Source organism: Streptomyces sp. LUP47B, assembly GCF_001746295.1.
Classification (GTDB): Bacteria; Actinomycetota; Actinomycetes; order Streptomycetales; family Streptomycetaceae; genus Streptomyces.
In genome coordinates, this window is sequence record NZ_MJAH01000016.1 from 112589 (window position 1) to 168192 (window position 55604).

At 67.9% G+C, this 55604-nt stretch carries 51 protein-coding genes and 8 pseudogenes (2 of these 59 running past the window's edge); 30 read left to right on the forward strand and 29 right to left on the reverse strand.

Going from position 1 to position 55604, the window contains the following annotated elements; genetic code table 11:
• From BFN33_RS38315 to BFN33_RS38325, 3 genes are all read left to right on the forward strand, one after another.
• Positions 1 to 131: the end of a substrate-binding domain-containing protein gene (locus tag BFN33_RS38315; protein WP_079141233.1), read on the forward strand. Its footprint begins 1087 nt before the window's first position; 131 of the gene's 1218 nt are visible here — the last part of the coding sequence; its start codon lies off the left edge, out of view; it ends in the stop codon at positions 129 to 131.
• A gap of 94 nt (positions 132 to 225) precedes the next feature.
• Positions 226 to 1806, forward strand: a complete 1581-nt coding sequence (locus tag BFN33_RS38320; RefSeq protein WP_176742561.1) for a sugar ABC transporter ATP-binding protein — start codon at positions 226 to 228, stop codon at positions 1804 to 1806.
• A gap of 4 nt (positions 1807 to 1810) precedes the next feature.
• Positions 1811 to 2848, forward strand: a complete 1038-nt coding sequence (locus BFN33_RS38325) for an ABC transporter permease (RefSeq protein WP_069764817.1) — start codon at positions 1811 to 1813, stop codon at positions 2846 to 2848.
• A gap of 160 nt (positions 2849 to 3008) precedes the next feature.
• On the opposite strand, the pseudogene BFN33_RS38330 reads toward BFN33_RS38325, so the two are convergent.
• Positions 3009 to 3877 (reverse strand): annotated as a pseudogene (locus BFN33_RS38330) (transposase); the annotation flags it as partial.
• Positions 3878 to 3982: 105 nt separating this feature from the next.
• Positions 3983 to 4195: a hypothetical protein gene (locus tag BFN33_RS55655; protein ID WP_079141235.1), complete on the reverse strand. Its 213-nt coding sequence runs from the start codon at positions 4193 to 4195 to the stop codon at positions 3983 to 3985.
• A 204-nt stretch (positions 4196 to 4399) separates the two neighbouring features.
• Between BFN33_RS55655 and BFN33_RS50600 the strand changes: the two are divergent.
• A pseudogene (locus BFN33_RS50600) lies at positions 4400 to 4676 on the forward strand (winged helix-turn-helix domain-containing protein); the annotation flags it as partial.
• On the forward strand, positions 4673 to 5197 hold the full coding sequence (locus tag BFN33_RS38335; RefSeq protein ID WP_069764891.1) for a transposase: 525 nt from the start codon (positions 4673 to 4675) through the stop codon (positions 5195 to 5197). The pseudogene BFN33_RS50600 and the gene BFN33_RS38335, both read left to right, overlap by 4 nt.
• A 19-nt stretch (positions 5198 to 5216) precedes the next feature.
• On the opposite strand, the gene BFN33_RS38340 is transcribed toward BFN33_RS38335, so the two are convergent.
• The 3 genes from BFN33_RS38340 to BFN33_RS38350 form a co-directional block, all read right to left on the reverse strand.
• Positions 5217 to 5441 carry an SDR family NAD(P)-dependent oxidoreductase gene (locus tag BFN33_RS38340; protein WP_069764818.1) on the reverse strand — a complete coding sequence of 75 codons (225 nt, stop codon included), beginning with the start codon at positions 5439 to 5441 and terminating at the stop codon, positions 5217 to 5219.
• Between the two features lie 116 nt (positions 5442 to 5557).
• On the reverse strand, positions 5558 to 6487 hold the full coding sequence (locus BFN33_RS38345; RefSeq protein ID WP_069764819.1) for an NmrA family NAD(P)-binding protein: 930 nt from the start codon (positions 6485 to 6487) through the stop codon (positions 5558 to 5560).
• A gap of 146 nt (positions 6488 to 6633) precedes the next feature.
• Complete coding sequence (locus BFN33_RS38350) at positions 6634 to 7893, reverse strand: FAD-binding oxidoreductase (RefSeq protein WP_069764820.1); 1260 nt, start codon at positions 7891 to 7893, stop codon at positions 6634 to 6636.
• A gap of 68 nt (positions 7894 to 7961) precedes the next feature.
• Between BFN33_RS38350 and BFN33_RS38355 the strand changes: the two are divergent.
• Positions 7962 to 9046: pseudogene (locus BFN33_RS38355) on the forward strand (IS630 family transposase).
• On the opposite strand, the gene BFN33_RS38360 reads toward BFN33_RS38355, so the two are convergent.
• Entirely contained in the window at positions 9043 to 9813 is a 771-nt protein-coding gene (locus tag BFN33_RS38360; RefSeq protein ID WP_069764821.1) for an SDR family oxidoreductase, read from the reverse strand. The pseudogene BFN33_RS38355 and the gene BFN33_RS38360 sit on opposite strands and share 4 nt — an antisense overlap.
• Positions 9810 to 10292, reverse strand: coding sequence for a MarR family winged helix-turn-helix transcriptional regulator (locus tag BFN33_RS38365; protein ID WP_069764822.1), 483 nt, complete (start codon positions 10290 to 10292; stop codon positions 9810 to 9812). Before BFN33_RS38365 ends, BFN33_RS38360 begins: the two co-directional genes overlap by 4 nt.
• A gap of 349 nt (positions 10293 to 10641) precedes the next feature.
• Between BFN33_RS38365 and BFN33_RS38370 the strand changes: the two genes are divergently transcribed.
• Positions 10642 to 11421, forward strand: coding sequence for an IS5 family transposase (locus BFN33_RS38370; protein ID WP_069764823.1), 780 nt, complete (start codon positions 10642 to 10644; stop codon positions 11419 to 11421).
• 129 nt (positions 11422 to 11550) lie between these two features.
• On the opposite strand, the gene BFN33_RS38375 is transcribed toward BFN33_RS38370, so the two are convergent.
• Positions 11551 to 12267 carry an SDR family oxidoreductase gene (locus BFN33_RS38375; protein WP_069764824.1) on the reverse strand — a complete coding sequence of 239 codons (717 nt, stop codon included), beginning with the start codon at positions 12265 to 12267 and terminating at the stop codon, positions 11551 to 11553.
• A gap of 71 nt (positions 12268 to 12338) precedes the next feature.
• Between BFN33_RS38375 and BFN33_RS38380 the strand changes: the two genes are divergently transcribed.
• The gene (locus BFN33_RS38380; RefSeq protein WP_069764825.1) at positions 12339 to 13154 is read left to right on the forward strand and encodes a helix-turn-helix transcriptional regulator; all 816 of its coding nucleotides are present in this window, start codon (positions 12339 to 12341) and stop codon (positions 13152 to 13154) included.
• Between the two features lie 1068 nt (positions 13155 to 14222).
• Here BFN33_RS38380 and BFN33_RS38390 read toward each other — a convergent pair.
• From BFN33_RS38390 to BFN33_RS38420, 7 genes and pseudogenes are all read right to left on the reverse strand, one after another.
• On the reverse strand, positions 14223 to 14903 hold the full coding sequence (locus BFN33_RS38390) for a CoA transferase subunit B (RefSeq protein WP_069764827.1): 681 nt from the start codon (positions 14901 to 14903) through the stop codon (positions 14223 to 14225).
• Complete coding sequence (locus BFN33_RS38395) at positions 14900 to 15655, reverse strand: CoA transferase subunit A (protein WP_069764828.1); 756 nt, start codon at positions 15653 to 15655, stop codon at positions 14900 to 14902. The genes BFN33_RS38390 and BFN33_RS38395 overlap by 4 nt, the downstream gene beginning before the upstream one ends.
• Before the next feature lie 146 nt (positions 15656 to 15801).
• Entirely contained in the window at positions 15802 to 16833 is a 1032-nt protein-coding gene (locus BFN33_RS38400; protein WP_069764829.1) for an NADPH:quinone reductase, read from the reverse strand.
• Positions 16834 to 16866: 33 nt separating this feature from the next.
• Entirely contained in the window at positions 16867 to 17835 is a 969-nt protein-coding gene (locus tag BFN33_RS38405; protein WP_069764830.1) for a quinone oxidoreductase, read from the reverse strand.
• An 11-nt stretch (positions 17836 to 17846) separates the two neighbouring features.
• Positions 17847 to 18740 (reverse strand): fumarylacetoacetate hydrolase family protein, encoded by an 894-nt coding sequence (locus tag BFN33_RS38410; RefSeq protein ID WP_256122980.1) that lies wholly within the window; start codon positions 18738 to 18740, stop codon positions 17847 to 17849.
• Positions 18741 to 18958: 218 nt separating this feature from the next.
• Positions 18959 to 19809 (reverse strand): annotated as a pseudogene (locus BFN33_RS55660) (LLM class flavin-dependent oxidoreductase).
• Between the two features lie 174 nt (positions 19810 to 19983).
• A complete protein-coding gene (locus BFN33_RS38420) occupies positions 19984 to 20679 on the reverse strand; it encodes a VOC family protein (protein WP_069764833.1) in 696 nt (231 codons plus the stop codon).
• A 377-nt stretch (positions 20680 to 21056) separates the two neighbouring features.
• On the opposite strand from BFN33_RS38420, the gene BFN33_RS38425 reads away from it, so the two are divergent.
• The 4 genes from BFN33_RS38425 (at position 21057) to eno (BFN33_RS38440) (ending at position 25255) form a co-directional block, all read left to right on the forward strand.
• Entirely contained in the window at positions 21057 to 21824 is a 768-nt protein-coding gene (locus BFN33_RS38425; RefSeq protein WP_176742563.1) for a polysaccharide deacetylase family protein, read from the forward strand.
• A gap of 69 nt (positions 21825 to 21893) precedes the next feature.
• Positions 21894 to 22913, forward strand: a complete 1020-nt coding sequence (locus tag BFN33_RS38430) for a LacI family DNA-binding transcriptional regulator (RefSeq protein ID WP_069764835.1) — start codon at positions 21894 to 21896, stop codon at positions 22911 to 22913.
• A 39-nt stretch (positions 22914 to 22952) separates the two neighbouring features.
• Positions 22953 to 23945 (forward strand): C-terminal binding protein, encoded by a 993-nt coding sequence (locus BFN33_RS38435; protein WP_069764836.1) that lies wholly within the window; start codon positions 22953 to 22955, stop codon positions 23943 to 23945.
• Positions 23942 to 25255: a phosphopyruvate hydratase gene (gene eno / locus BFN33_RS38440; RefSeq protein WP_069764837.1), complete on the forward strand. Its 1314-nt coding sequence runs from the start codon at positions 23942 to 23944 to the stop codon at positions 25253 to 25255. Before BFN33_RS38435 ends, eno (BFN33_RS38440) begins: the two co-directional genes overlap by 4 nt.
• 200 nt (positions 25256 to 25455) lie before the next feature.
• On the opposite strand, the gene BFN33_RS38445 is transcribed toward eno (BFN33_RS38440), so the two are convergent.
• Complete coding sequence (locus BFN33_RS38445) at positions 25456 to 26304, reverse strand: fumarylacetoacetate hydrolase family protein (RefSeq protein ID WP_069764838.1); 849 nt, start codon at positions 26302 to 26304, stop codon at positions 25456 to 25458.
• 393 nt (positions 26305 to 26697) lie between these two features.
• A pseudogene (locus BFN33_RS50615) lies at positions 26698 to 26849 on the reverse strand (recombinase family protein); the annotation flags it as partial.
• Between the two features lie 42 nt (positions 26850 to 26891).
• Between BFN33_RS50615 and BFN33_RS38455 the strand changes: the two are divergent.
• Positions 26892 to 27367, forward strand: a pseudogene (locus BFN33_RS38455) (transposase); the annotation flags it as partial.
• Between the two features lie 46 nt (positions 27368 to 27413).
• Here BFN33_RS38455 and eno (BFN33_RS38460) read toward each other — a convergent pair.
• Entirely contained in the window at positions 27414 to 28700 is a 1287-nt protein-coding gene (gene eno, locus BFN33_RS38460) for a phosphopyruvate hydratase (RefSeq protein WP_069764840.1), read from the reverse strand.
• A 920-nt stretch (positions 28701 to 29620) separates the two neighbouring features.
• On the opposite strand from eno (BFN33_RS38460), the gene BFN33_RS38470 reads away from it, so the two are divergent.
• The 3 genes from BFN33_RS38470 (at position 29621) to BFN33_RS52290 (ending at position 31777) form a co-directional block, all read left to right on the forward strand.
• A complete protein-coding gene (locus BFN33_RS38470) occupies positions 29621 to 30658 on the forward strand; it encodes a phosphotransferase family protein (RefSeq protein ID WP_069764842.1) in 1038 nt (345 codons plus the stop codon).
• A gap of 259 nt (positions 30659 to 30917) precedes the next feature.
• Positions 30918 to 31220, forward strand: coding sequence for a transposase (locus BFN33_RS52285; protein ID WP_069764843.1), 303 nt, complete (start codon positions 30918 to 30920; stop codon positions 31218 to 31220).
• Positions 31217 to 31777: an IS3 family transposase gene (locus tag BFN33_RS52290; RefSeq protein ID WP_107488015.1), complete on the forward strand. Its 561-nt coding sequence runs from the start codon at positions 31217 to 31219 to the stop codon at positions 31775 to 31777. The genes BFN33_RS52285 and BFN33_RS52290 overlap by 4 nt, the downstream gene beginning before the upstream one ends.
• A 92-nt stretch (positions 31778 to 31869) precedes the next feature.
• On the opposite strand, the gene BFN33_RS38485 is transcribed toward BFN33_RS52290, so the two are convergent.
• From BFN33_RS38485 to BFN33_RS38510, 6 genes are all read right to left on the reverse strand, one after another.
• Entirely contained in the window at positions 31870 to 32595 is a 726-nt protein-coding gene (locus BFN33_RS38485) for an IS3 family transposase (protein ID WP_079141239.1), read from the reverse strand.
• A complete protein-coding gene (locus BFN33_RS38490; protein ID WP_079141251.1) occupies positions 32592 to 32897 on the reverse strand; it encodes a transposase in 306 nt (101 codons plus the stop codon). Before BFN33_RS38490 ends, BFN33_RS38485 begins: the two co-directional genes overlap by 4 nt.
• Positions 32898 to 33508: 611 nt before the next feature.
• The gene (locus BFN33_RS38495) at positions 33509 to 34468 is read right to left on the reverse strand and encodes a PDR/VanB family oxidoreductase (protein ID WP_069764844.1); all 960 of its coding nucleotides are present in this window, start codon (positions 34466 to 34468) and stop codon (positions 33509 to 33511) included.
• Positions 34465 to 35556, reverse strand: coding sequence for an aromatic ring-hydroxylating dioxygenase subunit alpha (locus BFN33_RS38500; RefSeq protein WP_069764845.1), 1092 nt, complete (start codon positions 35554 to 35556; stop codon positions 34465 to 34467). The genes BFN33_RS38495 and BFN33_RS38500 overlap by 4 nt, the downstream gene beginning before the upstream one ends.
• A gap of 38 nt (positions 35557 to 35594) precedes the next feature.
• Entirely contained in the window at positions 35595 to 36206 is a 612-nt protein-coding gene (locus tag BFN33_RS38505; protein WP_069764846.1) for a nuclear transport factor 2 family protein, read from the reverse strand.
• A gap of 71 nt (positions 36207 to 36277) precedes the next feature.
• A complete protein-coding gene (locus tag BFN33_RS38510; protein WP_069764847.1) occupies positions 36278 to 36886 on the reverse strand; it encodes a PadR family transcriptional regulator in 609 nt (202 codons plus the stop codon).
• Positions 36887 to 37594: 708 nt separating this feature from the next.
• On the opposite strand from BFN33_RS38510, the gene BFN33_RS53420 reads away from it, so the two are divergent.
• Positions 37595 to 37747 carry an RNA-binding domain-containing protein gene (locus BFN33_RS53420; protein WP_176742564.1) on the forward strand — a complete coding sequence of 51 codons (153 nt, stop codon included), beginning with the start codon at positions 37595 to 37597 and terminating at the stop codon, positions 37745 to 37747.
• On the opposite strand, the gene BFN33_RS38520 is transcribed toward BFN33_RS53420, so the two are convergent.
• Entirely contained in the window at positions 37729 to 38217 is a 489-nt protein-coding gene (locus BFN33_RS38520; RefSeq protein ID WP_256122981.1) for an IPT/TIG domain-containing protein, read from the reverse strand. The genes BFN33_RS53420 and BFN33_RS38520 overlap by 19 nt on opposite strands.
• A 99-nt stretch (positions 38218 to 38316) precedes the next feature.
• Here BFN33_RS38520 and BFN33_RS38525 point away from each other — a divergent pair, with 99 nt between their 5' ends.
• The 6 genes and pseudogenes from BFN33_RS38525 to BFN33_RS38550 form a co-directional block, all read left to right on the forward strand.
• A complete protein-coding gene (locus BFN33_RS38525; RefSeq protein WP_176742565.1) occupies positions 38317 to 38766 on the forward strand; it encodes a helix-turn-helix transcriptional regulator in 450 nt (149 codons plus the stop codon).
• 151 nt (positions 38767 to 38917) lie between these two features.
• The gene (locus tag BFN33_RS38530) at positions 38918 to 39697 is read left to right on the forward strand and encodes a transcriptional regulator (RefSeq protein ID WP_079141242.1); all 780 of its coding nucleotides are present in this window, start codon (positions 38918 to 38920) and stop codon (positions 39695 to 39697) included.
• Positions 39698 to 39811: 114 nt separating this feature from the next.
• Entirely contained in the window at positions 39812 to 40912 is a 1101-nt protein-coding gene (locus tag BFN33_RS38535) for an aminotransferase class V-fold PLP-dependent enzyme (protein ID WP_069764850.1), read from the forward strand.
• A 57-nt stretch (positions 40913 to 40969) separates the two neighbouring features.
• Positions 40970 to 41377, forward strand: coding sequence for a RidA family protein (locus BFN33_RS38540; protein ID WP_069764851.1), 408 nt, complete (start codon positions 40970 to 40972; stop codon positions 41375 to 41377).
• A gap of 992 nt (positions 41378 to 42369) precedes the next feature.
• Positions 42370 to 43869 (forward strand): amino acid permease, encoded by a 1500-nt coding sequence (locus tag BFN33_RS38545; protein ID WP_256122982.1) that lies wholly within the window; start codon positions 42370 to 42372, stop codon positions 43867 to 43869.
• 232 nt (positions 43870 to 44101) lie between these two features.
• A pseudogene (locus BFN33_RS38550) lies at positions 44102 to 44824 on the forward strand (transposase); the annotation flags it as partial.
• Here the strand turns inward: BFN33_RS38550 and BFN33_RS54795 are convergent.
• The 4 genes and pseudogenes from BFN33_RS54795 to BFN33_RS38565 form a co-directional block, all read right to left on the reverse strand.
• Positions 44807 to 45112 (reverse strand): hypothetical protein, encoded by a 306-nt coding sequence (locus BFN33_RS54795; protein ID WP_069764853.1) that lies wholly within the window; start codon positions 45110 to 45112, stop codon positions 44807 to 44809. The pseudogene BFN33_RS38550 and the gene BFN33_RS54795 sit on opposite strands and share 18 nt — an antisense overlap.
• Before the next feature lie 302 nt (positions 45113 to 45414).
• A pseudogene (locus BFN33_RS55665) lies at positions 45415 to 45780 on the reverse strand (cyclohexanone monooxygenase); the annotation flags it as partial.
• Between the two features lie 24 nt (positions 45781 to 45804).
• On the reverse strand, positions 45805 to 46074 hold the full coding sequence (locus tag BFN33_RS53720; RefSeq protein ID WP_218109060.1) for an NAD(P)-binding protein: 270 nt from the start codon (positions 46072 to 46074) through the stop codon (positions 45805 to 45807).
• A gap of 737 nt (positions 46075 to 46811) precedes the next feature.
• Entirely contained in the window at positions 46812 to 47837 is a 1026-nt protein-coding gene (locus tag BFN33_RS38565) for a LacI family DNA-binding transcriptional regulator (RefSeq protein WP_069764855.1), read from the reverse strand.
• Between the two features lie 116 nt (positions 47838 to 47953).
• On the opposite strand from BFN33_RS38565, the gene BFN33_RS38570 reads away from it, so the two are divergent.
• The 7 genes in view from BFN33_RS38570 to BFN33_RS38600 are tightly spaced (at most 34 nt apart) and all read left to right on the forward strand, a layout consistent with a single transcriptional unit that may run on beyond the window.
• On the forward strand, positions 47954 to 48985 hold the full coding sequence (locus BFN33_RS38570; protein WP_069764856.1) for a substrate-binding domain-containing protein: 1032 nt from the start codon (positions 47954 to 47956) through the stop codon (positions 48983 to 48985).
• Positions 48982 to 50001, forward strand: coding sequence for an ABC transporter permease (locus tag BFN33_RS38575; protein WP_088245473.1), 1020 nt, complete (start codon positions 48982 to 48984; stop codon positions 49999 to 50001). Before BFN33_RS38570 ends, BFN33_RS38575 begins: the two co-directional genes overlap by 4 nt.
• Positions 49998 to 50777 (forward strand): ATP-binding cassette domain-containing protein, encoded by a 780-nt coding sequence (locus BFN33_RS38580; protein WP_069764857.1) that lies wholly within the window; start codon positions 49998 to 50000, stop codon positions 50775 to 50777. Before BFN33_RS38575 ends, BFN33_RS38580 begins: the two co-directional genes overlap by 4 nt.
• Positions 50774 to 51226: a VOC family protein gene (locus BFN33_RS38585; RefSeq protein WP_069764858.1), complete on the forward strand. Its 453-nt coding sequence runs from the start codon at positions 50774 to 50776 to the stop codon at positions 51224 to 51226. Before BFN33_RS38580 ends, BFN33_RS38585 begins: the two co-directional genes overlap by 4 nt.
• A 25-nt stretch (positions 51227 to 51251) precedes the next feature.
• Positions 51252 to 52184: a carbohydrate kinase gene (locus BFN33_RS38590; RefSeq protein WP_069764859.1), complete on the forward strand. Its 933-nt coding sequence runs from the start codon at positions 51252 to 51254 to the stop codon at positions 52182 to 52184.
• Positions 52169 to 53371 (forward strand): dihydrolipoamide acetyltransferase family protein, encoded by a 1203-nt coding sequence (locus tag BFN33_RS38595; RefSeq protein ID WP_069764860.1) that lies wholly within the window; start codon positions 52169 to 52171, stop codon positions 53369 to 53371. The genes BFN33_RS38590 and BFN33_RS38595 overlap by 16 nt, the downstream gene beginning before the upstream one ends.
• 34 nt (positions 53372 to 53405) lie before the next feature.
• Positions 53406 to 55604 carry the 5' portion of a thiamine pyrophosphate-dependent enzyme gene (locus BFN33_RS38600; protein WP_069764861.1) on the forward strand. Its footprint extends 270 nt past the window's final position, so 2199 of the gene's 2469 nt are visible here — the first part of the coding sequence; it begins with the start codon at positions 53406 to 53408; its stop codon lies beyond the right edge, outside the window.

Consider the following 55604-nt stretch of genomic DNA (forward strand, 5'->3'; position numbering starts at 1 on the left):
CCGCTCCGGCGGGCTGGACGCAGATCTTCACGAAGGACAACGCTCCGGCCGACGACGAACTGTCGCCGCACGGGACTCCGAGGGTCCCCGGCGATCCGGATGCCTTCCTCAAGGCCTGGCTCGTGCAGTGAGCCGGGACGGCCGTCACCCCTGCGCTCGCCGACCCGCCGACCCCGGCCGACCTCAGTGAGGAGTCCAGTGATGCTGGAAAAAGGAGGAGCGGACGTGGAGTCCCTACCCAAGACGGAGTCGTCGGGAGCACCCCCTGCGACCGATGGCGTATCCGGTGCCGGTTCGTCCGCCGTGCTCGTGGTGCACAACCTCTCCAAGGCCTTCAACGAGAGGCCCGCGCTCTCCTCGGCCAGTCTCGAAGTCCGGGCGGGTGAAGTGCACGGTCTGCTCGGGCAGAACGGCTGCGGAAAATCGACGCTGATCAAGATCCTGGCCGGCTACCACGCGCCCGACCCCGGTGCCGAGGCCACTGTCCGTGGGGATCCGCTGAGCCTGGGGGACGCGGGCGCCGCGCACGCGGCCGGACTGCGCTTCATCCATCAGGATCTCGGGCTGGTCGGCGAACTGAGCGCGGTCGACAATCTCGCGCTCGGCGAGTCCTACACGACGCACTGGTGGCTGTCGGACCGCCGCGAACGCCGGGCAGCCCACGCCCTGCTGGCCGAGTACGCGGTGGACATGGACGTCGACGCGCCCGTTCGGAGCCTGAGTCCCACGCATCAGACGTTCGTCGCGATCGTGCGCGCCCTGCGCGGCGGACTCAGCCGCGGCAACGTACTCGTCCTGGACGAGCCGACCGCCGCACTTCCGGACTCCGAGGTACGGCACCTGTTCGGGCTGCTACGCGGGCTGCGGGCCCGTGGAGTGGCCATCGTGCTGGTCACCCACCGCCTCTCGGAGATCCTCGACCTCGCCGACCGGGTGACCGTGCTGCGGGACGGACACACGGTCACCACCCGCGAGGTGGACGGGCTCACTCACGACGCGCTCGCGGAACTGATCATCGGCCGCAGTGTCGAGGCGTTCTATCCGTCGGCGGGCGCACGCCGGACCGAACCGGTGCTGCGGGTCGAACGCGTATGCGGCGCGGGCGTGACCGAGGCGTCCCTGACGTTGCACCGGGGAGAACTGGTCGGAATCGCCGGTGTGGTCGGCTCCGGCTACGAGGACCTTCTGGGTCTCATCTTCGGTGCTCGCCGACGTCACGCCGGCGCCGTTCGCCTCGGTGACCTTACGGTCGGCGCGAACCCGACCGCATCGGTACGGGCCGGGATCGCCTACGCGCCCGCCGACCGCAAACGGCTCGGCGCCCTGACGAGCTGGACCCTGCGCGAGAACATCACCCTGCCGTCACTGCGGACCCGGTTCGCCGGCTGGCTCAGCGCACGGGCCGAACGGGCCGAGACCGCCACGTGGCTGAACCGCGTCCAGGTGAACGCCGAGCCCGAGAGAGAGTTCTGGACCCTCAGCGGTGGAAACCAGCAGCGGGTCGTGCTGGCCCGCTGGCTGCGCCACGACGCGCAGGTGATGCTGCTCGACGAGCCCACCAACGGCGTCGACATCGGTGCCCGCCACACGATCTACGAATCCCTCGCGGCGGCCACGAAGAACGGCACGGCGATTCTCGCCGCGTCCTCGGACGCCGAGGAACTCGCGGCGATCTGCGACCGCGTTCTGGTCATGCGCGACGGCGAAGTCGCCGCGGAACTCGACGGCGACCGGCTGACCGTCGACGCCATCCTCGCTGAGAGCCTCAGGTCCGGCGGGACCGACAACGACGAGTGGGGGAACTGACGACATGAGCGAAACGACCGTAGCGGCGCCGTCCACCGAGACCCCGCCCAACCATCCCTCACCGACTCCGGCCCGTCGCAGAGGCAAAGGCCTCGTCGGGTATCAGGTGTCACGCTACGGCGGCCTGTACCTGTGGGCCGCGCTGATCGTGGTGTTCGCGCTGTGGCTCCCGGACACGTTCCTCACTGTGGCCACCGCTCGCGCGATCGCCGGTGATCAGGCGATCACCGTGATCCTGGCCCTCGGACTGCTCTTCTCCCTCGCGTCGGGTGCCTACGACCTGTCGATCGCCCAGAACCTCGGGCTCAGCGCGGCGTTCTCGGCCTGGCTGATGGCCGACGCGCAGGTGAACCCGTGGATCGCGCTCCTGATGACGCTGGGGCTCGGCGCCGTCATCGGCATCGTCAACGGCATCCTGGTGGCTGTCGTCGGCCTCAACAGCTTCATCGCGACCCTGGGCACCGGTTCGGTCCTGGTCGCCTTCACCGGGATGGTCACCGACTACAACTTCGTGGGCCCTGTGCCCTCGGACTTCCAGACGATCGCGACCTCCGCGCCGGGGGGCTTGCCCATTGTGACCGTGTACGCAATCGCCGCGGCCCTGATCGCCTGGTACGCACTGGAGCACTCACCGGCCGGGCGGCGCCTGCAGGCGACCGGCGCCAACCCCGACGCGACCCGGCTGGCTGGTGTTCGCACCGGGCGCTACATGTTCGGCGCCTTGGTCGTCGCCGGGATCGCAGGCAGCCTCGCCGGTGTGCTGGCTGCCGCCAAGATCAGCAGCGTCTCACCGTCGGTGGGGCTGCCCTATCTGCTGCCCGTGTTCGCCGCGTGCTTCCTTGGCACCACCCAATTCAAGCCCGGCCGTTTCAACGTGTGGGGCACCGTCCTCGCGCTTTACCTGCTGCAGACCGGAGTGAAGGGCCTCCAACTCGCCGGTGGCCAGCTATGGGTGACCGACTTGTTCAACGGCGTTGCCCTGGTAGGTGCAGTGTCGATAGCGGTACTGAGCGAGAAGCGACGGGCGCGGGACACCCACTAGCCTCGATCTTTCGTGATTGGCCGTCAGCTCTTGTTGGCGGCCGATTTGCGTTCGGCGGTGTTTTTCGGGTGTGGCGGCGGCCCGACTGTCGCATCGGGTGGGCGCCGGGTTCCACGGCTCCGGTGGGGCGGTGCTACTCGTAGGGAGGGGAAAGTGCTGGTCAGCCGGGGTTCGGAAGGGCTGCGAGCCGCCGGATGGCCTCCGTGATCACATCGGTCCAGGGCCAGTGGCGGGCGAACCTGAGGTGTCGGCGGCGGGCGGTGGTGAGCAGCTGGGCGACGGCGGAGAGCAGGCGGAGTCGCAGGCGGCGGGGTTCCCAGAGCCGGGCGGTGCCGGTCAGGGCGAGCATCGGCATCCAGGCCAGCAGGTCCAGGGCGATCTGGACGGTCTCCAGCCGGATCTGGTTTGCGCGCTGTCGTGCAGGGGCAGGTTGCGCAGGCCGGTGGCACGGGCGGCGCGGATGCGGTCCTGGGCGCGGGCACGCCGGCGGTGCCGCAGCTCCAGCCGGGTGATCTTCTGGCCGGTGGTGTTGGTGGCGAAGCAGGTCAGCCGCATTCCGTCGGCGTCGGTGAAGCGCAACTGGGCGCCCGGGTGCGGGCATTCCTTGCGGACGATCAGCCGCATCCCCTTGCGCCAGCCCTTCAGATAGTCGCTGCTGACATCGAGTTCGGCCACCCTCGCACCGTCGCGGACCTCGGCGTCCGGCTCGACGGCCGGTGTCCACGCGGATGCGGGGACCTTCAGGACGGCCTGGTGGGTGGCGTCGGTGATGGTCATGCCGACCGAGTACGACAGCCACCGGCCGCGGGCGGAGAGCCAGGCCACGAACTCATGGGTGCCACCGCCGGAGTCGGTACGGATGAGTGTCCGTCGGCCACGTCGATGGTGTTTGGGCAGCTGGGCCAGCGCGAGTCGAGCCGTGGCGATGTGGTCGGCGGCGGTGTTGCTGCCCGCGCTGCCGGGTAGCAGCAGGCCCGCGACCGGCTCGCCGCTGCCGCCCCGGCAGTGGTCGACGAAGCCCATCAGCGGAGTGAGGTAGGACACCGGCGAGGTTCCCGCGGTGCGGGACCTTTTCCGGTGCCCTCCTCCCGAACCGCCCGTGCGGGTTTTCCCCGCAGGCGGCTCTCCAGCGATCTATCCGTGTTCCGCAGCCGGTGTCTGGATGCTGGAGTGACAAGTCCGGCAGACCACAAGGGCCTTGCGTCGTTTCTTGAGTATCACAGCGACCCACGAGGGGTGAGGCTGCCTGAAGGCGGCGAGGTCGGCGAGCTTGCGGATGTGGTGGACGGCAATGCCATCCGTACTTCTGCAAAGCTCGCAGCGACCGGCCAGGAGCCGGGTGACCAGCTCTTTGGGGCCGGGTGATGCCGCGTGTCGAGGACACGTCCGTGACTACGGCGTTCTCCTTCCGCCTCAGCGGAATACCTCCGAACCGTGCGACCAGCGGCTTCCTGCCCGGACGCTCTATGGCAGCCTGCAGTGAGGGGCCACGAACTTTCCGGACAGGCATCTGCCCGTCTATTTCACGCGGCGATTCGCACCTTCTCGTAGCAGGAGCTGGCCAAGGGGCCGGTAGCGCACGGCTGGCCGGACCAGACCTGGACCCTGTCACGGATCAAGACCCTCATCGGGCGCCGGTTCCACAAGAGCTACAACGTGCAGGGTGTTGCCGCGCTGCTCAAGAGGCAGGGCTGCCAGCTGCCGGGCGGTGGAGCGTGACGAGGCGGCGGTGGCTGGCTGGGTGAAGGAGACCTGGCCGAGCGTGGAAGGACGGTGGCGGCGCTCGATGCCTGGCTCGTCTTCGAGGACGAGGCCGGCTTCTCGATGACGCCGACCGCCCGTACCTGGCCCCACCGCGGCCGCACTCCCGTCGCGCGCGTGCGGGGCCGCTCCCGCCGCCGCTTATCCGTCGCAGCCCTGGCCTGCTACAAAGCAGGCGAACACTCGCGGCTGATCTACCGGCCCTGCCAGGACGCCCGGCCCGACGGACGCAAGAGCTTCTCCTGGAAAGACTACCACGACCTGATCCAGACCGCGCACCAGCAGCTCGGCGGCCCGATCGTGCTGGTGTGGGACAACCTGAACACCCACCTGACGGCAGGGATGCGCAGCTACATCGCCGAACGCGACTGGCTCACCGTCTACCAACTCCCGCCCTACGCACCGGACCTCAACCCGGTCGAGGGCATCTGGTCGGTACTGCGGCGCACCACCACGGCCAACCGGGCATTCGCCGACCCAGAAGACCTGATCACCGCCGTCCGGCGGGGGTTACGCCAGCTCCAGGACCGCCACGACGTCCTCGACGGCTGCCTCACCGGCACCGGACTCGTGCACACCCCTCCATGACGACATCACGCTTTCAAGGTCAGTAACCGCTCCTTGGCCGCGGCGACCGCGTCGAATACCTGGTGCGGTCGGCGACGTCCACGCGCAGCGGCAGCACGGCGTCACCGAACCGGTCCACCAGGTCGCCGAGCGCGGCGGTGTCGCGAGCAGTGGCGGCGACTCTGTCTCCGCGCTTCAGCGTCGCGAGCGCGAACTCGCGCCCGAGCCCCTTCGACGTGCCGATGATGAACCAGACCTTGGTCATGATTTTTCCTTCAGGAAGTGAAGGAGACGGCACTACTCCGCCGGGGCGGGGTATCGCGGTTCGACCCAGTGGTGCTGCGGACTGTGGCGTCCGGCGGTGCCCTGCACCGGCGTCGCTCAGCGTTGAGGCGTCGGGTAGCCCTCGTTCGCGCCGAAGTACTGCTCGACAGTGATCGGTTGGATCGAGGGGTAGCGGTCGTTCATCAGGGGAGGCAGCGGGGCGTCGCCCCGGAGGCTGCCGCGGAGGTACATGAGCGGGAGGTAGGCGAAGAAGTTCTGAGGTTCGCTCTCCACCATGTCGGCGATGCGGCGGTCGAGGTCGTCCAGCGAGCCCAGGCGCTCCTTGCGCAGCTTCTGACCGGTCCCCTTTTCGTAGGCCTCGACGAAACCGTGGAAGTCGAGGCTGTCGCCGGCGACCGGGAGGACCCGGCCGATCGGCTGGTCGTCGAGGGCCGCCTCCACGGTGTACAGAGCGGTGTCCGCCCAGGTGGTGTACTGCACGGGGGCGTCGCCATCGCCCCAGACGTACGCGGTCTGCGCCTCGGTGTCGACCATGCGGAGCCAGTCGAACAGCGTGCCCCGGTCGAGGAAGCTGCCGTTGAGAACGCTGACCACCTCGACATCGCCGCTCTCGTCGTCGGCGATCTCGGCGAACTGGCGACGCCAGTCGGTGGAGAGGATCTGTCCGGCCGGGAGCTTGAACAGGTCGAGGGTGAAGTCGGAGGGGATGAAGCGCCGTACCCCCGCCTCACGTGCGGCGTGCAGCAGTGCCCGCTGGCCCTCGACGATGACCTCGGGTCCGCCCTGCACGGTCGAGATGACGGTGGAGGCACCGGCGCAGAGCGCGGCCAGCGGCCCAACGCTGTCAGCTCCGGTCGCCCCCTCCACAATCTGGGCGCCCCTGCGTTCCAGGTCGGCAACCTTGGCGCGGCTCTCGGCCCGGACGAGCAGCCTCAGTTGCGTGTCTGGCCGTGCGAGGATCCCCTCGGCGATGAGACCGCCCAGGTGCCCGGTGCCGCCGACCAGCGCGATGACCTTCTTGTCCATGATTTCCTCCGGGAATCGATTCTGTTGCGCGTCGGGTGGTTGGGGGAGCGTTCCCGACGCCGGCGTGCCTCTCCGGCTTGTCGGCCTCGGTGCTAGCGCGCTCTAGTCGGTGAGAGCGGTGAGGTGTTCGCGCAGGATTCCGCCTGCTACGCGACGGGGAAGTTCTGGTTGAACACATTCTCCGGATCGACCTTGCGCTTGATCTCACGCAGGCGCTGCAGCGTCGGCGGCGGGAAGGCGTCGGTCAGCCGCTGTGGTGAGAACGCCGTCTCGAAGCTGAGGTAGAGACCGTCCAGTGACGGGCGGACGAACTCCCACGCGGCGTCGAACGACGCCGAAGGACCGGGTGCCACCGCGGTGACCGAGAAGTTCTGGTGCCGGTGTGCGAATGCGGTGGCCTCGGTGGGGACGTCGTTGACCGCGCCGCCGACCGATCGGATCTGCACCATCGTGCCGTACTGCGATCCGAGCAGTGTCTCGAGTCGTTTACTGAGCGGGCCGTCCAGGTGGACGGCGAATCCGTTGTGGAGGTAGGCGCCCTGCTGACCGTAGTGCGGTGCTCCGGTTCGGGTCACGACTGAGGCGTAGGGCGTCAGCACAGCCCGTCGGCCGAGGACGCGGCCGATCTTGAGGAAGGGAGCGAACGCCTGCTCGGCGGCCACGGTGTCCTCGCCGGCGAAGACGACGCTCGCCATGACGACCTCCCCGCCCCCCATGTACAGGAACGCGCCGATCTCGCGGGGCGCGGCCTCAACGGTCTCTCCCCAGGAACGCAGGAACGGTGCCAGCCGGGGGACGCCGTAGTGGAAGGTGGCATGGGCGACCATCGGCACCGGCGCGGCGCGGAAGTCCATCGAGGTGACGATGCCCATGTTCGCACCGGCACCGCGCACGGCCCAGAACAGGTCGGGCTCCTCTTCCGCGTCGAGGGTCCGTATCGACCCGTCCGCTGTCACGATCCGGGCCGCGACGATGTGGTCGATCGTCAAGCCGTGCGCCCGGCCCATGAGGCCGACGCCCGCGGTCGTCGCCAGCCCGCCGACGCCTACGTCCCCGGAGTCGCCCGAGCTGATCGCCAGACCCCAGGGATGCAGGGCCCGGGCCACATCGCCCCAGCGTGCGCCCGGTCCGATGCGGACCAGGCCGTCACCGGCGTCGATCCGCTCGATCGAGCTGAGTTCGCCCAGATCGATGACGGTGCCGCCGTCGTTGGTGGACACGCTACTGAGGCCGTGCCCGCCGCTGCGGATCGAGAGCGGGCCGCCGGCCTCCCGGGCCCAGAGCAGTGCCTCGGCCACTTCGTCGGCCGAGCGCGGTCTGATCACCGCCGCGGGTGAGCCAGTCGCGGTGTAGACGTGCCGGACGCCGGGATATCGCCGGTCGTCGGGCCGGATGATGTCAAGCATGACGCCTACTCACTAGTGTCCTGTGCCGGTAGTCCGTCGTTAGGTCTTGCACAAGTTCTTCTGCCGGGGTGCCGGTGCCGCGTCGTGGTCCGAAGCTGGAGCCGTTGCTGTTGGCGGATGACGAGCGTGCTGCGCTGGACGCGGCGGGCGAACTCCGCCCAGGCTCTGGCGTTACGGGCGCCCATCGTGTTGGCCTGTGCGGGCCCTGATATCCCACCGATCGTCCAGATGGCCCGGGAGTTGCGGATCGCTGCGGACACGGTGCGCAAGTGGCGGCGGCGTTTCTTGGCCGAGCGATTGGACGGCCTGGTCGACGAGCCGACCGCCCACCATCGGGGTGGACCAGGTGGAGGCGGTCGTGGTCGCCACGCTGGAGGAGATCTTGAAGAACGCCACCCACTGGTCGCGGAAGTCGATGGCGCAACACAGCGGCCTGTCGAAGTCCACCGTCGGCCGGATCTGGCGGAAGTTCCAGCTCAAGCCGCATCTGACGGACACGTTCAAGCTTTCCACGGACCCGTCGTTCGTGGAGAAGGTCTACGACGTCGGCGGGCTGTACTGCAACCCGCCCGAGGGTGCGATGGTCCTCTCGGTGGACGAGAAGTCCCACATCCAGGCCCTGGACCGCTCCCAGCCGGTGCTGCCGATGACGCCGGGCATGCCCGAGCGGCGCACCCACAACTACGTCCGCAACGGCCTGACCACGCTGTGCGCCGCGTTCGACGTCGCCACCGGGGAGGTCATCAGCTCCCTGCACCGCCGGCATCGGGCGGCGGAGTTCAAGAAGTTCCTGATCAAGGCCGACAAGGAGGTGCCGACGCATCTGCAGATCCACCTGCTCTGTTACAACTACGGCACCCACAAGACGCCCGTGATCAGGACGTGGCTGTCCAAGCACCCCCGCTTTCATATACACTTCACCCCGACCGACTCCTCATGGATCAACCAGGTCGAGCGATGGTTCGGCTTTCTGGCCGACCAGAAAGATCTGCCGCGGCGCACACAAGAACGTCCAGACCCTCGAAGCCGACATCCGCGCCTGGCCAAGGACTGGAACACAGACCCCAAGCCGTTCATCTGGACCAAGACCGCCGAGGAGATCTTCCAATCCCTCGCCCGGTACTGCCAACGGATCTCCGGCGCAGGACACTAGACCTGCGGCGCGGTGCGGCTCGGGCCCGCGTCGCGAGTGACGAAGTACTGGAGGGCCGAGTCGGCGAGGGGACTGTTGCCCGCGACCAGTTCGGCGATGTGCGTACCGACTTCGGCGGCCGGAATCCAAGCCTCGTTGTCGATGCCGGCGAGCTGGCGCGGCCGGGTGCGGATGACACCGAGGATGAGCTCGTACACCCGCAGTTCGTCGCCACGCATTTCCTCGGCGAGGGTGCGTGTCAGCGACTTGGTGGCCGCTGCGGCGACGGCGCCGACACCGTGCGGGGGATACGGGATCTCCGCGCTGAAGCCGTTGATGTGGACGAACACTCCGCCCCGCGCGAGAGCCGGGATCAGTGCCCGATAGGCGCGGAAGATGGACGTCTGGTTCTGGGCGATCACCGCGTCCCAGTCGGCCTCGGTGAGGTCGAGGATCCGCGTTCCGCCCCCGCGGCTCCAGTCCGCGGCGGCGATCGCGATCCCGTCCAGGCGGCCGTGCTCCTCCACGATGGCGGAGACCGCTTCGGCCAGGTCGTCCCCGGTCATGTCGAGTGTGCGGGTCCTAAGGTTCGGGTGCGCCGCGCGGGCGACCAGGTCCTCGAGCCTCGCCTCGCTGCGGCTCGTGACGATGACCTCGGCGCCCAGCTGGAGCGCCGTGCGCGTGATTCCCTCGCCGACGCCGCCGGCGCCGCCGATGACGAGCACGGTCTTGCCGGTCAGGTCGGTGTCCTGCTGCGCCCAGCTCGGGAGCTTAAGTGCGGTGGTCATGACTCTTCCTTCGAGGGTTTGTGCTGTGTGTGCTGAAAGTGATCGAGAAGCATCTGGAGGATGGCTTCGATCTGATCGAGACGGTCGGGCTCGATGCCGTCGAGGAACCAGCGCTTGACCGACTGCCAGTGCGGACCGAGTGAGCGCCGATAGGTCGCGAGTCCGTCCTCAGTCAGGGAGACCAGTGCTGCGCGGCCGTCCTCGTCGGTGCCGCGACATCGCTTGACCAGACCGCGCTGCTCCATGCGGCGCAGTTGGTGTGACATACGGCCCGTTTCCCAGTCGAGCGCCCGGGCCAGTTCTGTGGACCGCATCAGGGCGTCCTGTGCGCTCGCGAGCCGGGCGAGCACGGTGAAGTCCGCCTCCGAGAGTTGGGAGGTCTCCCACAGGTCGCGTCCGATCTCGCGCCGGAACGATTCGTTCAGCACGAGGAAGTTCTGCCATACCCGCCTCTGCTGGGCGGTCGTTCTTCCTGACATGTCAGCAACTTTAACGGATTGCTGACGCGTCAGCAAGATGAGTGCTCGAATGGCCGGAACCGTTCCTGCCGTACTCGGCACCAACGCGGCGGCAACGTCAGATCTGATCAAACCAACGAGGACGGTGGTGTCCGGCGCCCCTGCGCGAGCCGCTGGCCATCGGGTCAACGGCGCCCAGGTGGTTGGTGCGGCGGCCGAGGGTTTGAGTCAGGCGAGTTCCGCTGCGTCACTCGTTACACCGAAGAACTTAGAGCTCGCGCAGATAGGTGGCATGGGGAGCCCCGGCATCGAGGCAGGCCAGGTCCCGGTGATCATGGAGTTGCGACGCTCTGTGACCACTGGGAGACCTGTGCCCGTTCTTCCTTCATGGCTGACCGACCCGCTGTGGGACCAATTCGCGGCGTTGTTGCGCAAGCATCCTACGATCGATCCGACCCGTCCGTTGGGTTGCCACCGCCGCCGTATCAGCGACCGGATCGTGTTCGACAAGTTGCTGCAGCTCCTGCGGTTCGGCTGCTCCTACCAGGCGATCTCCGACACGGCCTGCTCGGCGACCACCGTCCGCAACCGCCGCGATGAGTGGATAGGACTCGGCGTCTTCGCCCGGATCAAACGGATCGCGCTTGAGTCCTGCGACCGGATTGTCGGGCTCGTGCTCGACCAGGTCGCTGTCGATGGCGCCATCACCAAGGCCCCCGGCGGCGGTGAGGTGGCCGGGCGCTCACCCGTCGACCGCGGCAAACAGGGCCTGAAACGCTCCGGTATGACGGATGGTTACGGGATCCCGCTCGGCGGGGTCCTCGCCGGAGCGAACCGCCACGACTCCCCTCTATTGGCTCCGACCCTGGACCGGCTGGCGGACTCGGGACCGCTGCCCGACGACATCACCGTGCACCTGGATGCCGGCTACGACTCGGACAAGACCCGCACCGAACTCACCACCCGCGGCCTGCATGACCGCATCGCGCACAAGGGCGAGAAGGCACCGATCCAGGCGAGCCAGCGGTGGCACGTCGAACGCACCCACGCCTTCTTCGACCTCGCCGACACCGTCATCGCCGTCCGTAGCCTGATCCGCCGGGCCTGGACGACCCACCGGTGGGACGACCGCCCGAACCGCTGCCCATGAGCGCGCACCTGTCTTCGCAGCCTCCTTGCGCTGCTGCCAAGCACGCTTCGCCCGAGGAGGACCGCCGCTGTGGGAATACGCTTTTTGGGGCGTGCGAGTCAGTGCCGTCGCCTGGGATCTCAGCGCCGCTCACCAGGGCACGGGCGTTCCGTCCCAGGAGAAGAAGCCACCGGTGGGGCCGTCGTCTGGCAGCAGGGCCAGGCGGGCGGCTCCCTGGGCGGCCTCGGCCGGGTCGTCGCCGGCAGCGGCGGCCAGGGGGTTGAGGTTGGTGGCCCGCATGCCGGGGGCGAGCGCGTTGACCTTGAAGCCGTCCTCGGCCAGCGTCTGGGCGTAGAGGACGGTGAGGGCGTTGAGGGCGGCCTTGGACGACCGGTAGGCGGCGGCGCCACCGCTTCCCGGGGTGAACTGGGGGTTGGGGTTTGTGCTCCAGGTCAGCGATGCGGTGCCGCTGGAGATGTTGACGATGCGCGGATGCGGGGACCGGCGCAGGGCGGGCAGGAAGGCATTGGTCACCGCCACCACCCCGAAGACGTTGGTCTCGTATGTGCGCCGGAACTCCTCGACGCTCGTGTCGGCCGGCGGGGCGAGTGACGGTGAGATCCCGGCGTTGTTGACGAGCACGTCCAGACGGTCCACCTGGGTCGCGGCCCGTTGGATGCCGTCAAGATCTGTCACGTCGAGGACCAGCAGGCGGGCGCCTGTGCTGATCTCCTCGACGGCTCGCTGTCCGAGCCCGCGGTCGCGAGAGCCCACGTACACGGTGAGGCCCTCGGCGGCGAGGAGCCGGGCGATGTGCTTGCCGATGCCTTTGTTGGCACCGGTGACCAGAGCTGTGCGATCGTTCATGGCAACTACCGTTCCCTGGCTGTGGGCGCCCTGCCAGGGACAACCTGTACCAGGCAGTGGGAGGAAGCGGCATGGCACGGCAGGAGCTGGCCCGCTTTCTGCGGGACCGCCGGGCGGGCCTGCGTCCACACGAGATCGGCCTGACGGCGACGGGCACCGATCGCCGGACACCGGGCCTGCGCCGCGAAGAGGTGGCGGAACTCGCCCACATGTCGGTCGACTACTACACGCGGCTGGAGCAGGCCCGGGGCCCGCGGCCGTCCACTCGGATCCTGGACGCGTTGTCCCAGGCACTACGGCTCACGCCGGCCGAGCGCAGCCACCTGTTCCGCCTGGCGGGATCGAGCGCGCCGCCCGGCATCAGCGCCGTGCGGTGGGTACGCCCGCATGTGGCCCGGATGCTGGAGCGGTTGCCGGAGACCGGTGCCATCGTCACTGACGCGGCGTACGGCGTCGTCGCCTGGAACCGCCTGGCCCAGGCACTGCTCGGCGGCGATCTCGGAGGCGGGAGGACGAACCTGGCCCGGCGCCGCTTCCTTGGCCAGGGGCGGATGTACGAGAGCTCCAGCGCTGAGGAGTTCGGGCACATCGTGGTGGCGCGGCTGCGACGGGCCGCCGACCGCTACCCGCATGACCCGCAGCTGACCGCTCTGCTGGCCGAACTGCACACCGGCAGCGAGGAGTTCCGACAGATATGGCAAACGCGTCCGGTCCACGCCCCCGGGCACCGCACCAAGATCCTCGATCACCCGGAGACCGGCACGCTGCGGTTGAACTGTGACGTCCTGCTCGTGCCCGAGGATGACCAGGAAGTCGTCCTGATCACGGCCGACCCCGGATCACCTGCCGCGCGGACCCTGCACAGGCTGGCCAGGCAGGCGACCTAAAACATAGGACTGGCACAGATCTCGCCAGTGGGATGGTCCCCGCGTGGGTCAGCCAGGCCCGGCAGCGCGTTCGCGAGCAGCTGGCGGTCTGGGGCCTGGAGGACCTGGCGATGACCACCGAGCTTGCGGTCAGCGAGCTCCTCAGCAGCGTCATCCGCCATGGGAAGGCGCCTATGCGCCTGCGTCTGCTGCGCAGCCAGTCGTTGATCTGCGAGGTTTACGACGGCAGCCTCAGCACGCCACGCATCCGCAGAGCGGCGTTTACGATTAGGGAGGCCGTGGCCTGCACCTGGTGTCCGAGCTCTGTCGCCGCTGGTGTGCCCTCTACCTCGCGAATGGCAAGTGCATCTGGGCCGAGCAGAGCCTCTCCTCCTGGACCGCGCCTAGCGTCGGCGGTTACGGAGCATGGTCGTTGACCAGCGGTGTGTCCGTTCCGATTGACTCATCGCCCAGACCCGGCTCGGCGGCGGGCGGCTGCACCACGCGATGCGGTCCGTCGGGCAGTGCAAGCGCGCGGTCTTGTTGGGCAGGCCAACTACCCGGTAACGCTGCCGTGCGCCGGCGGTGCCTTGACCTTGACGCAGGTGTGTATGGACATGCATTACAAAATCGCTCGCAAGTTGAGCGGTCTCATCCCTCGCGGAGGTCCTTTCATCGCTGCGCGTGGCGCTGCTCGCCCTGCTGGCTGTCCGCCCGATGACCGGCTTCGACGTCATGCGGCAGTTCGACGCCTCGGTCGGATACCTCTGGCACGCGCCGCACACCCAGATCTACGGCGAACTGCGCAAGCTGGAGACCGCCGGGCTCGTCGAGGCCCGAGGAGGTGCCCCGGGGCGAGCACGGGCGGAAGCGCCGGTACAGCCTCACCGACGCCGGCCGCGACCAGCTGCGGGCCTGGATGAACGAGGTCGAGGAACCGCGACGCGAGCGCGATACCCAGCGGGCCGCTTACTTCGAGTGGGCGAGTCCCGGGCGGCCCGGGCCCAACTGGAGACGCACGCACGCTTCCACGAGGAGGGGCCGGCGTCGTACGACAAGCAGCGCGAGGACATCCCCAAGGGACCGTACTCAGCGGGCGTCGGATGTACTGCGCCGCTCGCTGAGCAGGGGCGCGTCGGTCCGTTCGGCGATCTGTGCCGACGTGATGCCGGGGGCGGCCTCGACGAGCACCAAGCCGTCCTGTGTGACGTCGAGAACACCGAGGTCGGTGATGATGCGATGAACGCAGCGCTCGCCGGTCAGGGGGAGCGTGCACTCCTTGAGGATCTTCGGGGTGCCGTCCTTGGCCGTGTGCTCCATGAGCACGATGACGCGGCGGGCGCCATGGACGAGGTCCATGGCGCCGCCCATGCCCTTGACCATCTTGCCGGGGATCATCCAGTTGGCCAGGTCGCCGTCCTGCGAGACCTGCATGGCGCCGAGTACGGCGGTGTCGATGTGGCCTCCGCGGATCATGCCGAACGACAGCGCCGAGTCGAAGAAGGAGGCGCCGCGCAGCACGGTGACCGTTTCCTTGCCCGCGTTGATGAGATCGGCGTCGACCTCGTCCTCGGTGGGGTAGGGGCCGGTGCCGAGGATACCGTTCTCGGAGTGCAGCACGACGTGCACGTCGTGGGGGAGGTGGCCGGGGATGAGGGTGGGCAGGCCGATGCCGAGGTTGACGTAGGAGCCGTCGGTGAGTTCGGCGGCTGCGCGCGCGGCCATCTGGTCGCGGGTCCAGCCCTGTTGGGTGTCGAGGGCGGTGGTCATGCGCGTACGGTCCTCTTCTCGATCTGCTTGTCCGCGGCTTCCTCGGGCGTCAGCGCCACGACACGCTGTACGAAGATCCCGGGAAGGTGGATCTCGTCGGGGTTCAACTCGCCTGGCCCGACGAGCTGTTCGACCTCGGCAATGGTGGTGCGGCCGGCCATGGCGGCGAGGGGATTGAAGTTGGCGGCGGCCTTGCGGAAGACGAGGTTGCCGTGGGAGTCGCCGCGCCAGGCTCGCACCAGGGCGAAGTCGGTGGTAATGCCGTGCTCCAGAACGTGCGGTCGCCCGTCGAAGTCTCGGGTCTCCTTCGCCGGGGAGGCCACGGCGACCGAGCCGTCGGGTGCGTAGCGCCAGGGCAGACCGCCATTGGCCACCTGGGTGCCTACGCCCGCCGGAGTGTAGAAGGCGGGGATGCCCGCACCCCCCGCGCGGAGACGTTCGGCGAGCGTGCCCTGCGGGACGAGCTCCACCTCCAGCTCACCGGCCATGTACTGACGGGCGAACTCCTTGTTCTCACCTACGTAACTGCCCGTCACTCGCGCGATGCGGCCGGCCGCGAGCAGTACGCCCAGACCGCGGCCGTCCACGCCGCAGTTGTTCGTCACCACGCTCAGCTGGGCGGCTCCCTCTTCGTACAGGGCTCGCACGAGGATCTCCGGCACACCACTGAGGCCGAAGCCGCCGACGGCCAGTGAGGCGCCGTCGGATATCCCGGCGACGGCCCCGGCGGCGCTGGCGCTGACTTTGTTCACTGAGGATCCTTTCTCTGCGGAGGACATGGGGAGCCCGCGAACTCAGCGCGTCCAGGAGTGCGCGGGCCGGGGACACGGCAAGGGAGTCAGAGCAGTTGACAGGGCCACCGTGTCCCCGGGGCTCAAGGGAGTCGGCTCCGCGCGTGCTACGAAGTGACGTCGATCAGTACGCGGCCGACAAGACCGCGCTCGAGGTCGGTGTGTGCCTCCCGGACCTGCGAGAGGGGGTAGTGGTGGACCGGGATGCCGTGAGCCTCGCCGATGTGGATGTGACCGTCCGCCAGGGCGGCCTGGATACCGCGCACCGCGGCGCGCTTGGCGTCGTCGGGCATGGTGTAGACCAAGATGAACTGGTAGCGCGCGTTGGCGGTCATCGTGGCCCGCACGGGGAGCGAGAGGGGCCCCTGACCGTCGTCCGCGTAGATCGCGACCACTCCGGACGGCTTGAGCACGGCGGCATCGAGATCCACGTTCGCCGCGGGAGCGACCTCCACCACCGCGTCGACCCCGTCGGGGGCCCACTTGCGGATGTCGGCGGCCGCGTCGGAACTCTGGCGGTAGTTCAGGACGTGGTGGGCTCCCGCGGCTTGCGCGAGTTGGGACTTGCGAGGACTGCTCACCGTAGTGATGACGGTCGCGCCGGCCCACCGGGCGAGCTGGATGGCTGCGTTGCCGACCGCCCCTGCCCCACCCGCGACGAGGATGAATCGCCCCGCCAGGGACCCCGGAGTCAGCTCTGCCGGCCCACCCTCGATCAGGGTGAGGGCTCGGTGTGCTGTCATGAACGGAATCCCGAGTGCGGCACCGGTGTCGAACTCGACGTTCTCCGGCAGCGGCGCGGTCTGGGCCGCGGGAATTGCGACGTACTCCGCCGCGGTGCCACCGAGGCGCCGATAGGCCGCTTCGTGAACCCATACCCGCGCGCCCACCAGGGACTTGTCGACGTCCACTCCCACTCGCTCCACCGTGCCGGCACCGTCATGATGCGGGATCTGGGGCTTTCCAGGGCCGATCGGCATGTGCAGCGCCCCGCGCCGTGACTTCCAGTCCGTGGGGTTGACCCCCGAGCGGACGATGCGGACCTCGACCTCATCCGGTGCGAGACCGTCCGGCCGTGGAACGACGAGATCCGCCAGGACATCGACGTCCCCTGTTGTTTCGTAACCTACGGCACGCACAGTGCATTCTCCTCGTCAGCGCACATTCTTCGATTACTTCACGCCGGTCGTGGCGAGCAGGACCTTGCCGATCGTGCGTCGGCTCTCCAGCGCGCGGTGCGCGTCCGCGGCTCGATCCATCGGGTAAACAGAGTCGATCGTCGGGGTGACGACGCCCTCGGCCATCCAGGAGAAGATCTCGGCGCTCCGCTCCGCGGCCTCGCCTCGTTGCGGCGTGAGGTAGTCGCCCAGCCGCGGGCGGACGAACGTGCAGGAACGCAACCGGTCCAGCGGGAGGGTCGGGACGGGCCCGCTCGCCCAGCCGAAGAGCACCAGTCGGCCGCAGGACTCCAGCGCCTCGATGCTCTGCGAGAGGGTCGCGGCCCCGACACCGTCGTAGACAGCGTTCAGACCGTGCCCATCCGTGAGCTCTGCAGCCGTCTTCGAGAAGTCGCCATAGGTCGTCACGGCATCGGCTCCCGCATCGAGAACCGCCTTCATCTTCTCTTCGGCGGATACCGTACCCAGAACCTTGGCCCCGCGATGTTTGGCAACCTGTGTCAGGAGCAGGCCGATGCCTCCGGCCGCCGCGTGGACGGCGATCCATTCGCCATCCCGTACGGGGCCGCAGTCGTTCGCGAGTACGTGGACGGTGAGGCCTTGCAGCAGCACAGCGGCCGCGTGCTCGAAGGAAACCGAGTCCGGAATCGGGAGAACAGCATCTGCAGGAAGGGTGATCCGTTCCGCGTACGAACCGGCGTCGCCGGTCCATGCCACCCGATCGCCGGGCGCCACGGAGGTGACGCCCGGCCCGACAGCGGAAACCACTCCGGACCCCTCGATCCCGGGGACGAAAGGCAGCGGCGCCTTGTACATCCCGTTCCGGAAGTAGACGTCACGGTAGTTGACACCGGCGAACCGGGCGTCGACCAGAACCTCACCGACACCGGGCTCCCGGACCTCGGCCTTGTCCCAGCGAAGGACCTCGGGGCCGCCGACCTCGTGAATAGTGACCGCGTGCATATCAATCCGCCCTACTGGTCCCTGAAGAGCTTCGCGGCCGGGACCTCGTGGTGCGGCGAGGCCGGCTTGAGCTTGTTGGAGATGGTTCCGATTCCCTCGATCGTCATCGTCACCACATCACCCGGCTTGAGCGGCGCCGGGTCCTGCTTTCCGGACCGTCCCCAGATCTCGAGGAGGCAACCGTTGGGAACCGTGCCGGCGGCGATGACGTCACCCGCCGAGACGTTCGCTCCGCGGGAGGCGTAGACGATCAGGTCGGCGAAGGACCAGGACATCTCGTGCGACGAGCTCTTGCCCACCGTCTGGCCGTTCACCTGCACCTCCATTCCGACCTCGATGGCGTCACCGACCCGGTACTGCTCCATCTCGTCGGCCGTGGTGACCCAGGGGCCGAGCGTGGCCGCTGCGTCCTTCCCCTTCGCGGGGCCGATGGTGGCCTGCAGCTCATGGAACTGCACATCGCGGGCCGACCAGTCGTTGAAAATGGTGTAGCCACCGATGGCGTCCCACGCCTCGGCGTGACTCAGGTTCTTTCCGCCCTTCCTGAGCACGACCGCGAGCTCCAGCTCGAAGTCCAGCAGTTCGCACTTCGGGGGAAACTCCACGTCGTCCTTGGCGCCCACCACCGAGAGACCGTTGCTGAAATAGAAGATCGGAATCTCGTACCAGACCGCCGGAATGGCGAGCTGCTCGGGCGTGGGGTTCGGTACATCACGGAGCAAGAACATCTTGCCGCCCGCGAAGTGCTTTTCAAAGGTCATGAAGTCGCGAAGGGATGGCGGGACGACCGGCGGGAGCAGCTGAACGTCCGCGAGTCGCAGGCGAGGGGCACGCGACCGTGCCGCCAGCTCCTGGCGCTCTTCGACGCTCAGCGCCAGCACGTCCAAGACGCTGACATCGGGCAAGGGAAGGAGTTCCTCCCCCAGGACCTGGCACGTGATTTCCTTCCCCGACGCGTCACGAACCGCTGCGATCTGCATTGCACTCTCCAATCTCGCCGGTCGAGCTTCCGGCCGTTTCCGATACGCATGATCTATTCATCGTCGTGCGGTGATGAACTGTCTAAGTGTGAAGAGGATTCAGGAGATTGGACTCCCACGTTTCCTCCTGTTTTCGGCGGGATTCAACCTCTGCACGCGCCTGAGGAATCACTTCGCGCGCCAGCAGTTCCTGGTCCTCGACCGGGGCGCAGCGACAACCAGGAACGTGAATCCGGCACCTCGATGATCTCCACCAGCCGCTGAACCACGGCGGGAATGCTGCCGAACGCCCGTTCCGGGGTGGGAGTCCGCTTCGGGTCGATGCGAACCGCGACGTTGCACGCGCAGGTGACCGAGTCGGGGTCCCGTCCGGCGGTGCGTGCAGCGGAACGCACGATCTCCCGATTGCCCAGCGCCCGCTCGAAGGTGACGGGTCCGAGGGTGGGAATCCATCCGTCGGCGAGTTCTCCGGTCAGCGCCAGTGCCTTCGGCCCGCAGGAACCCAGCCAGATCGGGGATGTGCCGGCGGTAGGCTGATCCTTGCTTCTGTGACTGTGAAGTCCTGGCCTCCGTACCACGTGGGTTCCCCTGACCACAAGCCGCGCATGATCTCGATGGCCTCCCGCTGTGCGGCCACCTTGCGCGCGTTCGAGCGCACGGTGAGGCTGAACGCGGCGAACTCCTGGTCGAAACCGTCGGCACCCAGGCCGAGGACAAGCCGCCCACCGGATACCTGGTCCAGCGTCCCGGCCATCTTGGCCAGGACAGGAGGCTCCCGGTATGGGAGGCCGAGCACGGTCGGGGCGAACTCGATCCGTTCGGTCTTCCCAGCGAGCCAGCTCAGCAGTGTCCTTGGTTCCGGCGTGGGCTGCTCGGTGTGCAGATGGTCCGTCATGGTGAAGAGGTCGTAGCCGAGTTCGTCCGTGCTCTGCACCAGATCGAGTACCTGCGTTGCGGACTTGCCATCCAGGATGCCTCCCGCAGCGAAGCCCACCCGCTGACAGGCAATCGCATTCGTACCGTCGCTTCCTTACGGCGGCATTTACACGTGCTCGGCACGCTCAGCCCCCTCGGCCACGACCCTGCCGGGCCTTCGCTCAGCGTGCCGAATTCCTCACGGATCTTGCTGTGTGCGGCACACCGGTCTGGTGGTCGCTGCTCACCGCGGTCACTTGCCGCCGGGCACCGGCGGATCCGTCGCACTGAACTTGGCCCAGACGTCGTCGTCGGACATCTCCATTTGCATGACGATGGCGTCCTCGTTGCCCGGCCAGTGCATCGTCGGCTTGGACGGGTCGGCGGCGGGTTGTGGAACGGGGCCCTGTGAGGCGTCGAAGGGCGTGGGGTCCAAGAGCTGTTCAAGCTCCTCCGGCGAAATGCCGCACTCCTTTACCACCTCGGGGTCCACCCACTCGTTGGGCTGGATGTCGCCACCAGTGGTGATTTCCAGGCTGGTGTGGTCCGGGCCGGCGAAGTAGATCGACTTCCACCAGCCGTGGTCTATGGGGCCGAGCACCTGGATGCCCCGACTGCGGATGCGGTCCCGGAGTGCCACCACCTCGTCGAGGCTGTCCACATCTACCGCGATGTGCTGGACCACGCCGGCTGCCGCGAAACCGACCGCGTTCCCCGAGTGGGTGACGCCGTACTGCACCGCGTCCGAATTATTCGGATCGTGCACGACGGAGATGTAGCTGTTCGGCGCCATCTCGATGAAGGCGTGGTACACGCCCTCGGTGTTGTGCATCCAGAAGAGTCCCTTGAGTGGCATGCCCAGTACGTCACACCAGAACTCCAGCTGGCCCTTCATGTCCCGCGTCGAGATGGCGATGTGGTTCACACCACGCGGATGCAGCGCTGTCATCTCCTTGGTCCCTTCTCGGAGAAGATCCACCCAGCGGCCCCGTTGCCGGAGGATGGGGTCTGACGCCACCGATACGCCGCAAGAAGTCGGCTCAGTGCTATCGTTTGCACAAGCTCACCCTGGCCGGGACCATATGTCAACACCTTGAGCATGATCGAGATTAGGGGAAGTCATACTTCATTGCCCAAGGTGCCGAAATATCCTTCGCGGACCTCGTCGAGTGGTTGACATCTCAGCGCGACGATGGTGCGCTATCGATAGCAAATGCTGGCGCCTGTGCGCTGAGCAGGTGAAACGGCTGGTCGCCACCTGGGAGGTGGTGGAGCAGTGTCCCTGACAATGGAGGGCGCATCGTGGAGCAGCACGGAACCGTCTGTGTGACGGTCGACAATCTAGGTAGCGCGTTGGACATCCTCGCCGGACGGGCTCACCGCCCTGATTCCGACGAGGCAGGGGTCAGGACCGGCTTGCCGAGGCTGCTGGAACTCTTCGACGCGCTCAAGATCAGGGCCACGTTCTTCGTCGAGGGCTGGAACGCCCTCCATCATCCTGAGGCCCTGCAGGCGATCGCGGATGCCGGTCACGAAGTGGGGTTGCACGGTTGGATGCACGAGGAGTGGGCGAAGCTCAGCGAGCACGACCAGGAGCGCCTGCTTTTCGACGGCACCGCCGCACTCCGGCTGATCGGCATCGAGCCGCAGGGCTTCCGCGCTCCGGGCGGCTACCGCGGTACCCGGACCGCCGCAGTTCTGGCGGACCTTGGTTACCGCTACGACAGTAGTGTCACCCCGGAGTCGGTTAACCTGCCGCCGAAGGTGCACCGGCTCGACGATCACCTGGTCTGCGTTCCGTGGCAGTGGGAGGGCAACGACTGCTGGCAATACGCCAAGAATCCGGCGGGCAACCAGACGGAGGACCAGGCCCGAAAGACCTGGCTGGACATGATCCACGACGCGGCCGGCAACGGCGGCCTGGTCACGCTGACCATGCATCCGTTCATGTCCGGGTTCTATGACGCGAAGTTCGAGGTCTACAGCGAGATCCTGCACACGGCACTCGATCACGAAGCGCTCACCGTCACGACCGCCGGCGCGCTGGTGGACAGTTTCCTGGAGGAGGAGACGGCCGGCCTGCGCGCCCCGTGAACGCGATGGAGACGGTCCGGGGAGCGAGGCGCCACCGGGTGGGGCGGACGAGAAGGCTATCGTTGGCATATGCGATCGGGGAAGCGTGTTACCACGCGAGACATTGCCGAGCAGTTGAACCTGTCTGTATCGACCGTGGGCCGCGCCCTTGCTCAGGACTCGCGTATCAGTGTCGAGACGCGTCACCGCGTCGAGCAGAAGGCGGCCGAGCTCGGCTACGTCGGGAACCAGGCCGCGCGGATGATGCGGGGCGCCTCCAGCAAAGTGATCGGTCTGATGGTCCCGGATGTGGGCAACGTGTTCTACAGCACGGCGGCACACGCGCTGGCACAGTGCATGAGCAAGCAGGGGTACCAGGTGATGCTCTGCGAAACCAGCGACGACCGTGACAACGAGCTCGCCCAGGTGAAGGGCATGATCGCCGGGCAGGTCGCGGGCGTGATCGTCGTACCGACCCCGAATCCCCGCAGCGAGTCGATCCGCCTGCTCCGTCAGGTCCCGCATGTGCAGTTCCTGCGCACGCACCCGGAGCTGGCCAAGCAGTCCTTCGGCATTGACGACCGAGGAGTGCTGAGCGAGGCGACGCGGCACCTTCGCGACCTCGGGCACACCCGGATCGCCTACTTGGGTGGCCTCCCTGGGCTGTCCACGGGGCACCAGCGCTTCGCCGGCTATCTGGACGTGGTCGGTGACGATCACGATCCCGACCTGGTCGCCCACATACCGCCCGGCGCCAGCGACTCCGCACGCGATGCGCTGGCGAGGCTGCTGGACAGTCCCAACCCCCCGTCCGCCGTGGTCACCGCGTCGGTCCGCGTCACGGAGGGCGTGCTGGAAGAACTCGACGCACGCCGCGTCGCGGTGCCCCGCGAGTTGTCGGTGGTCGGCTTCGGCGACCAACCGGGCTTCGGCTGGTGGGGGCCGGGTCTGACGACCATGGCGCTCCCCGTGCACGAGGTCGCCACGGCCTGCTCCATGTGGCTGCTGCAGCGGTTGGGCGACAGCGGCAGGTCGGCGCCCTTCAGCTCGAACACAGGCGGATATCTACGCACGAGGGGAAGCACCGCGGTTCCGGCTCAACGCCGCTGACAACGGTCCTCCCCGGTTCCACAGACAAGGAGCAGTGACATGGACCGACGAGGGGTGGTTCTCCTCACCGACCGCGCGTGGCCGGACGACGAGATCGAACGCCGCATCATCGAGGAAGCCGGGTTCGATCTCGTCGTGGGCCCGGCCGATCCCGCGCCGAAGGAGACGATCGAGGACCTGGTCAAAACCCACGACCCGGTGGCGATCATGACCTGCTGGGCACAGGTGTCGTCCACGGCCATCCAGACGCCGTCACGGCTGGGCGTCGTCGCCCGGATGGGCGTCGGACTCGACAACATCGACGTGGCGGCCGCGACCGAGCGCGGCACACTCGTCACCAACGTGCCCGACTACTGCGTCGAGGAAGTCTCCGACCACGCCCTGGGCCTCATCCTGGACTGGACGCGCGGAATCGCCCGCTACGACCGCGATGTCCGCGCGGGACGGTGGGACCCGGCCGGCGCCCGGTTGCAGCGGCTGCGCTCGAAGACCATCGGCATCGTCGGCTACGGCCGTATCGGCCGGGCGACGGCCCGTAAGTGCGCGGCGCTCGGCTGTCGGGTCATCGTCCATGACCCAGTCGTCGATCCCTCGGCGGACGTGGAGTTCGTCTCCTGGCCCGAGCTGCTCGGCGTGGCCGATGCGGTGGTCCTGCACGTCCCTCTCACGCCGGCCACCCGGCACCTGGTCGGAGCGCCGGAGCTCGCCGCGATGCGCGACGGGGCCCTGCTGGTCAATGTGAGCCGGGGCGGCCTGGTGGACACCGCGGCGCTGGTAGTGGCGCTGGACGCCGGCCGCATCGCCGGTGCGGCGCTCGACGTGCTCGAAGAGGAGCCGACCGTGGATCCGGCGCTCTTGGCCCACCCCAACGCGGTGATCACCCCGCATGTCGCGTTCTCCTCGGACGAGTCCGTGGAGGAGCTGCGGACCAAGGCCGCGCAGGAGGTCGTACGCGTGCTGCGCGGACAGCAACCGCACTACCCCTGCAACACGCCCACCGTCCGCCCGGCCACCGAGGAGCGCGTCCGATGACGCGAATAGCCCGAGTTCACGCCCGCCAGATCCTGGACTCCCGTGGCCGGCCCACGGTCGAGGTCGACGTCGGGACCGAGGACGGCCTCCTGGGGCGCGCGGCCGTGCCGTCCGGGGCGTCGACGGGCAGCAACGAGGCCTGGGAACTGCGCGACGGTACGGGTGAATACGCCGGGCTCGGCGTGCGCACCGCGGTCGGCCATGTCAACGGTGAGATCGCGCGTGCCGTACTCGGGCAGGACGTGACCGAGCAGGCCGCGCTCGACAAACTGCTGATCGCACTGGACGGAACGGCAAATTTAGGACGGCTGGGCGCCAACGCCATCCTCGGAGTCTCGCTGGCGGCGTGCCGAGCCGCCGCACAAAGCCAAGGAACGCCGCTGTACCGGTGGGTGGCCGAGCTCGCGGGCACGACACCTGACCTCCCCATGCCCATGGTCAACATCCTGAGCGGCGGAGAGCATGCGCGGCGCGGCATGGATGTCCAGGACTTCCTGGCCGTACCGGCCTCCGCCACCTCGCTGGACGAGGCCATCGAGATGGTGAGCCGGGTCCGCTCGTCCGCCGCCGATGCCCTGACCGCCCGGGGACTGCCCACCCTGCTCGCCGACGAGGGCGGGCTGAGCCCGGGCCTGGAGACGGGCCGGGCCGCGCTGGAGCTGATGGTCGAGGCCATCGAACGCGCCGGGCTCACTCCCGGGCAGGACGTCGTGATCGCGATCGATGTCGCCGCGCACTCGCTGTGGGACGCCGAGAAGGAGAGCTACCACCTGGTGAGGGAAGGCAGATACGCCGACAGGGCGGAGATGGTCGAGATGGCCGTCGGCTGGGCGGAGGACTTTCCGGTCGCGTCGATCGAGGACGCCCTCGACGAGGAGGACTGGCGTGGCTGGAAGCTGCTGACCGGATGGGTCGGGGATCGGCTCAACCTCATCGGGGACGATCTCTTCACCACAAACCTGGAACGGTTGAAGCAGGGCGTCCGGCTCGGCGCGGCCAACGGCATTCTGGTCAAGCTCAACCAGAACGGCACTGTGAGCGGCACCCTCGACGTCATCGCGGCGGCACGCAACGCGGGTTATGTGCCCGTGGTCTCGGCCCGCTCGGGCGAAACCGAGGACTTCTTCATCAGTGACCTCGCGGTGGGCACCGGTGTCGGTCAGATCAAGATCGGGTCGGTCCGGACCTCGGACCGGCTGGCAAAGTACAACCAGCTGGTCCGCATCGCCGAAGACCCCGGACTCAAGTTCGCCGGTATGGCCGGCTACCCCCGTCACAGCTCGGGTGCGGTCGGAGAACGGCAGACCTGACGCCGCCGCTGCAGCCGTCCTCGCGGTCCGCCGGGACCTGCCGGCGGACAGGCGTTGACGGTCGAGAGGGCAGCCCAGAGGCGCTCGACGAGGCTGCAGCGGAGCAGATCGCTGAAGGCACGACACAAACGGCCGACCCGCCAACGCTCCAAGAAACGCGTTGACGGGTCGGCCCTTCTTCTTGCCCGACGGCTCCGGCCTCAGGGGCGCGGCACGAACTTCGTGACCATCTCACCGATCCCGTCGATCTCGCTGCGCACTTCGTCCCCGGGTGAGAGGAACCGCGGCGGCTTCCGGCCGATACCCACACCTGACGGAGTCCCGGTGAAGATCAGGTCTCCGGGCAACAAGGTGACCACGTTGGACAGGTACTCGATCAGGAAGGGAATGGGGAACACGAAGTCATCGGTCCGCCCGTCCTGCACCAGTTCGCCGTTCACCCAGCAGCGCAGGCCGAGATCGTGCGGATCTCCCACTTCGTCCATCGTGGCCAGAACCGGGCCGATGGGCGAGAACCCCTTGAACGACTTGCCCAGACCGTGCTGCGGGTTGTCCTGCGGGCGGATCTGGACGTCTCGGTCGCTGACATCCTGACCGACGGTGAAGCCGGCCACCGCGTCCCACGCGTCGGCTGCTGCGATGTGGTGACCGCCCTTACCGATCACCACGACCAGCTCGACCTCCCAGTCGACCTTGGGGCCGGTGATTTCAACCTCCGCCCCCGGCCCTGTGACCGAGCTCGGGAACTTGGTGAACACCATCGGCACATCCGGAACGCCCCAGCCCAGTTCCTCCGCGTGCGAACGGTAATTGAGGCCCAGGACGAAGACCTGCGGCGGTGCCGGGCTCGGCGCGTAGAGCTCATCCGGATCGAGTGTGCTGGTGAACGCCTCGTCCCGCTGGGCCGACGCCCACTTCGTGACGTCGGCCCAGCGGGCGTAGGCCTCGGTGGGATCTGCCGGCAATTGGCCCCCGCTTGCCTTACCGACGTCCAAGGTGCTGGTGCCCCGGACCACGTGGAGCCGACCTGCGAGGTTGGCGAACTTCATGAGGGTCTCCTCTGCGACCGCCTGGAATTAGGGAGGGCCCGACACTCGCTGTCGACAGCGGAACATGCGGGGCTTGGCCTCCCAATGCCAACGATAGCATTAGCTAGCGTGATCGGGCTGTGGACATCCAAGGGAACAACCGCCCCGGGTTGGTCACCGCCGGCGTCTCACCGAGCAGTCGGCTCTCCCGGCCCAAGCGGGGGTTCACGGAGCACCGGACGGGCATGCCCATGGCTAGTCGGCACCCGCACAGGATGCCGCAGTCGCACCGGGCGATGTCGTTCGACCGGCCGTCGCGGACCTTGTTGGCGTACTCGGGTCGGCCAGCAACTGACGGGCGAACATCATGGCGTCGGCATGCCCTTCCGCGAAGACCCACCCCGGGGCGCCTTCGAGTGGCTGGCGGCGCCCGCCTTTGCTGTTCTTGGCCACGGCTGCACGCAGTCCGTCGTAGGTCAGCTCGCGCTGGAGTTCGTCGGCGGCGGCGAGGGTCTGCACCATGAACTTCACGGTGGACAGCAGCTCCCCGGTGTGCGCGGGTGGCGTGGGGCGGCCGAGGACGGGTAGGGCACGCCACCCGGCTGCGGCTGATGAGCCTCAACCAGCAGGTCGCCGAGCTCGACGAGAAGAACATCGAGGCACGGTTTCGCGACCACCACGCCTTCGACGTGATCACCAGCATGCCCGGCCTGGGCATCATCCTCGGCGCCGAGTTCCTGGCCGCCACCGGCGGCGACATGACGGCCTTCGGCACCGCCGACCGCCTCGCCGGCTTCGGAGGCGTCGCCCCGGTGCCCCGCGACTCCGGGAAGACCAGCGGCAACCTACGGCGCCCGCAGCGATACACTTGCCGCCTTCAACGCGTCTTCTGCACCTCGGCGTTGTTCAGCATCCGACACTGCGATGAGTCGTGTCGGTTCTACGACCGCAAACACTCCGAGGGCAAGCGCCACACCCAGGCCGCCCTCGCTTTCGCCCGCCGCCGCGTCAACGTCCTCTCTGGGCACTCCTACGCGACGGACGGAGCTACGAACTGATGCCATCCACTGCTCACACCACTTGACAGACCGCATTAGGAATCACTGGGTGATGAGCCCGGGCCGCGGGGGTCAGCGACGGAAGGAAAAGGCAGACCAGCCGGTGAACGCCGCCTCGCTGCCAAGCGCCTCCTCGATGCGAAGGACTTCGTTCCACTTCGCCATGCGTTCGGAGCGGGTGAACGACCCCACCTTCAGCTGGCCGGCGTCCCAGCCCACACTGAGGTGGGCAATGGTGACGTCCTCGCTCTCCCCGGAACGCGCCGACACGATCGTGCTGAACCCGGCCTCCTTGCCGGCACTGAGCGCCGCCAGCGCATCGGTGATGGTGCCCGCTTGGTTCGGCTTGACCAGGACGGCGTTCGCTGTCCCGTCAGCCGCCGCCGTCTCGACCCGGTAGGCGTTGGTGACGAGGAAGTCGTCGCCGATCACCTGGCAGCGGTCGCCGTAGCGCTGGGTGAACTCGCGCATGCCGTCGGGGTCGTCCTCACCGACGGGGTCCTCGACGGAGAGGATCGGGTACTGCTCGATCCATGTGCCGAGCAGGTCGATCAACTCGTCGGTACCCATGCTCCGGTCGTCCAGCGCCAACCGGTAGTGGCCGGCCGTGCCGAACTGCGAGGCCGCGATGTCCAGCGAGATGCCGACCTGAGTGGAAGGCCGGAATCCCGCAGCCTCGATGGCCAGGGTCAGCGCCTCCAGCGCTTCCTCGTTGGAGGCGAAGTCCGGCCAGAAGCCGCCCTCGTCGGCGACACCGCCGCTCTTGCCCGCCTTGCGCATCAGACTGCCCGTGGCCCGGTGGATCTCCGCTGTCCAGTCCAGGGCCTCGGAGAAGCTGGTCGCCGCCGGGCATACGACCATGAAGTCCTGTACGTCGACTCGGCGGTCCGCGTGCGCCCCGCCGCCGAAGATTTGGATCTCGGGCAGCGGGATCCGCACCGGTGCGCCGCCCGACAGGTGCAGCCACAGTGGGTTTCCCGAGGCTGCCGCCGCCGCGTGGAGCACGGCCATGGATGTCGCCACGATCGCGTTGCCGCCGAGTCGGCCGAGGTCGTCGGTCCCGTCGAGTTTCACCAACAGCCGGTCCACGGACTGCTGATCGGCCGCGTCCTGACCCTGGAGTGCCGAGGCGATCTCCCCGTTGACCGAACCGACCGCCCGACGGACGTCCAGCCCGCCGTACCCTCTGCCGCCGTCCCGCAGGTCCACCGCCTCACCGCGGCCTGTCGAGGCCCCGGCCGGCGCGATGGCCCGGCCTACCGCCCCTCCGGCGAGGTGCACCTCGGCCTCGACGGTCGGCCTGCCCCGTGAGTCCCACACCCTGCGGCCGTACAGCCGAGCTATCCGCGAGTCTGTCATGGCGGTGCAACCTTTCGGAGTATGGATGATCACCGTGCTGTCCGTGCCGCCTGGAGAGCGCGTCTGCGGTGGCTGGCCGGTGCCGTCGAGGAGCATCCGGCGATCGGCTATGTCCAGGGCGTCCCGGCCGGGGTTCGGAAGTGGGGGAGCGTCAATGAGGGACACACACTCATTGTCTATGCTAACGATAGCCTAAGGTTGGACACGTGCGACCGACTTCGTCAAGGGGCCGTGCGGCACCGGCAGGAAGCTCTCGGGAAACCCCAGGAGTAGGTGCCTTTGGAGGGAAGTGCGTGCTATCGTTTGCATTGTGCGGTTCCGGTCGACCCCGATGGACCCACGCCCCTGGAAAGACGGACAGCACAGGGCACGGCGTGGGTCCATCGGCCGGAGGGCTACCCGACAGGACTCACCCGATGCACCAGGAAGTGCCAGCTTCTTGCGGCCGGGCGGCACGGGTGCTGTTCGTGGCTCAGCTTTTGCCCTGACCGGCCAGGCCCCCGGGTCGCCGATCGCACCAACTCTGTGAGGACGACTGCCATGACACCACCGAGCCCGCACCGTGCTCCTCACCGACTACGCCTGGCCCGACGACACCGTGGAACGATCGGTCCTCGAGAGCGCGGGCCTCATCCTCGTGAGCGGCCCCGCCGAGCCGACGAGCGCCGAGGCCGTTGCGGAACTCGTGGAGGAACACCGGCCCGCAGGGATTCTTACGTGCTGGGCCCCGGTCTCCGCCACCGCGCTGTCGGCCTCTCCGAACCTCAGGATCGTGGCCAGACTCGGCGTGGACCCGGACGACATCGCCCTGGGACCGAGCCCCGCAGCACGACGTCTCCGAGCTGTGCCGCCGGCTGCCGGTCCGGCCGGGGCGCGAGCCGACCTCCGGCCCACCGGGCGACAGAAAGGACAGGCCCGTCATGAGTGCCGCGCCCGAACCCGCGCTGACCGATTTCCTGCTGGCCCAAGAGCTGGCAGCGCCCGACGAGACCGCGCTGTGGACGCCCCTGGCCGGCGGTGTCTCCTCCGATCTGTGGCGCGTGGACCTGCCCGGCCGTTCCTTGTGCGTCAAACGTGCCCTGGCGAAACTCAAGGTCGCGGCGGACTGGCAGGCCCCCGTGTCACGCAACGCCACCGAGTGGGCTTGGATGCGGTTCGCGGTACGGCACCGGCCCGACAGCGTGCCGCGCCTTCTGGCGCACGATCCCGAGGCCGGACTCTTCGCCATGGATTATCTGCCACCGCGGGACTACTCCGTGTGGAAGGCCCAGTTGCTGGCGGGCGACGTACGCCGGGAGACGGCGATGGCCGTCGGAGAGGTACTCGGCACACTGCATGCCGCGAGCGCCGGCGACGACACGCTGGCCGAACTGTTCGCGACCGACACGAACTTCCACGCCCTGCGCATCGAGCCGTACTTGCTCGCCACGGCCGCGGCACACCCTGGTCTCAGCGAGGTGTTCCAGAGCCTTGCCGACCGCACGGCTGCCACGCATCTGGCCCTGGTCCATGGCGATGTCAGCCCCAAGAACATCCTTGTAGGCCCCTCTGGCCCGGTGCTGCTCGACGCCGAGTGCGCCTGGTACGGCGATCCCGCATTCGATCTGGCGTTCTGTGTCAGCCATCTGCTCCTGAAGAGCCTGCTGTTGTCCGAACGCCGTGACGCTCTCCTGCAGTCGGGCGGCGACCTGTGCGCGCAGTACCTCCGGCATGTCGGCTGGGAGCCGCAGGCCGCCCTCCAGGAGCGGGTCGCGGCACTGCTGCCCGCGCTGCTCCTGGCGCGCGTGGACGGCAAGTCCCCGGTGGAGTACCTGACGGAGGAGAGTCAGAAGGCGTTCGTTCGCAAGGTGGCGGCCGCCCTGTTGCGTGCCCCCGGTCGCACGGTGGAAGAGGTGCTGGAGCACTGGCGGTGGGCCTTGGAACAGCACGTCGCCCAGGGACCCGCACAACGGGCGTAGACGAGCTGACGAGCTCCGCCACTTGCGGCAGCTCAGGAGTCGCTCGGCCCGGAAAGCGGCCCGGCCGTCGTCGGGAGCGCGTCGGGGGCCCCAGTTCGTCCGTGAACCGGGCTCCCCGGAGGTCTCAAGGAGCCCCGCCGGTGCCACATATTCAATCCCGGTGTTCAGCCTGGCCCTCCGCCAGAACTGAGCTGACCCCGGATTCGTGGAGTCCCTGAAGCCAGGCTTATGGTCCTGGCCCGAAGGAAAACCACGAGCAGTGCCAGCACCACGCAAATACCCGGACGAGCTCTGCGAGCGGGCCGTCCGCGAAGTCCGCACCACCGGCCGCCCGATCGCGCATGTCGCCAAGGACCTGGGCATCCACTGCGCGGCTGGGGTCCGCCGGGCCGAGGCAGACGCCGGGGAACGCGACGACCGGCTGACCACCGCGGAACACGAGGAGTTGAAGCAACTTCGCCAAGAAGTAGCGGAGTTGAGGCGGGCGAACGAGATCCTCAAAGCGGCGAGTGCGCTTTTTGCCCAGGAGCTCGACCGTCCCCGGACGAGGCCGACCAAGTGATCGACAGCCTGAAGGAAGACGACTTCGGGGTCGGGCCCGTATGCCGGGTGCTCGGCTGGTCCGAGTCCGCCTACTACGCCCGCAAGAAGCGGCCGAAGTCCGCGCGCCGGCTCCGTGACGAGCAGCTCATGCCACTGATCCAGCAGGTTCACGCGGAGTCGGGCGGCACCTATGGGGCCCGGCGGATCACCCGCGCGCTGCGGCGCAAGGGCGTCGTCGTGGCCCGCTGCACCGTCGAGCGGCTGATGGACGAGCTAGGCCTGGAGGACGTGATCCGCGGGCAGCGGCGGCGGACCACCGTGGCGGAGCCGTCGGCGCCCCGCCCGCCGGACCTGGTCGACCGCGACTTCACCGCTTCGCGGCCGGATCAGCTGTGGGTGGCGGATATGAACGTATGTGCGTACCTGGTCTGGGTCGGCGTACGTGGCGTTCGTCCTGGACGTGTACTCGCGGATGATCGTCGGCTGGCAGGTCGCGAACCACAAGCGGACCGAACTGCCGTTGGACGCCCTGCGGCCATGACACGCCGACCGCCAACGACGCCTCCACCGTCGTGACCCCCGTGGCGATCAGCCGCCAGAACTGGCGCTGCACGACTCGAGACGGATCAGGCCGCCCCGGCGAACGCATCGCCGGCCGCAACGCATGATCAGCGCGCCACTGCCGACGCCGACCCTCCGGAACATCGCTGGTCTTCAAACTCCAGTCCGCCGTGGCCACGTCGCACACCTCCGAGATCAAAGTGTTGCGACGACCAGTTGAATTCACCCTGCGAGCCGTGATCGGTGTGCATCACCGCTCCGGCAAGGCTGCCGCGGGTCCGCTCCGCGGCACCGAGGGCGTCGACGACGAGCTCGGTGCGCATGTGGTCGGCGATCGCCCAGCCCGCCAGGCGGCGCGAACACAGATCGATGACAGTCGCGAGATAGCAGAATCTCCCGCTGCCGACGTTCAAGTACGTGATGTCGCCGACGTACTTCGTGTTCACCGCGGTCGCGGTGAAGTCGCGGCCGATCAGGTCCGGCGCCTTCGGCGCGGCCGCGTCCGCGATGGTGGTGCGGTGCCGGCGCCGCAGGCGTACTCCTTCGATTCCGATGGTCCGCATGATCCTCGCGACACGCTTGTGGTTGACTACCTGCCCGCCCTCGTCACGTAGCTCGGCGGTGACCCTCGGGGAACCGTAGGTACCGTCAGATTCCTTGTGGACCTTGCGTATCCGGGCCGCCAGGCGGTCGTCGGCGGCCTGACGGGCCGCACGGGCCGGGGCGGTGCGGCGCCAGTAGTAGAAGCTCGAGCGGGCGATGCCCAGGATGTCGCAGAGCCGCTTGACGCCGAACCGGCGCTGGTGATCTTCAACGAACTGGCAGCGGTTCACCAGCGCGTCTCCCCTGCGAAATACCGGGCCGCCTTACGGAGAATGTCCCGCTCCTCCTCCAGCTCGCGGATCCTCTTGCGTGCGGCGGCCAGCTCCGCCTGAACCGCGTCACCGCCAGCCTGCGGCGCCGCCGCAGGCGCGGAGTGCGCACCAAGCCGGCGTCCGTCGGCGGCCCGAATCCAGTTCCGCAGCGTCTCGGTGTTCACGCCCAGATCAGCAGCAACCGACTTGATCGTCGCTCCCGGACGGGACCGGTACAACGCGACCGCGTCCACTTTGAACTCGGCGGGGTAGTGCTTCATCCCCACAGGGACTCCGTTCTCCTGGACCATCAAGATCCAAGTCTCTCCGGTGTCCAAGATCCGGGGTCAGGGCCCCGGCTCCACTCCGCCCTCGACTACGTACCGCCCGCCGAGTACGAACGCGACTGGTGGCGACAACAGGAAGCCACCCCGCAGTCCGCCTGAAACAAGATCACCGGACCCTACGAGACTCGGGGCAGCTCAGCGAGGGCGTGGCCGTGGACTGGTACTACCTGTAAACCCAGCTTTGCCCGCAGGAATCGGTGGACTGGCGCGTCGGGCGTCGAGCCACCGGCGCCAGGCCCACGGCCTGGCGCCGTCCTGGCGCCCGGCGTGAAAACCATCCTCACCGAGGACCACCAGGACGTCGCGAAGGTCATGGAACAGATGGTGGCCGCTGCTGTGGGCCAGGCCCTGGATACGCGTCCCACACCCGGTGCACCTCTGGTGCGCACACCACGGTCGTCGGCGCGCATGGGGCGCGCGGCAGTCGTCGTAGTGCGACAGATCTTCGTGCCAGCGGCGACCAGCGTCTGCTCGACGACGTCCAGAGCGTGTGCGGTCGACGGGGCAGCTCCGGTCCTCGGCCCCACACCGCAACGCGGAGCTGCTCAGCAGTCAATGGTGACCTCGGGCCCGGCGATGCGGGACACGCAGGCGCAGAGCTCGCGGCCCTCGGCCCGTTGTCGCGAGGACAGGAACACGTCACGGTGGTCGACGGGCCCGTCGGCCTTCAGGATCCGGACGCGGCACAGTCCGCATTCGCCGCGCAGGCAGTCGTACATGATTTCGACACCCGCCTCCTGCAGCGCGTCCAGCATGCTGGTGCCGACCGGGACTTCGACCGTCACGCCGTGGCGTGGCACGGTGACCCGGTACGAACAGGCTGGGTGGTTGCCGCTCGTTCCGAACGTCTCGAACCGGAGGTCTGCAGAGGGCCGCGCGTCCTGCTGCCAGGCCTGGCGGACGTCCCTCAGCAGACCCATCGGCCCGCAGACGTAGAGCACACCGCCCTGTGGAACGTCAGCCACCACGTCGGCGGGGGTCAGGCGTCCTCCGTGTGCGGATTCGGCCAGGGTCACGAGGCCGGGGTGAGCGGACTCCAGCTCCGCCGTGAACGCCATGCGGTCACGGGAGGGGCCCGCGTAGCGGATCCGGTAGTCGCAGCCCCGGGCACGCAGGGCTCTGGCGAGTCCGAGGACGGGGGTGATGCCGATCCCCGCAGCGAGCAGCATGCTGGGGGCCGGTCCCGGGGTGAGCGGGAACTCGTCGATGGGGTCGGTGACTTCGAGTTCGTCGCCCGGTTTCAGCGAGTGCATCCACACGGATCCGCCCCGGCCGTCCCGCTGTCGGCGCACGGCGATCCGCAGCAAGCCGTCGTCGTGCCCCAGATCCACGAGGGAGTACGACCGGGTGTCGCTGCCACCCGTGAGGCGCACGGTGACGTCCAGATGGCTGCCGGGAGGTGGTGCGGGTGCTGGGTCCGGCAGGCGCAGGGTGATCATGGCGACGTCCGGCGCCACTTCGTCGCAGGCGTCGACGGTCGACAGCCGCTTCGTGCTGCCGCTCATGCCGACCGCCGTGTCATCGCGGCTGCGGACGCGAGCGCGGAGGGATGGGTGCGTTCGCGGCCCTGCTCGGCGGCGACCTGGGCGTCGATGATGCGCCGCGTCCACATGCCGCCGATGTCGATGTTGAGGTTGTAGAACTCGTGGTCGGGGTTGGCCTCGATGGCCCGCTGCTGGGCGTTCAGCATGTCGGAGTCCTGGCCGAAGACGCGGGAGACGTTCTGCCTCAGGAGATTGGTGAGCCCTTGGTCGCCGAGGTGGTAGTTGCGGGTGAACGCCCAGAAGTAGTGGCAGGCGCCGGGGCCGGCCGGTGTGACGGTGTTGAGCACATGTCCGTTGACGCCCGCGCTTCGGTCCCCGTCCGGCGCTCCCGTGCCCACGGGTGCCACGCCCACGTCGATGGTGACCGTGGAGGGTGCGGTGAAGCGGATGATCTGCCAGCGGTCGACGGGGCCGCGGTACTCCGGCGCCTTCCGTTTCAGCTGCATGGCCAGGAACGGGGGCGCCTCGATGCCGTGCATCCATCGAGTGAGGGTGACCGAGTTCTCGTCGTGTGCCACGTCCGGTTCGGCATCGGACAGTTCATCGTTGGCGAGGCTGTCGGCGTGCAGGAACTGCTCGTGCGTCAGGTCCATGAGGTTGTCCAGCACGAGACGGTAGTCGCAGTCGAGTTCGATGCGTTCGCCGTCGCCGGCCCACTCGGCGTCGTCGTTCCAGTGCAGGTCGGGGACGAGCGCCGGGTCGGCCTGGCTGGGGTCGCCGGGCCAGATCCAGATGTGGCGGTGCCGTTCGACGACAGGGTAGGCGGTCACGGCCGCCGAGGGGTTGAGGGTTTCCTGGGCCGGCATCCGGGTGCAGCGTCCGGTGGGGCCGTAGGTCAGGCCATGGTAGCCGCACACCACGTCGTCGCCGTCGAGACGGCCCATGGACAGCGGGACGAGCCGGTGCCAGCAGGCGTCGGCCAGGGCGACGGGCGTTCCCTCTCCCGTGCGGTAAAGGACGACGGGGCGTTCGCAGATGGTGCGCGGGAGCAGTGTCCGGCCGACTTCGGTGTCCCAGGCCGCCGCGTACCAGGCGTTCAGGGGATACATGCGCGACTTCCCTTCCTGAGGTGGCGGACCAGCCGGGGTCACTGAGGCACTCCGGGCCGTTCGGAGCCGGCGAGCCAGGCGGCGCCCTCCGCGTAGAGGCGGTCGACGGCCTCGCCGACCAGGCCCGGCAGGCCGGGCTTCACCGTGAATCCGGCCTTCGTCTGCACGTACCCGAGGTGCCGGTAGCCGAGGGGAAACCGGGCGAGCAGTTCGGCGTCGAGTTTGAGGGAGACGGCGGGGTCGACGACGTCGAGGCGGTCCTTCTCATACATGGGCTGCCTGCGGACGACGGTCCATTCGTCGTCGTCGCGGGACAGGAAGTCGTAGAACCGGCCGGTGCACACCACATCCACCACCACGCCGTCGACTTGGGCGCGCTGACTGATCGTCATCTTTGTCTGCGCGATGGCACGCTCCCCCGCCACATCCGAGGTGTGGCCACCCAGGAAGTGCAGGATGCTGACGCCGTTGTCGAAACCCTCCCTACTCGCGGCTATGAAGTCCGCGGCCGGGCCCTGGAACCATGTGGCGCTCATCCAGCCGTCCGGATGCCAGACGGTGGCAAACCGTTCCCAGTCGCCAGAGTCCCGCCACAGTGCCCAGTTCTCCACCAGCTGCCTGATTTCTGCCTGATCCGCATTCGTCTTCATCGAGATCTCCGTCTCTGGCCGCCGGCAGCGAGCGCCGTGCGCCTTGACCGACCGGGCGAGCAAGCGCCCGGCTACTCGGCGGCTTCTTCTTCGGACCGCTCCTTGTGGAGACGGTCCAGCAGCCGCAGTCCTTCGTACGCCCACTCCACCTCCGCGCGGGCACGGGCGATGAGACCGCTGTACGCGAACGCCTTGAACTCCACGACCGCTTCCTGTTCCTCGGGCGGCGTTCGCTCAAGACGGGCCAGGAGCAGGGGAACGCTGCGCGCGAGGATGTCGTCGCGCTGCTTTTCATACGACGCCAAGGCGTCCTGGTGGAACCGCGCGTGCGCCTCCAGTTGGGCACGCGCGGCCCGAGGGCTCGCCCATTCGAAGTACGCCGCCTTGAGCCGCTGTGGATCCCGCTCCCGCCGAGGTTCCTCGACCTTCTCCACCCAGGCCCGCAGCTGCTCATGGCCGGTCTCGGTGAGGCTGTAGCGGCGCTTCTTCGCGTTCTCGCCGCGCGGCACCTCCTCGCTCTCCACGAGACCCGCGGCCTCCAGCTTGCGCAGCTCGGGGTAGATCTGGGTGTGCGGCGCGTGCCAGAGGTAGTCGACGGACGCGTCGAACTGCCGCATAGCGTCAAAGCCCGTCATCGGCCGGGCAGCCAGCAGGGCCAGTAGCGCCAAGCGCAGCGACATGGAGGAACCTCCGTAACGAGCCGGCGTCGCCACCAGCGAGCCGGAACAGGTATTAATGTATCTCCATACATGCCTGAGTCAATGGTTCGCCCCCGGAGCAACGTGAGTTGTTCACCAGACTTCTCGAAGCTCGAGAGCGTTCCCCGCTGGGGCGCATCCCGCAACGCTCGCTGATCCGTGTCGTGCTGTACCTGTGGCTGATCGACGACACGATCGTGCTCACCCCGCAGGCGCGCCGAGCCTGGCGTACCCAGGCGCGCGCTGCTGGCCAGACGACCGCCGTCCGGCGCAGCGAGAACGTCCGCGCCATCGTTGAGCAACTCGCCCACCCTCAGCCACCTTCAAGCAACGGCGCGCCGCCCAGCTCGCCCTCGAGGAAGGCGAGCCCGCCCGTACGGGGAGGGTCGACGGGCGCTTCGGTGGTTACTGATGCCGGGTGCCGCCGAAGCCCGGACTCCGGCCCGGGAGAGCGGCTGGCGGCCGGCCAACGCGTAACCCGTGGCGGGCATGGCGGGGGCTCACGCATAGGCGGTACACGCGTACGTGCACGTGAGGGTGCGCCCCGGCACGGGTCGGCACGGCGCGTGCGTCACAGTCCCTGCTCTTTGCTCTCGCCGTCTGGAAGGGCTCTTCGGGGCCCCGCTGGACGCTGTCTCACACGCCCAGGTGGCCGCCCTGAAGACGAACGCTGTCTCGGAGTCCCACGACTTGGACTTAAAGGGCGAGCTCTATGGCGGCAACGACAGGGCCAAGCGGGACCTGGCCGGTGACGCGGCAGCCCTGGCCAACACTGCCGGCGGAGTCCTGCTACTCGGAGTTGCCGAGGACGACCGGCAGCTGCGCTACCCGGCGTCGCGCTGAGCGACAGCGAGGTTCTTCGGTACCGCAGTGTCGTGGCGGATCCTGACGGTGAGCTGAGTGTCGGAGACCTGTTGGATGACGGCCCGGACGGGCTCGAGGTACGCATCGAGTGCTCCGGCAAGGTTGCGGCCGGTAATGACGATTGCCTGGTCGCTGCCGGCGACGGGGCCTGCTGCGGGGCTGATACCCGTCAGGGCAGGGGCCGGCTGGTAGTAGAAGTGTCCGAGGGTGCCGGTGCCGCCTGCGGTGGTGACCGTCACGGGGACGACACCGGATCCCGCGGGGGCGGTGACGGTCAGCGAGGTCGCGGTGTTGGCGGTGATGACGGCCCGGGCGGTGCCGAAGCGCACGGCGGTGGCGTTGGCCAGGTGGTGGCCGGAGAGCTTCACGGTGGTGCCGCCCCCTGTGGATCCCTGGTCGGGGATCACGGTGGTCGCCAGGACACCGACGGTGGAGGATGACAGCTCCACCGCCATCTACACCCACGTCAGCGATGACTTCATGAACACCATGCTCCACAAGGCGCTCGCGCCCGCGCTCGCCCCGACCTCCGCAGACAAGGACCGCTGATGGCCGCGAAGCTCGGCTACCACTGGCACCTGCGCAAGGTCATGGCCGACCGCGGGCTGTTCTCCACCACCGACCTCATTCCGCTGCTGGACGAACGCGGCATCACCCTCTCCTCCAGCCACGTCTACCGGCTCGTCGTCGAGCGCCCCGAACGGCTCAGCCTGAAGATCCTCATGGCCCTGCTCGACATCCTCGACTGCACCATGGGCAACCTCATCGAGCCCGTGGCCGCAGCAGGAGCCGGATCAACCACCAGGACCAAGAAGGCCGTTGGCGCCGAGACCGGCGTCGGCGCCCTGCGGCCCAAGCGGGCCCGCATCCGCGGTATCGAGCGGCCGTGGCCGCACAGGAGCCCTCCGACCGAGCCGTCGGGGACCCGATCGCGCGCTGGAGGTGACTGTGCTCGCGCCACGCGGGCTCGTAGGCGGCCGAGACAGCCGGGATCGTGATCAGTTCGGTGAGGCTGGGGGCACCCTCGATGTCGTCGTGCCGTCGGAGAATGGTCACCGTAGCCACACTGCAACCGGGATTGCAAAACTCAACCAGCCGTGTAAGCCTAGGCTTGCCGGATTCGATCGGAGCCGACGAGGGAGAGCCCGCATGACAGCAGACCGGGCCGAAAAGACGACCGCGGACGAGGGTCTCATGCAATACCGGACGACTCCTGACAGCGACTGGACCATCGCGGCCGTCGCCGAGATCGTCGAGCCGCTCGGCATGACACTCCCGCCGCCCAGTGAAATCATCCTGCATGATCTGAGCAAGCTGCCGAATTCGATCGTCGCCATTTACGGAGAAGTGACAGGCAGGCAGGTCGGGGATCCTGCCACCAATTACCTCCTGGAGCGCGCTTCGGCCGGACTCCTGGGGAATGACGTCGGCTACGAGACCACGCTGGACGACGGACGTGTGCTCCGCTCTTCAACGGTGATCATCCGGAATCGGGTCGGCAATCCCGTTGCCGCTCTGTGTATAAACATCGACATTTCCGCGTGGCTGCAGGTCGAGAAGCTGGCTGCAGCGATGACCTTCAAGCGAGGGGGACCTGATCACGCCGCCGTGTCCCAGCCTCCCGCCAGCACCGCCTCCGCGACCGCGAGCACGGAGGAGAAGAGGGGTTCGAGGACCCGGGAGCGGTTCCCGAAGAGCGTCGACGAGCTGACCGACACCATGATTCAGGACGCGATTCAGTCGTCGGGGCTCGACGTACTGGCCATGAAGAAGCGCCACAAGGTTCAGATCGTGAAGCTCCTTCAGGATAAGGGGCTTTTCTTGATCAAGGACGCCGTGGAAAGGGTTTCCGGCGCCCTCGGTGTGTCCCGGTTCACCATCTACAATTACTTGAACGAGATCGCCGAGTCTCCGGGTGAATACAGCTGATTCCCTCGGGAACACGTAAAAACCCTGAACGGCGGTCCGGGTAGACCGCCATCAATGATGAACGGCAACACGATGACACTTTCTGACGCCCATTTCCGTGAATACGCTGCGCCCTTGTACCCGGGAGCGGCGACGGTCAGGTATCTCGACACGGCAGCGGTCGGGCTGATCTCCACCTGGGTCGAGGACGCGATGGCCGATGTCCTGCGCCGCCACCGCGACACCGGCATCGACGCGACTGTCCCCTTGCGTGAGGAGGCGGAGTCCGTCAGAGAGCGGGTGGCCCGGCTAATCCACGGGGACGCCCGCCGCGTCACCTTCACTCAGAACACGAGCACCGGACTGGCGCTCGTCGCCAACGGAGTGGACTGGCGGCCGGGAGACAACCTGGTGGTGCCAGAAAGGGAGTTTCCCTCAAACTTCTACCCCTGGCTGCAACTGCGTCAGCAGGGTGTCGAAGTGCGGGCCGTCCCGATGGGCGCCCACGGGCACGCCGAGACGGCCGACATCGCGGAGCGCGTCGACGTACGGACGCGCCTCGTCGCTCTCAGCGCCGTCCAGTATTCAAGCGGCCATCGCTACGACCTCGCGGAGATCGGCGCGGTGTGCCGAAACCACGGCGCACTCTTGGTGGTTGACGGCACCCAGGCAGCGGGGGCCATGGCACTGAACGTGAACGAGTCAGGCATCGACGTCCTCTCGGTCAGTGCGCACAAGTGGATGCTCGGCCCGTTCGGCATCGGCTTCGTTCACTTCTCGGACCGTGCGTTCGAGCAGCTCACGCCGTCCACGGCAGGTTGGCTGAGCACCGAGAAGCCGTTCGACTTCGACCACGAACCGACCTTTGCCTCGGACGGCCGCAAGTTCGAGAGCGGAACCGAGAACTCTGTCGGCATCGCCGGCCTCGGGGCCACCATCGACCACATGCTCGACCTCGGGCCCGAGCGGATCGAGCAGTACATCCTGGACCTTGTGGGCCAGCTCGTGACGACCCTCGAAGAGAGGGGTTTCACCATGGTGAGCCCCCGGGACGCACGGCACCAGTCCGGCATCGTCATCGCCCGTTCGCCCGTCGAACCGGGAGAGGTCCTCCACGAGCGTCTGCTGAAGGAAGGAATCCGCTGCTCCCTGCGGGGCGGTGGCGTGCGGCTCTCCCCGCACTACTTCATCACAGGCGACGACATCAGCCACGCCATCTCCGTCATGGCCCGCTGAACCAGCCATCCATCCACCCACGCCAAAAGCGATCAACCACCGACAAGGAGATGACGCATGTCCGCCATCGCAGCTATCGCCACGTCGAACGCCCCCTCGGCCATCGGCCCCTACTCGCAAGCCGTGCGCACAGGCGACCTGCTGTTCGTGTCGGGCCAGCTGCCGCTGCCCCCCGAGGCCGGAGCCGTCGGTGAGAGCATCGAGGAACAGACGCGCCAGTCCCTCGACAACGTCACGGCCATCATCCGCGAGGCCGGCGGCCAGCTCTCCGACGTCGTCCGGGTCGGCATCTTCGTCACCGACATCAAGGAGTTCGGCGTGGTGAACAAGATCTACGCCGAGTACTTCAGCGCCGAGCCGCGACCGGCGCGAGCGGTTGTCGAGGTGTCCGCCCTTCCCCGCCCGGAGGCCCGCATCGAGATCGAGGCCACCGTCGCCGTCGGGGCGACCAGCAGCAACGTCTGAACGGCGTGAACCCCCTACGCTGGTGCAGCGGGCGAGCGTGAGCGTGCGCCGTTTCCCAGCCGTCCTTCCGGTCAGCTGAACCGGGGTTGGACTGCAGGTCCCATCCGCTGAACACGCCGATGCGGCGCCAAGCCCGCACCGCAAGCCCGGGGGAGGCCCGAGCCTGCCGCTCGCCTTCTGCTCTGGGGCTGGTCTGCCGTACATGGTGTCACCACCGTCGGACTGCCGAACCGTGCCTCTGCCCGGTCGGGCTGCCGGTACCCCCGGCCCGCGCCAGACAAGTAACCGGCCACCTAGTTTCCCCGCCCGCCGTCGGCAACTGCGTCACCTCGCTCGCGACGATGGCCAGGGTGACCGTCCTGCTGCACTGACGCAGGATCCGCAACCACCTCGTTGAGGCGCGTGAGGACCGAAAGGCCGGCCATTCGCCTGGATTCGCGATCGTGAACGCATGGCAGGCGTGAGGTCGGAGATCAAATGCCGGATCGCCCCCGTCGGACATCACCCCTTCACAGACTCGTGGGGCAGCTTCCCTCAACCTCCCCGGGGCGGCCGCACGACTGCCTTCCGCTCGGCCACGGGTCGCGAGCCAAAGGCCGGTGAAGCCTTCGCCAACCGATACGCGACCGCGATGGAAACGTAGCTGTAACCGCGTTGCCCTGTGACAGGCTCGCGCTATACCTGCACTTTCCGCAGAGGGCACGTGTCGGCGCCTGCGAGCTGAAAAGCCGCTTCTTCCTCTGTATACGGAGTGACAGCCGGATAAAAGCAGACCCGGAAGACCGAACCCCGGTCGACACCTCAAATGCGGCGGACCCTGCTCCGCCACGGCTGCCCTCACACCATCCTTCAACTGTCGTTTTGAAAATCTTCAACTCGTGGTTGACCCTGCTGTGAGTGGCGGATAGTCTCAGGTCATCTTCAATGGTCAATCGACCTTCAGGTTCACTCCCCCCGCTACGTCCCCAGAAAAACCGCCCCGGGGCACCCTCATGCCTTCCGGAGCCGGCGCAAGGAGAAAATCCATGGATATGGATCAGGGCAGAGATCCTTCGGTAGCTACTGTGCAACCGGCTTCGGTCAATGAATCGGCCAGGGTTCTTGACGAAAAGTCTTCATCAAAAAGATCCGGGCTTTCCCGGGCCATGAAGTCCCGCCACATCGTCATGATCGGCCTGGGTTCCGCTATCGGTACCGGACTGTTCGTGGGATCCGGTTCAGCGATGGCCGCGGCCGGGCCGGCGGTGCTCCTTGCGTACATCGTCGGCGGCATCCTCGTCACTCTGGTCATGCGGATGCTCGGCGAAATGGCAGCCGAGGCCCCGAGCGCGGGTGCCCTGTCGGTCTTCGCCGACAAGGCATTGGGACGCACCGTCGGATCGACGATCGGCTGGTTGTGGTGGGCCGTGATGGTCGTGTCCGTCGCGGCCGAGGCCACCGCGGCGGCCGCCATCGTGCACTCGCTGTGGCCCGCCGTCAGCCAGTGGCTGCTCGCGCTCGTCTTCTTGACCAGCCTCACCGGGCTGAACCTCCTGGGCGTCGCCAAGTTCGGAGAGACCGAGTTCTGGTTCACGCTCCTCAAGGTCGGTGCGATCCTTGCGATGTTCGTCGTCGGTGGAGGCATTCTCCTGGGATGGATCCCGGTGGACGAGCCGACCGGCTTCGGGAACCTGGTCGATCGCGGCGGGTTCATGCCGAATGGGATAAGCGGCGTCGCCTCCGCACTTCTCATGGTGGTGTTCGCGTTTGGTGGCGTGGAGATCGCGGCGATCGCCGCGGCCGAGACCAAGGACCCTGCGCGCAACATCGGTCGTGCGATCCGCACCATCGTCCTGCGGATCGTCGTCTTCTACGTCGGCGCCGTGCTGATCATGCTCATGGTGCTGCCGTGGAACGATAGCAAGCTCAAGGAGAGCCCCTTCATCGCCGTGCTGACCTTCGCGGGGATCCCGGGGGCCGGCACGATCATGGCGCTCGTGATCGTCGTCGCGCTCCTGTCGGGGCTGAACGCCAACGTCTACGGGGCATCCCGGCTCCTGTTCTCGCTCTCCGACCGGGGGTGTGCTCCCTCCCAGGTGACGCGGGTGACCGGCAAGGGAGTCCCGCGGATCGGTGTCCTGCTCTCTGTCGCGTTCGGTTTCGCCGCCGTCATGCTCAACTACATCTGGCCCACGCTCGTCCTGAAGTACCTGCTGAACGCCGTCGGGTCGGGCACGGTCATCATCTGGTTCTTCGTGATCATCACGCAGTTCATCCTGCGCCGGCGCATGAGCACGGAGAAGACGAACGCTCTGGCGTTCAAGGTCTGGCTCTTCCCCTACGCCAACTACCTGGCGCTGGCCATCCTCGGCGGAATTGTTGTCCTGACCTGCTTCGACGACGCCGGCCGCAGCCAGCTGCTCACGACCTTCATCGTGACCGCTGCGATCGCGGTGGCCTGTCGCCTGTTCAGCAGGGCGCCCAGCCCGAAGTCGCTCGAAGAGCAGGTCTGACATCAACGGCTTACCCCTTGAGCGACACCGCTTCCGCAATCTGAGATACCCCGCGCAGGGGCGGCCTGGATGAGAACACAGGGCTGATCACAGCCCGTACTCACTCCTCCGGGTCGCCCTTTGAGCGCGTGGCCGGCACCGCGGCGGCAGCGTCCGGTGGCCCGACACGAGAGCAGGACGGAACCGGTCGGACCAACTCACGGACCCACGCCTTTCCGCAGTCCGTCTCTGGCTACGCACCCGGCTTGGCCAGACGCTGATCCGCACGGATTCCGCGGGCGGCACCCACGGCTTCGTGTCCTGGCTCGCGAAGCGAGGACGATGGATGTCCTACTCGGTCGGCATGACGGTCACCGAAGCGATCCACGAACATGTGCTGAAGGTCCCCGCCTCAGCCTGGACCCCGGCCGTCGAGACCGACGGTGAGGCCCGTGACGGGGCCTGGGTCGCCGAGCTCACCGGCAAGCTCCTGGACGGCTGGCCCCAGGGCATGCGACTGATCGTGCGAAAGGAACGGCCTCATCCTGGCGCCCAGTTGAGGATCACGGATGCGGACGGCATGCGAATCACGTGCTTCGCGACCAACACCCCCCACCGGCCGATCGCCGCCCTCGAACTCCATCACCTGCTGCGGGCCCGGGCCGAGGACCGGATCCGGGCCGCCCGGGCCACCGGCCTGCGCAACCTGCCGCTCCACACTGCAGCCCAGAACAAGGTCTARCTCGAGATCGTCCAGATCGCTCTCGACCTGCTGGCCTGGATGCCCATGCTCGCTCTCACCGGCAAGGCGCGGCTCTGGGAACCCCGTCGCCTGCGATTCCGCCTGTTCTCCGCGGCCGCTCAGCTCGTCACCACCGGCCGACGCAGGATTCTCCGCCTCGCCCGACACTGGCCCTGGACCAGCGAGATCACCGCCGTCCTCGAACGGCTCGCGCTCCTACCCACACCCGGCTGACCAGCAACTTCCCACCACCCCGACGACAACACCACCCGCCCCGGGCAGTGGAACCCGGCGCCCACCCGGATTGGACCGTACATCGACCAGTTCGACATGGTCCTCGTTGAAGGCCTCGTAGTAGTTGGTCTCGAACAGCGAGCGCTTGGTCGCATAAGCGTGGTCGTTCGGGCACTGGAGTTCAGCAACTTCGGGATCCGCAACACGGTCGCGGATCCGGTCCCGAATGTAGTCGGCGAGGGTGTCGTTCGCCTCCTTGCTGAACAGAAGATCAGCATAGGTCGGCATGAGCAGGCGGAAGCCACCGCGGTAGTACCGGTCGTAGAGTTCGCGCCGCTCCTGCCAACTGGCCGCGAGTGCGGACGGCTGCGCCGGCGGATACGGCGCACCCAGGAAGTTGTTACGGCACTGCTCGCGATAACGCGGATAGTTGGCGATGACCTCGCGGACGGCTGCGCCGGCGGATACGGCGCACCCAGGAAGTTGTTACGGCACTGCTCGCGATAACGCGGATAGTTGGCGATGACCTCGTCGAGTTCGGCCTCGTCCATGGGCCCGTTACCCAGGGGCGTGGCGAAGTTCGCGGTCCGCTGGAAGACGGTGAGACTGCCCACGTCCTTCGCTATGGCTCCGATCACCTGCACACCGGAAGAGCCCGTGCCCACAATGCCCACGCGCTTCCCAGCAAGATCCACCGGTGTCTGCGGCCAGTTGCTCGTCCGGTACAGCTCTCCCCCGAACGATTCGGCCCCCTTGAAGTCGTCGTCCTTGGTGGCGCTCAGCCCGCCGGCCGCGCTGACGATGAACCGGGCTGTCACGGACTCGCCCGTGTCAGTGCCGACGGTCCACCAACCGTTCTGTTCGTCCCATACCGCAGAGGTCACCCGCGTCTCGAATGAATAACTGCTGCGGAGATCGAAGCGGTCTGCGACGTGCTCGAGGTACCGCAAGATCTCCGGCTGCGCAGCGAACCGCTCCGTTTATCGCCACTCGCGCTGCAGGTCTTCGTCAAAGGAGTAGGAATACCAGACGCTTTCGAAGTCGCAGCGCGCCCCGGGGTAGCGGTTCCAATTCCACACCCCGCCGGGGCCCGACGCCGTCTCGAAGGACTTCACTCGCAGGCCGAGGAGGTTGCGCAGTTTATGAGTGGCATACAGTCCGGCGAATCCGGCGCCGACGACGATGGCATCGACATCGGCGGCCTCTGGTCCACGCGGGTTTACGCTGTTCGGAAGAACATGTCGGCTCATGCAGGAGAGTATGTGACAACCAAAAGCAGGAAGGACTGTCCCAATCGTCGGACACTGGGCCTATTGATCCGAAACTCAATCGGCCTATTCGAGTATTGAGCTTGTTCAGCTGTGCCGGACGCCGTCGGTGTGCTGGTCAGGCCGCGTGGGGGTGTTGGCGGCGGACCGGCTGGGCCAGGGCCGGTCACCGATCAGTTCGTTCTTCAGCATGGCGAAGAACGGCTCGGCCAGCGCGTTGTCCCGGATCCTCCGCAGCCAGCACGGCCTGGCGGCCTGTCTTGGATGTCCACCAAAGCGGATCAGGCCAAGATCCTACGAGTCAGCGCTCAACTCGTCCTCCCGGCCCGACTCCACCACCCCGGCGACATGCACGAGCGAGTCCAACCGCTCAGGCAGGGCACCGGCCGCCAGCCGGGAGCGTATCGACCCCGGTGCGGACAGATCGGCCGCCAGCGTCCGGCTCCGCGGGAACCGGGCAGGCAGTTCCTCCGCCCGTGCCTCGTCCCTCGCCAAAACCAGCACCCGTGATGAGGTGAACTCCCATAGCCTGATACACACCCCATATACGGATCTCATTCCTTATGGTGCAGGCCGAGTTGGAGGCACCCCGACGCGTTCGGCTCGCGGGTGGGGCAGGGCGTCGCGGTGCCGCCCGGCGGGCGGGATGTTCCCGCGGGGCGCCCAGGGTTCGCTCCCCGGGCTTCACGGACGCGAATCGACCTGCCCGGGAGCCGCGATCAACCGGGTGAGTCCAGCTCCCGGGCCGTGGTCGATTCGCGGACGACGAGCTGAGGTTCGTAGACGTGGTGGACCGGATCCGAAGACCCTTCGTTCGCGATGTCCGCGAGCAGCAGTTGTGCTGCCTTCCTGCCCAGTTCGTGAGCGGGCTGCCGTACGGTGGTGAGCGGGACCGCCACTTGGGAGGCGAACTCGATGTCGTCGTACCCGACGATGGCGATCTCCTCCGGCAGGCTGATGCGTGCCCGTATGAGGGCTTGCATCACTCCGATCGCGACGAGGTCGTTGGCGCAGAACAACGCTTCCGGGCGATCGGAACGGCGTCTCCTCGCCAATTCGGTGCCGACCGCGATGCCGTCGGCCAACGTCACCGACTCGGTGTTGATCAGCTCTACGGTCCGGTCGGGCCCGAGCGCCTGGCGCAGGCCGGCGAGCCGGTCGGCGGCATGGGTGTGCACGTCGGGGTTTCCCGCGAACATGATCCGGCTCTTGCCCAGTGACCGAAGATGCGCGCCGGCGAGCCTGCCGCCCTCGACGTCGTCGACGGAGACGGACGGCAGGCCGTAGCCGTCCGCGCGCCGGTCGACCAGCACACAGCTCAGCCCACGCGAACTCATCTTCTCCAGTTGGGCGATGCTCTCCGCGGAGATCGGCACGGCGAGGATGCCCCGGACTCGTCGCTGCTGGAAGATCTCGAGGTTGTGCCGTTCACGATCGCGACTGAGTGCGCTGGTCGAGACGGACAGGGTCCAGCCACCGTCGTAGACGCGCTCCTCGATGCCGCGGGTCACGTCGTTGAAGTACGGGTTCCACGTGTCGAGCAGGGACAGGGCCAGCGACGAACTGGAGCCGGACCGCAGCTGGCGGGCGGATTCGTTGCGTACGAACCCCAGCTCGCTCATCGTGCTTTCCACCCGTTCACGCAAGTGGGGCGAGACCCGTTCGGGGTGGTTCATGACATTGGAGACGGTTCCCCGGGATACGCCCGCATGGGCGGCGACATCGCCCAGCGTCACACTGCGCATCGACCCCTCCTGAAGTTGAAGACGTCACATTACTTGACGCCCTGCTCGAGCCTCTGGTTCAGTGCGTCGCATCTTACTTTTGGCACGTGCCAAAACCAAACAGGAGGGGGCCGGTCATGCGCGTCTCAAAGAAGATTCTCGCGGCCTCGGCTACCGGGGTAATGCTCGTCGCGCTCGCCGGCTGCGGTCGCGGCGGCTCGGACCAGAGCGCGACCACCGACAAGGCCAGGGTGGCGCTGGTCACCAGAGATCTCACCAACGCGTACTGGGTCGCGTGGGACAAGGGGGCCAAGGCCGCGTTCGCCAAGCGGGGCGTCACCGGCACCGTGGCCGTCGGCGACTCCGAGACCGACATCCAGGGCATGAGCAACAACCTGTCGACCCTGGCGAACCAGAACTGGGACTGCATCGGCGTGGTCCCGATCAACGACTCGAACGTGATCACCCCGCTCGTGGCCGCCGCCAAGCGGGGCATCCACGTCATCGACATCGACGCCCTCATCGACCCGAAGGCCGCCAAGGCGGCGGGACTCGACGTTGCGACGTACATCGGCAGCGACAACGAGAAGGCCGGCACGCTGGCGGGCGACCGCATGGCGACGATCCTCGGTGGCACCGGGAAGGTCGCCATGCTGCTGGGCACCCCCGGCGAGCACAACTCGACGCTGCGCCAGCAGGGCTTCCGCGCGGCCGTCAAGGGCAAGCTTCAGATCGTCCAGCAGGTGTCCGCGAACTTCGAGCGCGCCGCGGCGCAGACCGCGACCGAAGCGATCCTGCGTGCTCACCCCGACCTGACCGGCATCTTCGCCGCGAACGACGAGATGGGCCTGGGCGCACTCCGGGCGGTCACTGCCGCGGGACTGGCCGACAAGGTGAAGGTCATCAGCGTCGACGGGATCCAGGAGGCGCTGGAGTCGGTGCGCGACGGCGGGCTCGCCGCCACCGTGATCCAGTACCCGTACGTGATGAGCGGGATGGCCGTCGACGCGTGCATCGCGTTGAAGAACGGTCACCGTCTGCCCTCCTACGTGCCCGCGCCGATCTCCCTGATCACCAAGGACAACGCGCAGAAGCAGATCGACGCCTATCCGAAGCCGCTGCAGAAGGTCGCCAACCCCTTCAAGGACATGCTGGAGCCGGTGAAGTGAGCGCGCACACGGACGCACGGACCGTGTCGGCCAAGGACTCTCCCGAAGCCTCGCCCAGGTCCCACACGGCGTCAGCGTTCGGACGGCTGCGCCGCTCGGGCTTCTGGGGCAAGAACGCCGTGTACCTCGGCCTCCTCGGGGTGTGGCTGCTGTTCTTCATCCTCACCCCCGACTTCCTGACCGTGTCGAACGTGGAGGCGGTGCTCGTCTCGTCGGCGGTGGCCGTCGTGATGGCCGTCGGCCAGACCTTCGTGATCGTCGTCGGCGGCATCGACCTCACGATCGGTTCGAACGTGCAGTTCTCCGGGATCCTGCTCGGCGTCCTGTTCTCGACCGCGGGGATCGGACTCGGGTACTCGATACCGCTCACCATCCTCGGCGGCCTGGCGGTCGGCGCCGTCGTCGGTGGTGTCATCGCCCTGTTCAAGATCAACGACTTCGTGGTCACACTGGGCGGGCTGAGCATTCTGTCCGGTGCGGGGCTGATCCTCTCGGACGGTCAGCCACTGAGCGTACGCAGCACGGCGCTTCTCGACTTCGCCACGGACGGCTTCGGTGGGCTGAAGTACTTCATCCTCGTCGCGGTGGTGGTCGTGGCCATCGGCCACGTACTGATGTTCTACACGCGTGTCGGCGGACACATCAGGGCCACCGGCGGAAACGAACTGGCCGCCCGGGAGGCGGGCATCGCCACGACGGCGATCAAGGTGACCGCCTACACCATCTGCGGCTGTACCGCCGGTATCGCGGCCTTGCTCCTGGTCGCCCGCACCGGCGCGGCGGATCCGAACGTCGGTACGTCCCTGCTGCTCGGCTCGATCGCCGCGGTCGTGCTCGGCGGGGCCAGCCTCAAGGGGGGCAAGGGATCCGTGATCGGGTCCGCGGTGGGCGCGCTGCTGCTGACGTCGTTGCTGAACGGCTTCACGCTCATGCAGGTGTCGCCCTTCTACCAGCCGATCGCGGTGGGCGGCGTGGTCATCGCGTCGGCGATCTTCAACAAGACGGTGAAGCGATGAGTACGCACACGACAACGGACGCGCCGCTGTTCGAGGCACGGGACGTGCACAAGTCCTTCGGCGCCGTCGATGTCCTGCGTGGCATGTCGGTCGGGGTGGAGCCCGGACACATCACTGCCATCGTGGGCGACAACGGTGCCGGCAAGTCCACCTTCATCAAATGCCTCACAGGCATCTACTCGCCCGACGCGGGCTCGCTCGCGTTCCGCGGCAAGGCCGTGACCGTGAGCAGCCCGGACCACGCGCGGAAGCTCGGGATCGAGACCGTCTACCAGGACCTCGGACTCGTCGACGACCTGCCCGTCTGGCACAACCTCCACCTGAACCGGGAGCTCACCTGGGGCCGCGGCCCCTTCTCCGTCCTGCGGCGCAAGGCCATGTCCCGCGACGCGGCCCGCATGCTCGAGGAGCTGGACGTGCGCATCCCGTCGCCCGACATCGAGATCAGGGCCCTCTCCGGAGGCCAGCGGCAGGCGGTCGCCATCAGCCGCGCGGTCTCCTGGGGCCCGTCGCTGGTCATCATGGACGAACCGACCGCGGCACTGGGCGTGCGGGAGACCGCCGCCGTCGAGGAACTCATCGGCCGGCTGCGCTCACGAGGCACGAGCGTGCTGCTCATCAGCCACGACATGCCCCAGGTACTGCGCCTGTGCGACACCGTGACCGTGCTGCGGCACGGCCGCACCGTGTCCTCCCGCCCAGTGGGCCAGCTCTCGCCCGACCGCCTGGTGGCCCTCATCACAGGCGCCTCGACCGACAAGGAGATGTTCGCATGAGCAAACGATTCAACCACATGGGTATCACGGTCTTCAACCTGGAACGCTCCCTGGACTTCTACTGCGGGGAACTCGGCCTGCCCCGCCCGCCCGAGGGACACGTCTTCACCGTCAAGGGAGCCTGGCTCGGCAAGCTCGTCGGCGCGGACGACCCGCGGATCCGAGTGGCCTTCATACCGCTGGACGACGGCATCCTCGAACTCCTCGAATACGAGAAGCCGCAGGACGGCACCACTGCGGCATCGCTGCGGAACTGGGACGTCGGTGCGGCACATCTCGCCTTGAACATGCCCGGGCTCCAGGACTTCTACGACCGCAACCGGCGCCGTCTCGACTTCGTCTCGGAGCCGCAGACCGTCGAGGGCGGCCCGTGGAGCGGCGGCACCGTCGTCTACCTCCGCGACCCCGACGGCATCTCCGTCGAACTCGTCGGGGCGGCGGGTGACTAGCCGACGTGCCGCCGGCGTTCTGTCGATGGGGGAGAGTCTGATCGACCTGACCCAGACCGTCGGGGCCGACGACCACTATGTCGCACACCCCGGCGGCAGCCCCCTCAACGTCGCCGTCGGGCTGGCCCGACTGGGCACCGCCGTGTGCTTCGCCGGCACCATCTCCACCGACGCCCTGGGGATGCGCACCCGGCGCTTCCTCCAGGACGAGGGAGTGGACCTCCGTCTGTCCGTCCCCGTGCCGACGCGGACCACGTTGGCGCTCGCCACTCTCGTAGAGGGGCAGCCGCACTACTCCTTCTACGCCAGTCCCGCGCCGGCCGGGGTGTTCCACCCCGCCGACGCGGTCGCGGACGGAGAGTTCTCAGTCGTGCACGCGGGCTCCATCGGGCTCCTCGACGCGGATGTGTACGCGTCGGCGGTCAAGCTGTTCTCCCGAGGGGACGGGGTGCGGACGCTGGATCCCAACGTACGTCCCGGTCTGGTCACCGACCCGGAGCGCTACCGGGCCGACATCGCCCGGCTGGCCGCCCATGCCACCGTGGTCAAACTCAGTGCCGAGGACGCCGACTTCCTCGCGCCGGACCGGCCCGCGGCGGCACTCGCCGCCGACTACCTCTCCCGGGGCAGCACGGCGGTGATCCTCACCGCGGCAGAACAGGGCGCCACGGTCCACCACGCGTCGGGCTCCGCGACCGTCCCCGTGAGTGGCGCTCCTGTCGTGGACACCACGGGCGGCGGCGACGCCGTCACCGCAGCCGTCATCAGCAGGCTGGTAGCGGAAGGTGTACCCGACGACCTGCACGGCTGGACGCGCGTCCTGCGGTTCGCCATGCAGGCAGCCGGCGTCTGCTGCTCGCGCCCGGGCGGCGCGGAGGCGATGCCCACGGCCGACGATCTCGCACCACCCCACCAGCGCCTCATCGTGAATGAACGGACAGCATGGCAACGGAAGTGAAAGTACCCACGACGGGCAACGCCGGCGAGGCCGCCGTCGTCCTCGAATGGAATGTGTCCGTGGGCTCCGAGGTGAGCACCGGCGACATCCTCGGCAGCCTGGAGACCGCCAAGTCCGCCATGGACGTCGAAGCACCCGTCAGCGGTTCGGTGCTCGAGATCCTCGTCGCCGAGGGCGAGGAGGCCCCCGAGCACTCCACCCTCATGCTCATCGGCGCGCCCGGTGAGGCCGACTCCGCGGGATCCCCGGCCGGGCAGTCGCCACCGAAAGCGTCGGCCGGGCCGGTCGTGCGGGAAGCGCCGCCCACAGTGCGAGCCCCGCGCCCGGACAGCCGCACACGGGTCAACGCCTCTCCGCGCGCCCGACGCATCGCGGCCGAGCGCGGTATCGACCTGGCGAGCCTGGACGGCTCGGGGCCGTTCGGCCGGATCGTCATCCGCGATGTCCCGGCCGCCGCCCCTGACACACACCCTTCGGTGACTTCGGCGCCGTCCGTGGCCGCGTCGTCGGACGGCTCCCGCGTGGTCCCGGTGCGTGGAGCCCGGAAGGTGACCGCGCGGCGTATGCAGGCATCGCTGCAGGAGGCCGCCCAGGTCACGCTCACCCGCTACGCGCCGGCGGACGCGTTGGTCCACTACGCCGCGCGTCTGAAAGAGGTCGCGCAGACCGACGATCGGCCGGCTGTGAGCATCAACGACCTTGTGCTCTTCGCCACGGCACGCACGGTCGGGAAGCACCCGGCCCTCAACGCGTGGTTCGACTGGGACGGCATCACCCAGTTCTCCACCGTGCACCTGGGCGTCGCCGTGGACACCGGGAAAGCGTTGCTGGTCCCGGTCATCCTGCAGGCCGACACGCTGACGCTCGGCCAGCTCTCCGCCGCCGCGCGTTCGGTGATCACCCGGGCTCGTGACAGCAGGATCGAAGCACGCGAGATGGAAGGCGGCACGTTCACTGTCTCCAACCTCGGAGGACTCGGGGTCCACTGGTTCACGCCCGTGCTGAACCCGCCGCAGGCAGGCATCCTCGGCGTCGGCGCGGTTCACCGTGCCCATCCCGACGCGCCCGCCGTCCTTCCGCTGTCCCTTACGTTCGACCACCGTGCCATCGACGGCGCGGCCGCAGCGGCGGCGCTCCGGGACATCGCGCACGCCGTGCAGACCGTAGACACCCTCGCCGCGTTCTGAGCGCTGCGTCCGCCCCACAGGAGTCATAACCGCCATGGCGAAAGAACTGATGATCGACCCGTCCGCCGTACGTGAGAGGCGGGAACTGACGCTCGCCCCCGTACCCGTCAATGCCTACGTTCCCGACCTTGAACGGGAGCGTTCGCTCTACGGCACGGACGCCCTGCGCCGCATCGGACGGGACATGGTCCTTGTGCGTGAGTTCGAGCTGATGCTCAACGCGATCAAACGTGAGGGCTCGTACCTCGGTATCGACTACGTGCACCAAGGCCCCGCCCATCTGTCCATCGGCCAGGAGGCGGCCGCGGTGGGACAGGCGTTCTCACTCGGCGTCACCGACAAGGTGTTCGGCAGCCATCGCAGTCACGGCGAGGTCATCGCCAAGGGACTGTCCGCGATCGCCGAGTCGACGCCCGACAGCCTCAACCCCGAACTGGAGGCGTGGTCGGACGGCGCGGTCTGGCGCGTCGTCCGTGAGCGGCTCGCGGACAACGACTTCGAACAGCAGGCGATCAACTTCCTCATGTACGGCATGACGGCGGAGACCTTCGGACGCAGCACCGGTTTCAACCGGGGGCTGGGCGGCAGCATGCACGCGTTCTTCCCGCCTCTGGGTATTTTCCCCAACAACGCCATCGTCGGCGGATCGGCCCCGCTGGCGACCGGTGCGGCGTTGTACAACCGGCTGCGGCGAACCGAGGGCATCGTCGTGGCCAGCATCGGTGACGCCTCGGTCGGAACCGGCCCGGTCTGGGAGTCGTTCAACTTCGCCGGCATGGCCCAGCTGACGGGCCTCATGGACGACGAGCATCGCGGCGGCCTTCCCGTCGTCTTCTTCGTCGTCAACAACTTCTACGGCATGGGCGGGCAGACCATCGGCGAGACGATGGCCTTCGACCAGCTGTCGCGCATCGGCGCGGGCGTCAACCGGCACAACATGCACACCCAGACCGTCGACGGCAACGATCCCTTCGCGGTCATTGATGCGATGACGACGGCGCGCGAGCACATCGAGCGCGGTGAAGGTCCGGTCCTCATCGACTGTCAGACCTACCGTCTGTCCGGGCACTCACCGAGCGACGCGTCGTCCTACCGCACGAAGGACGAGGTCGACCTGTGGACGGCGGCGGATCCGGTCGACTCCTACTTCCAACGGCTCGTCGAGGGCGGCGTGTTCGACGCGACGCTTCAGACGGAGCTGAAGGCGTGGGCCGAGAAAACCGTACGAGCCACGCTCGAGGTGGCCGTCGACCTCACGATCTCGCCCCGTCTGGACCTGCGCACGGATCCCGGTGTGATGGCGGGCATCACCTTCAACAACGCGACGACCGACCGCGAGAGCGCACCCGCCGGTGAGACGACCGTGCCCCTCGCCGAGCTGCCGCACCTCCTCAACGTCGGCAAGAAGTCACGCACCGGGACCGCCGGGGGGAAGGCCCTGAGCGGCGCACGCGCCCTGACCTTCCGGGACGCCCTCTTCGAGGCGATCGCGTCGGCCGTCGCGGCGGACGACCGCATCGCCCTGTGGGGCGAGGAGAACCGTGACTGGGGCGGTTCCTTCGGTGTCTATCGGGGACTCACAGAACTGCTGCCCCGGCACCGTCTCTTCAACGCGCCCATCTCCGAGGCCGCCATCGTGGGCGCGGGTGTCGGTTTCGCACTCAGCGGAGGCCGGTCCCTGATCGAGCTCATGTACGCGGACTTCATCGGTCGCGCGGGCGACGAGATCTTCAACCAGATGGCGAAGTGGCAGCCGATGTCGGGCGGACTCGTCCGGATACCCATGGTCATGCGGGTCTCCGTGGGTGCCAAGTACGGAGCGCAGCACTCCCAGGACTGGAGTTCGATGGTGGCCGGCGTGCCCGGACTGAAGGTGGTCTTCCCCGCCACCGCCCGCGATGCGAAGGGGCTCATGGCGAGCGCCCTCGCCGGCGACGACCCCGTGGTGTTCTTCGAGAGTCAACGCCTGTACGACCTGCCCGAGACGGTGCATGCCGACGGTGTTCCGCGAGAGGACTACTTCGTGCCCATCGGCCGCCCCGCGGTCGTGCGAACCGGCTCCGGCCTCACGATCCTCACCGTCGGCGCCGCGCTGTACCGCGCGCTCGACGCCGCGAAGACACTGGAGGAGCGGCACGGGATGAGCGTGGAGGTCATCGACGCCCGCTCCCTGGTGCCCTTCGAGTACGACATCCTCCTGGAGTCGGTCGCGAAGACCGGCCGCCTCGTCTGT

What these genes read in the sequence shown, in the direction of transcription:
- BFN33_RS38585 (WP_069764858.1), top strand. Translation starts at nt 50,774, where the DNA reads ATGAGCAAACGATTCAACCACATGGGTATCACGGTCTTCAACCTGGAA.
- BFN33_RS38540 (WP_069764851.1), top strand. Translation starts at nt 40,970, where the DNA reads ATGTCCGCCATCGCAGCTATCGCCACGTCGAACGCCCCCTCGGCCATC.
- BFN33_RS38525 (WP_176742565.1), top strand. Translation starts at nt 38,317, where the DNA reads ATGGCCGCGAAGCTCGGCTACCACTGGCACCTGCGCAAGGTCATGGCC.
- BFN33_RS38325 (WP_069764817.1), top strand. Translation starts at nt 1,811, where the DNA reads ATGAGCGAAACGACCGTAGCGGCGCCGTCCACCGAGACCCCGCCCAAC.
- BFN33_RS38390 (WP_069764827.1), bottom strand. Translation starts at nt 14,903, where the DNA reads ATGACCACCGCCCTCGACACCCAACAGGGCTGGACCCGCGACCAGATG.
- eno (WP_069764840.1), bottom strand. Translation starts at nt 28,700, where the DNA reads ATGACAGACTCGCGGATAGCTCGGCTGTACGGCCGCAGGGTGTGGGAC.
- BFN33_RS38335 (WP_069764891.1), top strand. Translation starts at nt 4,673, where the DNA reads ATGACGCCGACCGCCCGTACCTGGCCCCACCGCGGCCGCACTCCCGTC.
- BFN33_RS38495 (WP_069764844.1), bottom strand. Translation starts at nt 34,468, where the DNA reads ATGAGCGGCAGCACGAAGCGGCTGTCGACCGTCGACGCCTGCGACGAA.
- BFN33_RS38350 (WP_069764820.1), bottom strand. Translation starts at nt 7,893, where the DNA reads ATGCTTGACATCATCCGGCCCGACGACCGGCGATATCCCGGCGTCCGG.
- BFN33_RS38570 (WP_069764856.1), top strand. Translation starts at nt 47,954, where the DNA reads ATGCGCGTCTCAAAGAAGATTCTCGCGGCCTCGGCTACCGGGGTAATG.
- BFN33_RS38375 (WP_069764824.1), bottom strand. Translation starts at nt 12,267, where the DNA reads ATGAACGATCGCACAGCTCTGGTCACCGGTGCCAACAAAGGCATCGGC.
- BFN33_RS38380 (WP_069764825.1), top strand. Translation starts at nt 12,339, where the DNA reads ATGGCACGGCAGGAGCTGGCCCGCTTTCTGCGGGACCGCCGGGCGGGC.
- BFN33_RS38530 (WP_079141242.1), top strand. Translation starts at nt 38,918, where the DNA reads ATGACAGCAGACCGGGCCGAAAAGACGACCGCGGACGAGGGTCTCATG.
- BFN33_RS38345 (WP_069764819.1), bottom strand. Translation starts at nt 6,487, where the DNA reads ATGGACAAGAAGGTCATCGCGCTGGTCGGCGGCACCGGGCACCTGGGC.
- BFN33_RS54795 (WP_069764853.1), bottom strand. Translation starts at nt 45,112, where the DNA reads ATGCCGACCTATGCTGATCTTCTGTTCAGCAAGGAGGCGAACGACACC.
- BFN33_RS38580 (WP_069764857.1), top strand. Translation starts at nt 49,998, where the DNA reads ATGAGTACGCACACGACAACGGACGCGCCGCTGTTCGAGGCACGGGAC.
- BFN33_RS38430 (WP_069764835.1), top strand. Translation starts at nt 21,894, where the DNA reads ATGCGATCGGGGAAGCGTGTTACCACGCGAGACATTGCCGAGCAGTTG.
- BFN33_RS38595 (WP_069764860.1), top strand. Translation starts at nt 52,169, where the DNA reads ATGGCAACGGAAGTGAAAGTACCCACGACGGGCAACGCCGGCGAGGCC.
- BFN33_RS38340 (WP_069764818.1), bottom strand. Translation starts at nt 5,441, where the DNA reads ATGACCAAGGTCTGGTTCATCATCGGCACGTCGAAGGGGCTCGGGCGC.
- BFN33_RS38360 (WP_069764821.1), bottom strand. Translation starts at nt 9,813, where the DNA reads ATGACCACCGCACTTAAGCTCCCGAGCTGGGCGCAGCAGGACACCGAC.
- BFN33_RS38545 (WP_256122982.1), top strand. Translation starts at nt 42,370, where the DNA reads ATGCCTTCCGGAGCCGGCGCAAGGAGAAAATCCATGGATATGGATCAG.
- BFN33_RS38590 (WP_069764859.1), top strand. Translation starts at nt 51,252, where the DNA reads ATGGGGGAGAGTCTGATCGACCTGACCCAGACCGTCGGGGCCGACGAC.
- BFN33_RS38420 (WP_069764833.1), bottom strand. Translation starts at nt 20,679, where the DNA reads ATGACAGCGCTGCATCCGCGTGGTGTGAACCACATCGCCATCTCGACG.
- BFN33_RS38490 (WP_079141251.1), bottom strand. Translation starts at nt 32,897, where the DNA reads ATGAAGCACTACCCCGCCGAGTTCAAAGTGGACGCGGTCGCGTTGTAC.
- BFN33_RS38445 (WP_069764838.1), bottom strand. Translation starts at nt 26,304, where the DNA reads ATGAAGTTCGCCAACCTCGCAGGTCGGCTCCACGTGGTCCGGGGCACC.
- BFN33_RS38470 (WP_069764842.1), top strand. Translation starts at nt 29,621, where the DNA reads ATGAGTGCCGCGCCCGAACCCGCGCTGACCGATTTCCTGCTGGCCCAA.
- BFN33_RS38510 (WP_069764847.1), bottom strand. Translation starts at nt 36,886, where the DNA reads ATGTCGCTGCGCTTGGCGCTACTGGCCCTGCTGGCTGCCCGGCCGATG.
- eno (WP_069764837.1), top strand. Translation starts at nt 23,942, where the DNA reads ATGACGCGAATAGCCCGAGTTCACGCCCGCCAGATCCTGGACTCCCGT.
- BFN33_RS38500 (WP_069764845.1), bottom strand. Translation starts at nt 35,556, where the DNA reads ATGTATCCCCTGAACGCCTGGTACGCGGCGGCCTGGGACACCGAAGTC.
- BFN33_RS38565 (WP_069764855.1), bottom strand. Translation starts at nt 47,837, where the DNA reads ATGCGCAGTGTGACGCTGGGCGATGTCGCCGCCCATGCGGGCGTATCC.
- BFN33_RS38365 (WP_069764822.1), bottom strand. Translation starts at nt 10,292, where the DNA reads ATGTCAGGAAGAACGACCGCCCAGCAGAGGCGGGTATGGCAGAACTTC.
- BFN33_RS38405 (WP_069764830.1), bottom strand. Translation starts at nt 17,835, where the DNA reads ATGCACGCGGTCACTATTCACGAGGTCGGCGGCCCCGAGGTCCTTCGC.
- BFN33_RS38435 (WP_069764836.1), top strand. Translation starts at nt 22,953, where the DNA reads ATGGACCGACGAGGGGTGGTTCTCCTCACCGACCGCGCGTGGCCGGAC.
- BFN33_RS53720 (WP_218109060.1), bottom strand. Translation starts at nt 46,074, where the DNA reads ATGAGCCGACATGTTCTTCCGAACAGCGTAAACCCGCGTGGACCAGAG.
- BFN33_RS38505 (WP_069764846.1), bottom strand. Translation starts at nt 36,206, where the DNA reads ATGAAGACGAATGCGGATCAGGCAGAAATCAGGCAGCTGGTGGAGAAC.